50 protein-coding genes and 1 pseudogene (2 of these 51 cut by a window edge) are annotated in these 57671 nt (G+C 73.2%); 31 read left to right on the top strand and 20 right to left on the bottom strand.

Translation table 11 applies throughout. The features are described 5' to 3' along the window. From GA0070562_RS25130 to GA0070562_RS25095, 8 genes are all read left to right on the top strand, one after another. A protein-coding gene (locus GA0070562_RS25130; RefSeq protein ID WP_091426689.1) for a hypothetical protein crosses the window boundary here: on the top strand, positions 1-913 show its 3' portion. The gene continues 827 nt to the left of window position 1, outside the view; the window shows 913 of its 1740 coding nt (coding positions 828-1740); its start codon lies beyond the left edge, outside the window; the stop codon is at positions 911-913. A 29-nt stretch (positions 914-942) separates the two neighbouring features. Continuing rightward, entirely contained in the window at positions 943-2337 is a 1395-nt protein-coding gene (locus GA0070562_RS25125) for an efflux RND transporter periplasmic adaptor subunit (protein WP_091426687.1), read from the top strand. After that, positions 2334-3221 carry an ABC transporter ATP-binding protein gene (locus tag GA0070562_RS25120; protein ID WP_091426684.1) on the top strand — a complete coding sequence of 296 codons (888 nt, stop codon included), beginning with the start codon at positions 2334-2336 and terminating at the stop codon, positions 3219-3221. Before GA0070562_RS25125 ends, GA0070562_RS25120 begins: the two co-directional genes overlap by 4 nt. Then, positions 3218-4402 (top strand): ABC transporter permease, encoded by a 1185-nt coding sequence (locus GA0070562_RS25115; protein WP_091426681.1) that lies wholly within the window; start codon positions 3218-3220, stop codon positions 4400-4402. Before GA0070562_RS25120 ends, GA0070562_RS25115 begins: the two co-directional genes overlap by 4 nt. Before the next feature lie 202 nt (positions 4403-4604). Next, positions 4605-4814, top strand: coding sequence for a helix-turn-helix domain-containing protein (locus GA0070562_RS25110; protein WP_013288759.1), 210 nt, complete (start codon positions 4605-4607; stop codon positions 4812-4814). Between the two features lie 221 nt (positions 4815-5035). Then, a complete protein-coding gene (locus tag GA0070562_RS25105; RefSeq protein ID WP_007465623.1) occupies positions 5036-5137 on the top strand; it encodes a 30S ribosomal protein bS22 in 102 nt (33 codons plus the stop codon). A 121-nt stretch (positions 5138-5258) separates the two neighbouring features. Beyond that, entirely contained in the window at positions 5259-6332 is a 1074-nt protein-coding gene (locus tag GA0070562_RS25100) for an NAD-dependent epimerase/dehydratase family protein (protein WP_091426679.1), read from the top strand. A gap of 341 nt (positions 6333-6673) precedes the next feature. Continuing rightward, entirely contained in the window at positions 6674-7531 is an 858-nt protein-coding gene (locus GA0070562_RS25095; RefSeq protein ID WP_091426789.1) for a lysophospholipid acyltransferase family protein, read from the top strand. 16 nt (positions 7532-7547) lie between these two features. Here GA0070562_RS25095 and GA0070562_RS25090 read toward each other — a convergent pair whose 3' ends face one another. The 3 genes from GA0070562_RS25090 to GA0070562_RS25080 all read right to left on the bottom strand — a co-directional run bounded on the left by GA0070562_RS25090 (position 7548) and on the right by GA0070562_RS25080 (position 10658). Further along, positions 7548-8426 carry an HAD family hydrolase gene (locus GA0070562_RS25090; RefSeq protein ID WP_091426677.1) on the bottom strand — a complete coding sequence of 293 codons (879 nt, stop codon included), beginning with the start codon at positions 8424-8426 and terminating at the stop codon, positions 7548-7550. A 111-nt stretch (positions 8427-8537) separates the two neighbouring features. Next, positions 8538-9395, bottom strand: a complete 858-nt coding sequence (locus GA0070562_RS25085) for a DUF5667 domain-containing protein (RefSeq protein ID WP_091426674.1) — start codon at positions 9393-9395, stop codon at positions 8538-8540. 291 nt (positions 9396-9686) lie between these two features. Then, positions 9687-10658: an ECF subfamily RNA polymerase sigma factor, BldN family gene (locus GA0070562_RS25080; protein WP_091426671.1), complete on the bottom strand. Its 972-nt coding sequence runs from the start codon at positions 10656-10658 to the stop codon at positions 9687-9689. Positions 10659-11153: 495 nt separating this feature from the next. Between GA0070562_RS25080 and GA0070562_RS25075 the strand changes: the two genes are divergently transcribed. From GA0070562_RS25075 to GA0070562_RS25065, 3 genes are read left to right on the top strand one after another with little or no spacing between them, the layout of a single operon-like run. After that, positions 11154-12830, top strand: coding sequence for an AMP-binding protein (locus GA0070562_RS25075; protein WP_091426670.1), 1677 nt, complete (start codon positions 11154-11156; stop codon positions 12828-12830). Next, positions 12820-13074 carry a glutaredoxin family protein gene (locus tag GA0070562_RS25070; RefSeq protein ID WP_013288752.1) on the top strand — a complete coding sequence of 85 codons (255 nt, stop codon included), beginning with the start codon at positions 12820-12822 and terminating at the stop codon, positions 13072-13074. Before GA0070562_RS25075 ends, GA0070562_RS25070 begins: the two co-directional genes overlap by 11 nt. Before the next feature lie 24 nt (positions 13075-13098). Continuing rightward, complete coding sequence (locus GA0070562_RS25065; RefSeq protein ID WP_091426666.1) at positions 13099-13740, top strand: HAD family hydrolase; 642 nt, start codon at positions 13099-13101, stop codon at positions 13738-13740. 9 nt (positions 13741-13749) lie between these two features. Here GA0070562_RS25065 and GA0070562_RS25060 read toward each other — a convergent pair whose 3' ends face one another. Together GA0070562_RS25060 and GA0070562_RS25055 are read right to left on the bottom strand one after the other, a co-directional pair. Further along, complete coding sequence (locus GA0070562_RS25060; RefSeq protein ID WP_091426664.1) at positions 13750-14406, bottom strand: response regulator; 657 nt, start codon at positions 14404-14406, stop codon at positions 13750-13752. Between the two features lie 102 nt (positions 14407-14508). After that, complete coding sequence (locus GA0070562_RS25055) at positions 14509-15813, bottom strand: sensor histidine kinase (RefSeq protein ID WP_091426662.1); 1305 nt, start codon at positions 15811-15813, stop codon at positions 14509-14511. Between the two features lie 389 nt (positions 15814-16202). Between GA0070562_RS25055 and GA0070562_RS25050 the strand changes: the two genes are divergently transcribed. The 6 genes from GA0070562_RS25050 (at position 16203) to GA0070562_RS25025 (ending at position 22963) form a co-directional block, all read left to right on the top strand. Beyond that, positions 16203-16973 (top strand): redox-sensing transcriptional repressor Rex, encoded by a 771-nt coding sequence (locus tag GA0070562_RS25050; RefSeq protein ID WP_091426660.1) that lies wholly within the window; start codon positions 16203-16205, stop codon positions 16971-16973. Next, positions 16970-18343 (top strand): glutamyl-tRNA reductase, encoded by a 1374-nt coding sequence (locus GA0070562_RS25045; RefSeq protein WP_091426658.1) that lies wholly within the window; start codon positions 16970-16972, stop codon positions 18341-18343. The genes GA0070562_RS25050 and GA0070562_RS25045 overlap by 4 nt, the downstream gene beginning before the upstream one ends. Further along, the gene (hemC, locus tag GA0070562_RS25040; protein WP_091426655.1) at positions 18340-19326 is read left to right on the top strand and encodes a hydroxymethylbilane synthase; all 987 of its coding nucleotides are present in this window, start codon (positions 18340-18342) and stop codon (positions 19324-19326) included. The genes GA0070562_RS25045 and hemC overlap by 4 nt, the downstream gene beginning before the upstream one ends. Next, positions 19323-20903 (top strand): bifunctional uroporphyrinogen-III C-methyltransferase/uroporphyrinogen-III synthase, encoded by a 1581-nt coding sequence (locus GA0070562_RS25035; RefSeq protein ID WP_091426652.1) that lies wholly within the window; start codon positions 19323-19325, stop codon positions 20901-20903. Before hemC ends, GA0070562_RS25035 begins: the two co-directional genes overlap by 4 nt. 13 nt (positions 20904-20916) lie before the next feature. Further along, positions 20917-21900, top strand: a complete 984-nt coding sequence (gene hemB, locus GA0070562_RS25030; protein WP_091426649.1) for a porphobilinogen synthase — start codon at positions 20917-20919, stop codon at positions 21898-21900. Between the two features lie 448 nt (positions 21901-22348). Beyond that, positions 22349-22963 (top strand): helix-turn-helix transcriptional regulator, encoded by a 615-nt coding sequence (locus GA0070562_RS25025; RefSeq protein WP_254663865.1) that lies wholly within the window; start codon positions 22349-22351, stop codon positions 22961-22963. A 32-nt stretch (positions 22964-22995) separates the two neighbouring features. Here GA0070562_RS25025 and GA0070562_RS25020 read toward each other — a convergent pair whose 3' ends face one another. From GA0070562_RS25020 to GA0070562_RS25010, 3 genes are all read right to left on the bottom strand, one after another. After that, entirely contained in the window at positions 22996-26274 is a 3279-nt protein-coding gene (locus tag GA0070562_RS25020; protein ID WP_091426645.1) for a lamin tail domain-containing protein, read from the bottom strand. A gap of 92 nt (positions 26275-26366) precedes the next feature. Continuing rightward, complete coding sequence (locus GA0070562_RS25015; RefSeq protein WP_091426643.1) at positions 26367-27383, bottom strand: GNAT family N-acetyltransferase; 1017 nt, start codon at positions 27381-27383, stop codon at positions 26367-26369. 67 nt (positions 27384-27450) lie between these two features. Next, positions 27451-28686: a lytic transglycosylase domain-containing protein gene (locus GA0070562_RS25010; RefSeq protein ID WP_091426641.1), complete on the bottom strand. Its 1236-nt coding sequence runs from the start codon at positions 28684-28686 to the stop codon at positions 27451-27453. Positions 28687-28725: 39 nt separating this feature from the next. Here GA0070562_RS25010 and GA0070562_RS25005 point away from each other — a divergent pair, with 39 nt between their 5' ends. Beyond that, positions 28726-28941: an FmdB family zinc ribbon protein gene (locus tag GA0070562_RS25005; RefSeq protein WP_013288739.1), complete on the top strand. Its 216-nt coding sequence runs from the start codon at positions 28726-28728 to the stop codon at positions 28939-28941. A gap of 155 nt (positions 28942-29096) precedes the next feature. Beyond that, the gene (locus tag GA0070562_RS25000; protein WP_091426638.1) at positions 29097-31913 is read left to right on the top strand and encodes an ATP-binding protein; all 2817 of its coding nucleotides are present in this window, start codon (positions 29097-29099) and stop codon (positions 31911-31913) included. A 45-nt stretch (positions 31914-31958) separates the two neighbouring features. On the opposite strand, the gene GA0070562_RS24995 is transcribed toward GA0070562_RS25000, so the two are convergent. After that, positions 31959-32501 (bottom strand): phospholipase, encoded by a 543-nt coding sequence (locus GA0070562_RS24995; protein WP_091426635.1) that lies wholly within the window; start codon positions 32499-32501, stop codon positions 31959-31961. 160 nt (positions 32502-32661) lie between these two features. Beyond that, positions 32662-34326 (bottom strand): glycoside hydrolase family 10-like protein, encoded by a 1665-nt coding sequence (locus tag GA0070562_RS24990; RefSeq protein ID WP_091426632.1) that lies wholly within the window; start codon positions 34324-34326, stop codon positions 32662-32664. Between the two features lie 274 nt (positions 34327-34600). On the opposite strand from GA0070562_RS24990, the gene GA0070562_RS24985 reads away from it, so the two are divergent. After that, positions 34601-36094 carry an amino acid permease gene (locus GA0070562_RS24985; RefSeq protein WP_091426630.1) on the top strand — a complete coding sequence of 498 codons (1494 nt, stop codon included), beginning with the start codon at positions 34601-34603 and terminating at the stop codon, positions 36092-36094. Positions 36095-36164: 70 nt separating this feature from the next. Here GA0070562_RS24985 and GA0070562_RS24980 read toward each other — a convergent pair whose 3' ends face one another. The 4 genes from GA0070562_RS24980 to arfA are packed head-to-tail and all read right to left on the bottom strand — an operon-like array spanning position 36165 to position 40849. Then, a complete protein-coding gene (locus tag GA0070562_RS24980; RefSeq protein WP_091426626.1) occupies positions 36165-36989 on the bottom strand; it encodes a carbohydrate ABC transporter permease in 825 nt (274 codons plus the stop codon). Positions 36990-36999: 10 nt separating this feature from the next. Next, positions 37000-37962: a carbohydrate ABC transporter permease gene (locus GA0070562_RS24975; protein WP_091426624.1), complete on the bottom strand. Its 963-nt coding sequence runs from the start codon at positions 37960-37962 to the stop codon at positions 37000-37002. A 6-nt stretch (positions 37963-37968) separates the two neighbouring features. After that, positions 37969-39300, bottom strand: a complete 1332-nt coding sequence (locus GA0070562_RS24970; RefSeq protein ID WP_091426621.1) for an ABC transporter substrate-binding protein — start codon at positions 39298-39300, stop codon at positions 37969-37971. A 37-nt stretch (positions 39301-39337) separates the two neighbouring features. Beyond that, on the bottom strand, positions 39338-40849 hold the full coding sequence (arfA, locus tag GA0070562_RS24965) for an arabinosylfuranosidase ArfA (protein WP_091426786.1): 1512 nt from the start codon (positions 40847-40849) through the stop codon (positions 39338-39340). A 150-nt stretch (positions 40850-40999) separates the two neighbouring features. On the opposite strand from arfA, the gene GA0070562_RS24960 reads away from it, so the two are divergent. Next, positions 41000-42004: a LacI family DNA-binding transcriptional regulator gene (locus tag GA0070562_RS24960; protein ID WP_091426618.1), complete on the top strand. Its 1005-nt coding sequence runs from the start codon at positions 41000-41002 to the stop codon at positions 42002-42004. A gap of 112 nt (positions 42005-42116) precedes the next feature. Here the strand turns inward: GA0070562_RS24960 and GA0070562_RS24955 are convergent, their stop codons facing one another. The 3 genes and pseudogenes from GA0070562_RS24955 to GA0070562_RS24945 all read right to left on the bottom strand — a co-directional run bounded on the left by GA0070562_RS24955 (position 42117) and on the right by GA0070562_RS24945 (position 45432). Further along, positions 42117-42842: a methyltransferase domain-containing protein gene (locus GA0070562_RS24955; protein WP_091426616.1), complete on the bottom strand. Its 726-nt coding sequence runs from the start codon at positions 42840-42842 to the stop codon at positions 42117-42119. A gap of 668 nt (positions 42843-43510) precedes the next feature. Then, a pseudogene (locus GA0070562_RS24950) lies at positions 43511-43756 on the bottom strand (hypothetical protein); the annotation flags it as partial. A 38-nt stretch (positions 43757-43794) separates the two neighbouring features. Then, the gene (locus tag GA0070562_RS24945) at positions 43795-45432 is read right to left on the bottom strand and encodes an ABC-F family ATP-binding cassette domain-containing protein (protein ID WP_091426613.1); all 1638 of its coding nucleotides are present in this window, start codon (positions 45430-45432) and stop codon (positions 43795-43797) included. An 85-nt stretch (positions 45433-45517) separates the two neighbouring features. Here GA0070562_RS24945 and GA0070562_RS24940 point away from each other — a divergent pair, with 85 nt between their 5' ends. From GA0070562_RS24940 to GA0070562_RS24930, 3 genes are all read left to right on the top strand, one after another. Beyond that, positions 45518-46288 (top strand): ROK family protein, encoded by a 771-nt coding sequence (locus tag GA0070562_RS24940; RefSeq protein ID WP_091426611.1) that lies wholly within the window; start codon positions 45518-45520, stop codon positions 46286-46288. An 88-nt stretch (positions 46289-46376) separates the two neighbouring features. Then, positions 46377-46739, top strand: a complete 363-nt coding sequence (locus tag GA0070562_RS24935) for a tetratricopeptide repeat protein (RefSeq protein ID WP_091426608.1) — start codon at positions 46377-46379, stop codon at positions 46737-46739. Between the two features lie 59 nt (positions 46740-46798). Continuing rightward, positions 46799-47053: a Smr/MutS family protein gene (locus GA0070562_RS24930; RefSeq protein WP_013288724.1), complete on the top strand. Its 255-nt coding sequence runs from the start codon at positions 46799-46801 to the stop codon at positions 47051-47053. Positions 47054-47057: 4 nt separating this feature from the next. Here GA0070562_RS24930 and GA0070562_RS24925 read toward each other — a convergent pair whose 3' ends face one another. Together GA0070562_RS24925 and GA0070562_RS24920 are read right to left on the bottom strand one after the other, a co-directional pair. Then, complete coding sequence (locus GA0070562_RS24925) at positions 47058-47606, bottom strand: YciI family protein (RefSeq protein ID WP_091426606.1); 549 nt, start codon at positions 47604-47606, stop codon at positions 47058-47060. Between the two features lie 110 nt (positions 47607-47716). Further along, positions 47717-47884: a winged helix-turn-helix transcriptional regulator gene (locus GA0070562_RS24920; protein ID WP_276526484.1), complete on the bottom strand. Its 168-nt coding sequence runs from the start codon at positions 47882-47884 to the stop codon at positions 47717-47719. 69 nt (positions 47885-47953) lie between these two features. Between GA0070562_RS24920 and GA0070562_RS24915 the strand changes: the two genes are divergently transcribed. Beyond that, the gene (locus GA0070562_RS24915) at positions 47954-48157 is read left to right on the top strand and encodes an imine reductase family protein (RefSeq protein WP_254663868.1); all 204 of its coding nucleotides are present in this window, start codon (positions 47954-47956) and stop codon (positions 48155-48157) included. Between the two features lie 84 nt (positions 48158-48241). On the opposite strand, the gene GA0070562_RS24910 is transcribed toward GA0070562_RS24915, so the two are convergent. Then, positions 48242-50620: a M28 family peptidase gene (locus GA0070562_RS24910; RefSeq protein ID WP_091426603.1), complete on the bottom strand. Its 2379-nt coding sequence runs from the start codon at positions 50618-50620 to the stop codon at positions 48242-48244. A 368-nt stretch (positions 50621-50988) separates the two neighbouring features. Here GA0070562_RS24910 and GA0070562_RS24905 point away from each other — a divergent pair, with 368 nt between their 5' ends. The 6 genes from GA0070562_RS24905 to GA0070562_RS24880 form a co-directional block, all read left to right on the top strand. After that, entirely contained in the window at positions 50989-52125 is a 1137-nt protein-coding gene (locus tag GA0070562_RS24905; RefSeq protein WP_254663864.1) for a PP2C family protein-serine/threonine phosphatase, read from the top strand. 62 nt (positions 52126-52187) lie between these two features. Next, positions 52188-53948 (top strand): sensor histidine kinase, encoded by a 1761-nt coding sequence (locus GA0070562_RS24900; RefSeq protein ID WP_091426783.1) that lies wholly within the window; start codon positions 52188-52190, stop codon positions 53946-53948. Next, entirely contained in the window at positions 53945-54397 is a 453-nt protein-coding gene (locus tag GA0070562_RS24895; protein WP_091426599.1) for a response regulator, read from the top strand. Before GA0070562_RS24900 ends, GA0070562_RS24895 begins: the two co-directional genes overlap by 4 nt. Continuing rightward, positions 54390-55199 carry an inositol monophosphatase family protein gene (locus tag GA0070562_RS24890; protein ID WP_091426596.1) on the top strand — a complete coding sequence of 270 codons (810 nt, stop codon included), beginning with the start codon at positions 54390-54392 and terminating at the stop codon, positions 55197-55199. Before GA0070562_RS24895 ends, GA0070562_RS24890 begins: the two co-directional genes overlap by 8 nt. Positions 55200-55383: 184 nt before the next feature. Beyond that, the gene (locus GA0070562_RS24885) at positions 55384-56421 is read left to right on the top strand and encodes a coiled-coil domain-containing protein (protein WP_091426594.1); all 1038 of its coding nucleotides are present in this window, start codon (positions 55384-55386) and stop codon (positions 56419-56421) included. Positions 56422-56481: 60 nt separating this feature from the next. Further along, positions 56482-57671, top strand: the 5' portion of a protein-coding gene (locus tag GA0070562_RS24880) for a fused MFS/spermidine synthase (protein ID WP_175438869.1). It continues 343 nt past the right edge of the window; only the first 1190 of its 1533 coding nucleotides appear in the window; the start codon lies at positions 56482-56484; its stop codon lies beyond the right edge, outside the window.

Raw genomic sequence — 57671 nt, 5'->3', positions numbered from 1 at the left:
GGCGGAAGTCGGCGAGCGGCCGGGGGAGTGGCGGTTCGTCGTGACAGTCGGCTACTGCTTCGTGGTGCCGGACTGCGCGCCGAGCACAGTGGAGGTGGGCACGCGCTGGCGGCTGGCGGGGGAGGAACCCCGGCTGACCGCTGTGGACCCGTCGTCGACGGACCCGGCGGGCGTGCGCCCGTGGCAGGTGAACGACCTGGCGGTGGCGGTCGGCAAGCGGGTGGTGGTGGCCACCACGCCGGGCCAGCGGGGCAAACTGCCCGGCCTGCTCGCCCAGGCCGAGACCGCCGCCCGGACCGCGGACCGGTACGCGATCGGCGGCCGGCCGCCGGACCGGTACCTCGTCTACTACGCCGGGAAGGGCGAGTGGCAGCGCTGGTACGGCGGCGGGCGGCCGAAGTGGACCGCCGGTTACGCGGTGGGCGTCGGGGGCGGACGTCACGACGTCGTGCTCAACGCCCAGATCGTCACCCCGGCCGGCATCGACGACCTGCTCCGGCACGAGCTGACCCACGCGGCCTCGCTGCCCGACCGGGGCTACGCCGACCGCGCGGACTGGTGGCTGGTGGAAGGGCTGGCCGAGTACGCCGGTGCCGACGGGCAGCCCGTGCACCGCTACGACGGCCTGGCCGAGGTGCGGGACCTGCTGCGCGGCGGGTGGTCCGGGCGACTGGACGCGGTGGCGCCCGCCGACGACGCGAGCGACGACCGGGTCGGCGGCGCGTACGGCGTGGGCTATCTGGCCGTGCGGCATCTGGTCGACAGGTACGGCGAGCAGCGGATGCTGGACTTCTACCGGGCCGTGGTGCACCAGGGCCGGACCCCGGAGCAGGCCGCCGACGAGGTGTTCGGCGACCCGTGGTCGATGCTGCACGACGACTGCGTCGCCTACGTGCGGGCCGTCGTCGGCTGACACGTCGACGCCTGTCGACGGGTCGTAGCATGGGCCGGGTGGCCCGCACTCTCTCGCCGCGGCTGCCCGCGGCCCGCCGCCCCCGTCTCGTCACCGTAGTGCTCGCCGTCGTCGCGCTGACCGGCCCGACCGCCGCGTCCTGCGGCGACGACGCCCCGGCGGTCACCGTCGCCGAGGTGGGCCGCGCGCCGGTGAGCGAGGTGATCGACGCCCCCGCCACGGTGACCGCGCGGGCCGCCGCCACCCTCACCGCACCCGCCGACGGCACGCTTGCCCGCCTGCGGGTCCAGCCGGGGCAGCGGGTGACCCGGGGGCAGGTCCTCGCGGTGATCGACTCGCCGTCGGCCCGGGACCGCCTGGCGAAGGCGCGGGACGCGCTGCGTGCGGCGAAGCGGGCCGGGCGGGGCGCCGGCACGGGCGACCTTGGCGGCAGCCGGCGCGGCACCGACCGGGCCGCCGACGAGGCGTTCGCCACCGCCCGCGCCGCCGCGGGCAAGGTCGGCGACCCGCAGGTACGCGCCGCGCTGCTGCTCCAGGTCCAGTCGGCGCAGCGGCAGTACGAGTCGGCCGCCCGCGCCGCCGACCGGGCGGTCGCCCAGGTGCAGCGCGGGGTCGCCGGCCTGAACAGCGCCGTCGGCGCGCTGTCGGCCGCGCAACGACTCCAGGCCCAGCAGGCGTACGACCTGGCGAAGGCGACTGTGGACGCGCTGACGTTGCGCGCGCCGATCGCCGGTGTGGTGCAGCCGGGCGGCACCCGGGCGGCCTCGGCCGACCTGGCCGGGCTGCTCGGTGCGGCAGGTGGCGCGGCGGTGCCCGGTCTCGACCCGTCGGCGCTCGGCACGGGCGGGCAGAGCGGCCCGCCACCGGGGGTGGACGACGCGATCCCGGCCGGTGGCCGGGTCACCGCCGGCACCCCGGTGCTCACGGTCGTGGACGTCGGCCGGCTCGGCCTGCTCGCCGAGGTGGACGAGACCGACGTGCTGCTGGTCCGGGCCGGGGTTCCCGCGTCGGTCGAGCTGGACGCGGTGACCGGCGCGACGTACGACGCGACGGTGCGCTCGGTGGACGTGCTGCCCACCAGCTCGGCCCGGGGCGGCGTCACCTACCGGGTCCGGCTCGATCTCGGTGCCGGACGGATGGGTGAGGCCGAGGCGGCCCCGGCGCCCCGCCCCGGCATGAACGCGGTGGTGCGGCTGCGGGTGCGGGAGGCCACCGACGCGGTGGCGGTGCCGGCGTCGGCGGTGTTCTCCACCGACGGGCGGGACGCCGTCTGGGTGCTGCGGGACGGCCGGGCCGACCGGGTGCCGGTGACGGTGGGCGTACAAGGGCAGGACCTGGTGCAGATCGTCGACGGCGTACGGGCCGGTGACCGGGTCGTGGTGCGCGGCGCCGACCAGGTGCGCGACGGCCAGGAACTGCCGTGACCGTACCGGCGGTCGAGGCGGTCGACGTCTGGCGCACGTACGAGCTGGACGGGGTGTCGGTGTCCGCGTTGCGCGGGGTGTCGCTCACCATCGACCAGGGTGAGTACGTGGCCGTGATCGGGCCGTCCGGCTCGGGCAAGTCGACGCTGATGCACCTGCTCGGCGGGCTGGACCGGCCCAGCGGCGGCCGGCTGGTGATCGGCGGCCGGGACGTGACCACGCTCACCGCGCCGGAGCTGGCGACACTGCGCAACGAGACGATCGGTTTCGTGTTCCAGGCGTTCCACCTGCTGGCCCGTACGTCGGCTGTGGACAACGTGGCGTTGCCGCTGGTCTACCGGGGTGTCGGGGCGCGGCAGCGGCGGGAGCAGGCGGCGGCGATGCTGGGCCGGGTCGGGCTCGGCCACCGGCTGCACCACCGGCCCAACCAGCTCTCCGGCGGCGAGCAGCAGCGGGTGGCGATCGCCCGGGCGCTGGTGACCGAACCGGCGGTGCTGCTCGCCGACGAGCCGACCGGCAACCTGGACAGCGCCACCGGCGAGGCGGTGCTGGAGCTGCTGGAACGGCTGAACGCCGAGTCCGGGGTGGCGCTGGTGATGGTGACCCACGACCAGGAGGTGGCCGCCCGGGCACACCGGCGCATCGCGGTACGGGACGGGCTGATCCGGTCCGACAGCCTTCATGATCGACCGCCGTCGGACGGCTCCGGCGTACCTGCGACACTGGACCCCGCTCCCAGCGCGGAGCCCCGGTCCGCGTCCGGAAGCGGTCCGGGGCACCCGCCCGGTGGCCCCGGTGGCGCCGCCGGTGCCACCGGGCGCCTTCCGCGGGCCGAGGAGCGGCCCCGGCCCTCGGGCCGCCTTCACCGAGGCGACGCCGGATGAGGCTGGCCGAGGCGTGGCGGGTGGCGTCGGACGCGCTGCGGGCCAACCGGATGCGCAGCCTGCTGACCATGCTCGGGGTGATCATCGGGGTGGCCTCGGTGGTGATCCTGGTGGCCATCGGCACCGGCACGAAACAGCAGGTCGAGCAGCAGGTCGAAGGGCTCGGCTCGAACCTGCTGCTCGTGGTGCCGGGCCGGATCGAGGTGGGGAACGCGCCGGTTGTCTCGCCGCTGGACCTCAGCGACGCCGACGCGGTCTCCCGGGTGGTCGGCGACCCCGGCCGGGTCGCCGTCACGGTGGCCTCCGGCGCTACCGCGCGGGCCGGCAACCGTTCCGACTTCACCACCGTGCAGGGCGTCCTGGAGACCACCCCGTCGGTGTTCACCCGGTCGCTGTCGCGGGGCCGCTATCTCACCGGGGCGGACGTGGACACCAGCCGCCGGGTGGCGGTGCTCGGCGACTCGGTGGCCCGGGCGCTCTTTCCCGACCGTGACCCGCTCGGCCAGCAGGTCACGCTGGCCGGCGTGCGGTTCCGGGTGATCGGCGTCTTCGCCCCGCTCGGGCAGAGCCTCGGCGTGGACCGGGACGACGAGGTGCACGTACCGGTGACGGCGGCGCAACGGCTGTGGGGCACCCAGCGCATCGACGGCATCGCGGTGAAGGCGCCGGACCGGGAACGGATCGACGAACTCGGTGACCGGATCGTGGCGGAGCTGTCCCGCCGGCACCCGGACACCGAGTTCAGCGCCGTCACCCAGCGGCAGATCCTCGGCGTGCTCGGCGACATCCTGGGCGTGCTGACCGGCGTGCTGGCGGCCATCGCGGGCATCTCGCTGCTGGTCGGCGGCGTCGGCGTCTCCAACATCATGCTGGTCTCGGTACGCGAGCGGACCCGCGAGATCGGGCTGCGCAAGGCGGTCGGCGCCCGCCCCCGCGACATCGGCGTGCAGTTCCTGCTGGAGGCGGTGCTGCTCACCTCGGTCGGCGGCCTGACCGGGATGGCGCTGGGCGTGGGCGCGGCCCTGCTCGTGGACGCGTTCTCGCCGATCCCGGCGGCGATCACCTGGTGGTCGCTGGCGCTGGCGTTCGGCGTCTCCGCGGCGGTCGGCATCGTCTTCGGCGTGGTGCCGGCGCAGCGGGCCGGACGGCTCGACCCGGTGGTGGCGCTGCGCGCCGAGTAGCCGGATCGGACGAGACACCCGTCCGGGCGAAAAAGCCCTGGTGGACATCGGGTGAACGGCTGTCCCGCCATGATCAAAGGGTGGAAGGGATCGCGCAGGTCACAGCCGTCCCGCTACCGTACTGGTTACACGCGCGTCGCTCGTCGAGGCGGGAGCACCTGCCCGGTGACACGCGCCGGGCACGGGAATGGGTCGGTGAGCCATGGCCGGGTCGCAGTCCGACGCACGGCTGTCGGATGTCAGGTTCCTGACCGTCGCCGAGGTGGCGACGGTCATGCGGGTCTCCAAGATGACCGTCTACCGCCTGGTGCACAGCGGTGAGCTGACCGCGGTACGGGTCGGCCGGTCGTTCCGGGTGCCCGAGCACGCCGTGCACGAATACCTCCGGGGCGCCTTCCAGGAGTCCGCCTGACCACTCGGCGGAGCGGTCCGCCGAGTGCGACGAAAAGGGGCATCGACGGGGGCGCGTTGGTCCTGCTGACGCACTCCGGTTAGGCTGGGCCACGACCGTGATCGCCCTCTGGTGTGCCCTGCCCACCACGCTGGTCCGGTCCGTTGTCCGCAAGCGGTCAGGGCGCCACCGGCGGTGGTGTCCTCCGGTCCGCCCCGAACGTTGCATCGAAAGGCTGTCGTATGGGCTCGGTGGTCAAGAAGCGCCGCAAGCGCATGGCTAAGAAGAAGCACCGCAAGCTGCTGCGCAAGACCCGCGTCCAGCGTCGCCGTCTCGGCAAGTGACCGGGGGCCGGGCACTGGCCCGGCCGCCGGCACCACTTGCCAACTGTCGACCCTCGGAGGCTCAGGTGATCAGGCCGTGGACGTCCCGGCTCGATCCCGCCTGTCGCGCTAGGCGCACGACATGACCCCCGGTGACACCTCCGGTGCCCCGGGGGTCGTCGTCGTCACCGGGGTCGGCCGCTGGCTTGGCGCCCACGTGGCCGCCCGGCTCGCCGCCGACGAGCGGATCGAGCGCGTCATCGGGGTCGACCCGGCACCACCCAACCCCGAGTTGGCCGACCTGCTCTCCGACGTCGAACTGATCCGCCTCGACCTCGACTCGCTCGGTGGCCTCCTGCTCGACCTCGACGTCGACACGGTGGTGCACCTGGCGCTCGTCACCGCCCCCGACCCGCAGCAGGGCGGCCGGGCGGGGATGAAGGAACAGAACGTCATCGGCACCATGCAGTTGCTCGCCGCCGCGCAGCGCGCGCCCCGGCTGCGCAAGCTCGTGGTCCGCTCGTCCACCGCCGCGTACGGGGTGTCGTTCCGCGATCCGGCCGTCTTCACCGAGGAGACCGAGCCGCGCGAGGTGCCGCGCGGCGGTTTCGGCCGCGACATCCTCGACATCGAGGGGTACGTCCGCGGGTTCCGCCGCCGCCGGCCCGACGTCACCGCGACGGTGCTGCGTTTCGCGCCGTTCATCGGGTACGCCGCCGACACCACGCTCACCCGCTACTTCTCCCAGCCGGTGGTGCCCACCGTCTTCGGCCGCGACCCGCGCCTGCAGTTCGTGCACTTCGACGACGCGCTGGAGGTGCTGCACCGGTCCGTCGCCGAGGACCACCCGGGCACGTACAACGTCGCCGGGCCGGGGGTGCTGTCGCTGTCGCAGGCGATCCGCCGGGCCGGCCGGGTGGCGGTGCCGGTGCTGGAACCGGGCCTGGCCGGGGTCGCCGCCATCGCCCGCAGTCTGGGCTTCGGCGGGTACGGCCTGGACCAGGTGGACCTCTTCGTGCACGGCCGGGTGGTGGACACCAGCCGGCTGGAGCGGGAGTACGGCTTCACGCCCCGCTCGACCGCCGCCGCGTTCGACGACTTCATCCGAGCCCACCACGGCGGCGTCGTGGTCACCCGGGACCAGCTCGCCGCGGCCGAGCAGTTGGTGCTGGAGAGCATCCGGCAGGTCCGGTCGACCGTACGGGAGCGTTCGTGAGCAGCCCGGAGGAGCGGCGTGACGCGCGCTACGACGTACCGCTCGGTGTGCCGGATCCGGACGCGGAGCCGGCGCGGCGCAACGGGCACCGGCGGGTGACCGCGCCGGCGGCCCGCCCGGCCGCGCCTCCGGACGAGCCGGACACCTCCGCCGACGAGCCGGGTGTTCCGGGCCCGGCCACGCCCCACCAGCCGGCGAAGAAGACGGTGGCGAAGAAGACAGTCGCGAAGAAGGCCGTGGCGAAGAAGACGGTCGCCAAGAAGGCGGTCGCACAGCAGGCCACCGCGGACGAGGCACCGGCAGGGAAGGCACCGGCCGGTGACACGCCGCCGGGACCGTCGGTGGCCGACCGGCCGGGGGACCACTGGGACCGCAAGGTGGCACAGGGGCTGGCGTTCCTGCGGCGGCGGCTCGCCGGTGACTACGAGGTGGACGAGTTCGGATTCGACCCCGACCTGACCGACGCGGTGGTCCACCCGCTGGTCCGGCTGCTCTACCGGGACTGGTTCCGCACCGAGGTCAGCGGCATCGAACACGTGCCCGACGAGGGCGCCGGCCTGGTCGTCGGCAACCACTCCGGCACCGTGGCGATCGACGCGCTGATCCTCTCCACCGCGCTGCACGACCGGCACCCGGCGCACCGCTACCTGCGGCTGCTCGGGGCCGACCTGGTGTTCCGGATGCCCGTCGTCTCCGAGATAGCCCGCAAGACCGGCGGCACCGTGGCGTGCAACCCGGACGCGGAGCGGCTGCTCGGCAACGGGGAACTGGTGGGCGTGTTCCCGGAGGGCTTCAAGGGCGTCGGCAAGCTCTACGCCGACCGCTACAAGCTCCAGCGCTTCGGGCGGGGCGGGTTCGTCTCCGCCGCGCTGCGCACCGGTACGCCGATCGTGCCGGTGGCGATCGTCGGCGGCGAGGAGATCTACCCGATGCTCGCCGACATCAAGCCGCTGGCCCGGCTGCTCAAACTGCCGTACTTCCCGGTCACGCCGACGTTCCCCTGGCTGGGGCCGCTGGGCATGGTGCCGCTGCCGAGCAAGTGGCTGATCGAGTTCTGCCCGCCGATCCCGACCGCGCACCTGCGCGACGCGGCGGACGACCCGCTCGTGGTGTTCAACCTCGCCGACCAGGTGCGGGAGACGATCCAGCAGACGCTGCACAAGCTGCTCGAACGCCGGCCCGACCCGTTCGGCCCCTGAGCCGGGCCGCTCGGGTTCAGGCGTCGCGGTGGCGGCGCCGGTGCAGCGCCAGGCCGGCCGTGACCGCGCCGGCCAGCAGCCCGGCGGCCGCGGTGGAGGGCACGGCGATGCGTACGGCCCGCCGCCCGGTGCGGAAGTCGCGCACGTCCCAGCCCTGCTCGCGGGCCTGCCGCAGCAGCGCCGGGTCGGGGTTCACCGCCACCGCGCGGCCGACGGCGGAGAGCATCGGCAGGTCGTTCGCCGAGTCGCTGTAGGCGGCGCACCGGGCCAGGTCCAGCCCTTCCACGGCGGCGAGCTGGGTGACCGCCTCGGCCTTCGCCGGCCCGTGCATCAGGTCACCGACCAGCCGCCCGGTGTACGCGCCGTCGATCACCTCGGCCACCGTGCCGATCGCTCCGGTCAGGCCGAGCCGGGCCGCGATCACCCGACCGATCTCCACCGGGGCGGCGCTGACCAGCCAGACCCGCTCGCCCGCGTCGAGGTGACGCTGGGCCAGGCGACGCGTGCCGGCCCAGATGCGCGGCGCCATCAGCTCGTCGAAGATCTCGTCGGCGAGGCGTTCCATGTCGTCGACCCGCCAGCCCTCGACGAAGGCGAGCGCGGCCTCCTTGGCCTGCGACATGTCGCCCGCGTGCTCGGTGGCGAGCAGCCGGAACCGCGCCTGCTGCCAGGCGAACCGGGCCAGGTCCCCGGTGGTGAAGTATTTCCGGGCGGCCAGTCCGCGGGCGAACCAGTAGATCGACGCGCCCTGCATCATCGTGTTGTCCACGTCGAAGAACGCGGCAGCCGTGGGGTCGGGCGTGACCGTGGTCGCCGGCGCCGACGGGGTCTCCGACCAGCCGGCGGTGTGCCCGTGCGCGTCGGTGCTGACGGTCACCTTCCGGCTTCCGGCCACGGTGACCTCCCTGCCTCGACGACGCGTACGTGCTCCGCGTCGAGCGTATCCGGCACGTTGTGACGGCCGGGTGTCCGAAGGGAGAAGTGTGGCGCGGTCGGCGTCCGCCGCTCAGCGGTCGGCCGGGCAGGCGGCCGGAGCGGGCCCGAGCGTGTCGCTGGCCTGCGGCGCGGGCAGCCCGCAGGCGATCGACTCGCGGAGCGCGTCGGCGCGTTTGCCGGCCGCGTCGAGCAGCGCCAGTGAGCGGCGGGTGCGGTCCCGGTCGGCGTGGTCGGGCCGGTCGAGCAGGCCGCTGACCACCCGGCGCTGGCCGGCGAGGAAGGTGTCCACCGCGTCCAGCGCCGCCGGGTCGGAGCGCTGCGCGGCGACAGTGGTCAGCAGGCGTACGCCCTGGCGGGTGTCCGCGTCCATGTCGTCCAGGACGGCGCTGAAGCCGAGCCGGTCGTCGCGGACCGAGGCGGCCTCGTCGAGCCGGGTGCGGGCGAAGTCGAGGAAGAGCTGCCCACGGCTGATGTCCGAGCTGGCGAGCGCGAGCTGGGCGCGCTCGGTGGAGCGCTTCATGCCGTACAGGGCGTCACCGGGCAGCGCGTTCTCGCTGGCGGCGGAGATGCCGGAGAGGGCGACCGCACCGGCGGCCACGCCGACCAGGATCGCGCCCCGGGCCCGCGCCCGGCGGCCGGTGATGGCGGGCAGCAGCGCGCCGCGTACTCCGGAGCTGCCGGTCCTGGCGGGAGCGCCGACGCCCTCGCGTTCGGCGGTGGCCACGAGCATCGCCCGCAGGCCGGTGCGGAACTCGGCGTCCACCTCGACGTCGGGCCGCTCGGTGGTGAGCCGGCGGCTCACCTCGACGAGTGCGGTGAGTTCACCGTCCGCCTTGGACCGGACGTGGTGCCGGCGTCCGCCGTTGGCCTCGTCGAGGAGTTGCGCGAAGCGCTCGGCCCGCCGACGGGAGAAGAGGTCGCTGTCCACCGCGGCACCCCCTCTCGCTGGTCACGGCCGGGCGGCCGTCGTCGTCACCAGCGACCGGTGGCAGCGTGTGGCGCAGAGCCGACCGGAACGGCCGACCTGACCCGCCGGACCGGGTGGCCCGGGGGACGCCGGGACAACCACTGGTCGCACCCGGAGAAACGGACCGCGCCGGTCACCGGTTACGGCTGGGACGGCGGCGAAATCACCAAGAGTGATCGGCTCGCGTGGGGCGTCGGGCACGCGACAGCGCCCGGCGCCTGCGCCGGTGGAGAGGACGGGTGTGTCTGCCGCTCAGGAGTGGAAGCCGTCGGGCAGCAGCCGGGCCAGCGCCCGGACCGCCCGGTACTGCAGAGCCTTGATGGCGCCCTCGTTCTTGCCCATGGCGCGGGCCGTCTCGGCCACCGAGAAGCCCTGGAGGAACCGCAGCACGATGCACTCCTGCTGCTCCGGGTTGAGCTGCTTGACGGCGGTCAGCAGGGCGACGTTCGTGATGTGCTCCACCACTGCCGCCTCCGGGCTGCCCTCCGGCCCGCGGTCCTCCCGGTCGGCGTCCAGGACGTCACCGGTGGTGACCTCCAGGCGGTAGCGCCCGGACTTGAAGTGGTCGGCGACCAGGTTGCGGGCGATGGTGACCAGCCAGGCGCCGAGGTCGCGCCCCTGCCAGGTGAAGCTGCCGATCCGCTTGAGCGCCCGCAGGAACGTGTCGGAGGTGAGGTCCTCGGCGAGCTGACGGTTGCCGACCCGGAAGTAGACGAACCGGAAGACGGTGTCGACGTACCGGTCGTAGATCAGCCCGAACGCCTCGGACTCGCCTGCCTGCGCGCGCTCGACCAGCGTCCACACCTCGGTGGCCGGGTCGGACGGGTCGGGGCGGCTGGGGAAGCCGGTGGCGGGCGCGGCGGCCGGCACGGCGGGCAGGACGGCGGTGTCGCCGGTGGTCACCGCCGGCAGCACAGCGGTCTCGGCGGCCGACGGCTCGGCCCCGGTCGCCGCGTCGCCGCGCCGTGCCTGGGCCGGCATGGTCGGGCGGGTCGGGCTGCCCAGACGGCCGGTCGCGGGCTTCGCGTTGCCGCCCGGGGTCGCGGGGCGGGGCGGCGCCTCGTTCGTGTGGTGCGCGCGGCTGCGTACCCGCCGCCCGTCGCCGCGTACCGCGAGCTGTCCGTCGGCGCCTCGCGGGCCGGGGTCCGCGCGCTCGTTGAGCGGGCTGCGCTGTGTCGGGCCGGTGACGCCGGCCGGTCGTTCGGCGTAACCGAAGGTGGTCACCGCGCCTCCCCAGGCTGAGCGGACAGTGACCGCGCCGGAGGACCGGGTGTCACCCGGTCGGGCACGGCCGGGTCGGGACGTGCCGACGGGCGGCAGATCCCCTTGAGGTGCTGGTCCAATGCGCTCACGGGCACGGGGGCCTCCTCGGGCTGAGGGGTGTCGACTCACGGCAAATGGGGTGAGCCGACCCGAGTGATGATAGGGCCAACGTCACCCACGCGTGGCAAGTCCGTTACACAGAGCGGAAGTATTTCCCGCCAGGTCGCACACATGGCGGACCGGTTGTCCGTCGTGTGTGGTTGACTTTCGCGCCGCAACCTGGTCCGGAGTGGAAAGTCCTGGTCGGAGCCGATTTTCTTTTCGCTCGGCGTGTCGCGGGAGGGGTGCGGCCGGATCGCTTCCGGCTGCCCGCCCCGGCATCGGTGGAGATCCTCATCCCGTGGCCAGGAATCCCACCGTACGGCAATTGCAGTCCCGTGCGGCGGACCCCACGCGGTGTTCGGGCATGGTCCGGCGGACGCGGCTGTGCCAGACTCAGCCACCGTGCAGGACGCCGCCGAAAGCTCCGCGCCGAACCTCGCCGACCGGCTCCGCCACGCCGCCGCGCAGCGGGGCGACCGGGCCGCGCTGCACTGGCGCGACCGGACGCTGACCTGGTCCGAGCTGGACGACGCGGTCACCGCCACCGCCCGCGCGCTACTGGCCGACACGCCGCCGGCGCACGGCACCGGCCATCCGCCCCGGGTGGCGATCGCGTTCGGCAACACGCCGGACTTCGTGGTCACGTACCTCGCCGCGCTCCGGGCCGGCCTGGTGGCCGTACCCGTCAACCCTGCGCTGACCGCGCGCGAGCTGCGGCACGTGCTCGCCGACTCCGGCGCCGCCGTGCTGGTCGGCGCGCCCGAGGTGACCGGGCGGGTGGACCGCGCCGAACTGCCCGCGCTGCGTGCCGTGCACACCGCGCCGCCGGTCGCCGGCGACGACACGCCGTCCCGGTTCCCGGCCCGCTCCGGCGACGACCTGGCCGTCCTGCTCTACACCTCCGGCACCGAGGGCCGGCCCAAGGGCGCGATGCTGCCGCACCGCGCGCTCGCCGCCAACCACGACCAGGTCGACCGCATCGAACCGCCGGTGGTCGGCCCCGACGACGTCGTGCTGCTCGCCCTTCCGCTGTTCCACGCGTACGGGCTGAACTCCGCGCTCGGCGCCGTCGTGCGGCACGGCGCGACAGGCGTGCTCGTCGACGAGCCCGGCCCTGCCGGTGCGCTGGACGAGATCGCCCGGCACCGCGTCACGGTGCTCGTCGGCGTACCGTCGATGTTCCTGACCTGGTCCGACGCGGAGCGTGACCCGGCCGCGGCGCTCGCCTCGGTGCGCGTCGCGGTGTGCGGCGCGGCGCCGCTGCCGCTCGCGGCCGGCGCGCGCTTCACCGAGCTGACCGGGCACCCGGTGCACGTCGGCTACGGGCTCACCGAGACCGCGCCGGTGCTGACCTCGACGCTCGTCGGCGGCGAGCCGAAACCGGGCTCGATCGGCCGCCCGCTGCCCGGCGTCGGGCTGCGCCTCACCGGCTCCGACGGCACCGAGCTGTGGCGCGACGGGATCCCTGCCGACGCACCCGACGAGGACGAGATGGACCTCTCCGACGAGCCGGCGGGCACCGACCCCGGGCAGATCGTGGTACACGGACCGAACCTGTTCGCCGGTTACTGGCCGGACGGGCGGGGCGGACCGGACCCGGACGGCTGGTGGGCCACCGGTGACGTGGCGTACGCCGACGGCGACGGCGACCTCTTCCTGGTCGACCGGCTCGGCGAGCTGATCCTGGTCAACGGCTTCAACGTCTACCCGCACGAGGTGGAGCTGGTGCTCCAGGCGCACCCCGGGGTGGCCGAGTCGGCCGTCCTGGGCGTGCCGCACCCGCGGACCGGCGAGACTGTGCGGGCGTACGTGGTCCGGGCGGCCGGCCCGCCGGTGACGGCGGAGGATCTGCTCGCCCACTGCGCGCGTAACCTGGCCCGGTTCAAGTGCCCGACCGCCGTCGAGTTCGTCGACAGCCTGCCGTACTCGGCGATCGGGAAGGTACGCAAGACCGAGCTGCGCCCGGCGCCCGCGGTGCCGTCGCCGGCGTCGCCGACCGAGATCCGCACGGAGGTATCCGATGTCCAGTGACCCGAGGCTCATCCTGATCACCCGGCCCGGCTGCCACCTGTGCGACGACGCGAAGGCCGCGCTCGACCGGGTGGTGGCGGTCACCGGCGACCGCTGGGTGGAACGGGACGTGACCGGCGACCTGGAGATGGAGCGCGACTACGGCGACCGGCTGCCGGTGGTGCTGCTCGACGGCAAGGAGCACGGCTACTGGCGGGTCGAGGAGGACCGGCTGCTGCGCGATCTGACCACGCCGCAGCTCTAGCACTATGGTGCTCGGGTGACGGGTATGCGACGCCACCTCGTGTGGGACTGGAACGGAACACTCCTCGACGACCTCGACCTGGTGGTCCAGGCCACGAACGTCGCCTTCGCCAGCGCCGGCGGACCGGCGGTCACCGCGGCCGAGCACCGGGTACGGTTCCGGCGGCCGATCGCCGACTACTACGCCGAGATGCTCGGCCGGGCCGTCGACGCCGACGCGTTCGGCGTGCTCGACCGGGTCTTCCACGACGCGTACCGGGCCGGACTGACCACGTGCGCCCTGGCCGCCGACGCCACCGCCGCGATCGAGTCCTGGGAGGGCAGCCAGTCGCTGCTGTCCATGTGGTTCCACGACGAGCTGGTGCCGACCGTGCACACGTACGGGCTGACCCCGCACTTCCGGCGGGTGGACGGGCTGCGCGCCGCAGTCGGCGGCGGGCGCAAGGCCGAGTGGCTGGAGAAGCACCTGGCCGAGCTGGGGCTGGGCGGGCACGAGGTGGTGCTGATCGGCGACTCGATCGACGACGCCGACGCGGCCGCCTCGGTCGGCGCCCGCTGTGTCCTCTACACCGGGGGCCTGTCCGACCCGGACCGGCTGCGCGGCAGCGGCCACCCGGCCGCCGACACGCTCACCGAGGCGGTGACACTGGCCCGCACGCTCACCTGACCCGCCTGGTCAGGCGCGCAGGTGGGCCAGGACGGCCAGGACGCGGCGGTGGTGAGTGGTCGCGTCCGGGGGCAGGTCGAGCTTGGTGAAGATGTTGCGGACGTGCTTCTCGACCGCGCCGTCGCTGACCACGAGCGTCCGGGCGATGGCGGTGTTCGAGCGGCCCTCGGCCATCAGCGCCAGCACCTCGCGCTCGCGCGGCGTCAGCGACCCCAGCGGATCGTCGCGGCGCCGCCGGACCAGCAACTGGCTGATCACCTCCGGGTCGAGCACGGTGCCGCCGGCCGCCACCCGGGCCAGTCCGTCCAGGAACTCGTCGATCGCGGCGACCCGGTCCTTGAGCAGGTAGCCGATCCCGCCGCCGGCCCCGCCCGCGGTGTCGAGCAGGTCGTCGGCGTACGACACCTCGACGTACTGGGACAGCACCAGGATCGGCGTACCAGGAACCCGGCGGCGGGCCTCCACCGCGGCGCGCAGTCCCTCGTCGGTGTGTGACGGCGGCATCCGCACGTCCACCACCGAGACGTCGGGCCGGTGCGCCACCACCGCCTCGACCAGCGCGTCACCGTCACCGACGGCCGCCACCACCTCGTGCCCGTACTCGGTCAGCAGCCGGACCAGCCCCTCCCGGAGCAGTACGGCGTCGTCCGCGATCACCACCCGCATGGCTCCGGTGTCTATCACGCCCGGACCCCGTGCCGGCCCGGCGGCCCGGACACCGGGCGCGCCGCGCCACCGCGCGTCGGCCCGGAGTCCGGGCGAACCGGGTCACCTCGGCAGTTCGGCGTGGATCCGGGTCGGCCCGCCGGCCGGGCTGCCCACCTCCAGGGTGCCGCCCGCCGCCCGGACCCGGTCGGCGATGCCGCTGAGTCCGTGCCCCTTCGCCAGGTGGGCGCCTCCGGCCCCGTCGTCGGTGACGGTGATCTCCAGCCGGCCCACCTTCCGGGTGACCTCCACCCGGCAGGCGGTCGCCCGGCTGTGCTTCGAGACGTTCGTCAGGGCCTCGGCCACCACGAAGTACGCGGTGCTCTCCAGCCCCGGGTCGAGCCGTCCGGCGGCGGTGCCCAGGTCGTCGTCCACGGTCAGCTCGGTGGGTACCAGGGCGCGGGCCGCGAGCGCGGCGAGCGCGCTGGGCAGGCCCCGGTCGACCAGGATCGGCGGCGCGATGCCCCGGGACAGGGCACGCAGCTCGTCCAGCGTCTCCCGGGTCTGCGCGACCGCCTCGTCGAGCGTCTGCCGGGCCGCCTCCGGGTCGGCGGCGAGCTGGTGGCGGGCCCGGCCGAGGTCCATGGCGAGCCGGACCAGCCGCTGCTGCGGGCCGTCGTGGATGTCGCGCTCCAGCCGGCGCAGCGCGACCGCCTCGGCCGAGGCGGCGGCCCGCTTCTGCTCCTCCAGCGTGACGATCCGCTGCCGCATCTCGGCCACGCCGGTGAGCAGCGAGTACGCCAGCCCGGCCTGGAGCCGGGCGCAGCCGCGCGCCACCAGCGGGAGGGTGAACAGGGCGAACAGCCCGATCGCGGTGTTCAGCGTGATCCGCGCGCCGGCGCCGTCGCCCATCCCGAGGAGCTGGCTCAGGTCCTGGTCGTCCGCGCCACGCGGGATGGCCCAGTCGTAGGTGATGTAGAGCGTGCCGCCCAGGGCCAGCACCCACCAGACCACCAGCAGCACGAACGTGGGCACCGCCACGAGCAGCCGGACGAAGGCGTGCAGCAGGTCGAGCCACGACTGCGCGTCCCGGATCGGGGTGAACACCCGGCGCCAGAACCCGGCGCCCGGCTCCGGCCTGCGGTAGACCGGGCGTACCCGGGGCCGGTCCAGCACCCCGGCGAGCCGGAGCCGCTCGATGTCGGCCAGCCCGCGGGCCGCGTAGAGGAAGCCGGCGAGGATCGGCAGGCCGAGCGTGGTCACCAGCAGCCCGGCGCTGAGTGAGATCCCCACCACTGCCAGCACGAAGCTGACGAGCGCCAGCGGGAAGCCCACGAGCACGTAGGTGGTGTCGCGAGCGAGGCGGCGCAGGAGGCCCTGGACGGGAGACAGCGGAGTGGGCGCGCTGGCGAGTGGTGCGGCGGTCATGGTTCGAGGCTATGGGCGCCCGCCCCGCCCACCCATCCCGCACGCTGGCCTTTCGGGGGTGGGGTTCTCCCTACTGAAAACGTGAGACTCGCCTCGCCACGCCGGTCACGGAGCGCTACGGCCCCCGCGCGATTGGTCAGGGAAGTCTGGATTGAGCAATAATCGCCACGCGCCGTCGAGAGACGCGGTTGATCGATCTTGCGGGAATGGAGGGGCAGGTGAAGGCGCGTCGCGAGCTTTCAAGATCGCGATTTGTGCACCCCTTCACAAACACCTACTCTGTAGTTCCGACGCGCCCTGCTAGCACAGCCGGCAATCTCGGTCGCCAGCGGGAGTCCCCAAACGACCGGCCCCCGTCGCTGGTCGAGGATCGCACCGCACGGAGTCTCATGAGCCAGCACCGTCAACCAGGCGCGCCCGGTCGCACCGGTGCCGTACCGGCGCTTCCGGACCTGCCCGAGGCGACCGTGTCGCGGCTCCCGGAATACCTGCGTGCGCTGCACGTGCTCGCCGACGCCGGGCACGAGACGGTGTCCAGCGAGGGCCTCGCCAACGCCGCCGGCGTCAACTCCGCGAAGCTTCGCAAGGACCTGTCCCACCTCGGCTCGTACGGCACCCGGGGCGTCGGCTACGACGTCGCGCTGCTGGTCGACCAGATCTCCTCGGTGCTCGGGCTCACCCAGTGCCGGACCGTCGCGCTCGTCGGCGTGGGTAATCTCGGTCACGCCCTGGCCGGCTACGACGGCTTCGCCAACCGCGGGTTCCGCATCGCCGCGCTGCTCGACGCCGACCGGTCCCGCGTCGGCGAAGAGATCAACGGCCTGGTCGTACGGCACGTCGACGAGCTGCCCCAGATCGTCGCCGAGGAGTCGATCTCGATCGGCGTCATCGCCACCCCCGCCCCGGCCGCCCAGGCGGTCGCCGACCAGTTGGTCGCCGTCGGCGTGACGAGCATCCTCAACTTCGCGCCGTGCGTACTCTCGGTTCCGGACGGGGTCGACGTGCGCAAGGTCGACCTCGCCATCGAGCTGCAGATCCTGTCCTTCCACGAGCACCGCAAGGCATCGCTGACCGCGCTCCCCGCCACCGGCGGGTCCGCCCTCACCGCCCTGCCCGGCGGACTCGCGGCAACCGACACCCAGGAGGCGATCGGCACGTGAAACTGCTCGTCGTCGGCGCGTCCTACCGCACCGCCCCGGTCGCCACCCTGGAACAGCTGGCCGTCCCGCCCGCCGACCTCACCCGCACGCTGGACCGCCTGATCGCCCAGCCGTACGTCGCCGAGGCCGTCCTGGTCTCCACCTGCAACCGGGTGGAGGTCTACGCCGCCGTGTCCGGGTTCCACGGCGGACTCGGTGACATCTGCGCGGTCCTGGCCGACCAGGCCGGCTGCCAGCCGGCGGCGCTCGCCCCGCACCTCTACGTGCACTACGACGCCGCCGCCGTGGACCACGTCTTCCGGGTGGCCGCCGGGCTCGACTCGATGGTGGTGGGCGAGGCGCAGATCCTCGGCCAGCTCCGCGACGCGTACCACTCCGCCGGTGGCGCCGACTCCGCCGGGCGGCTGCTGCACGAGCTGATGCAGCAGGCGCTTCGGGTCGGCAAGCGCGCGCACGCCGAGACCAACATCGACCGGGCCGGGCAGAGCGTCGTCACCGCCGCCCTCGACCTCGCCGCCGAACTGCTCGACGGCGACCTGGCCGGCCGGCCGGCGATGGTTGTCGGCGCGGGCGCGATGGGCTCGCTGGGCGTGGCCACGCTGTCCCGGCTGGGCGCCGGCCCGCTCACCGTGACCAACCGGGGCGCCGCCCGTGCCGTCCGGCTCGCCGAGTCGTACGGCGCGTCCGCCGTGCCGATGGCCGAGCTGATCACCGCGCTCGCCGCTGTCGACGTCGTGGTCGCCGCCACCGCCGCCACCGAGCCGGTGCTCACCCGCGACGTGGTGACCCGGGCGCTGGCCCGCCGGGATGCCGACCGCGGCCCGCTGGTCCTGCTCGACCTGGCCGTCCCGCGCGACGTCGAGCCCGGCGTCGCCGAGCTGCCCGGCGTCGAGGTGATCGACATCGACCGGATGGCCGCCGTCCTCGCCGACGGATCGGCCGCGGCCGACGCCGCCGAGGTGGCCCGGATCGTGACCGGCGAGGTCGAGGCGTTCCTGAGCTGGCTGCGCGGCGCCGACGTCGCGCCGACGGTGGCCGCGCTGCGCGGCCGGGCAGAGGACGTCGTCAGCGCCGAGCTGCGCCGCCTCGGCCAGCGCCGGCCCGACCTCAGCGACGACCAGCGCGCCGAGGTCGCCCGCACCGTGCACCGGGTCGTGCAGCGGCTGCTGCACCAGCCGACCGTACGGGTCCGCCAGCTCGCCGCCGAGCCCGGCGGCGACCAGTACGCGGCGCTGCTGCGCGAACTGTTCGACCTCGACGTCCCGCAGACGTCCCCGGTCGACACCGTTCCCGACGTGGTCGCCACCGACTCCGACGGCCGGTCGTCGTTCGACGCCGCCGACGTCCCGCCCACCGGAGGTGCGCGATGACCGCCCCCCTTCGCCTCGGTACCCGGGGCAGCGCCCTGGCGATGGCCCAGTCCGGCCACGTCGCCGAGGCCCTCACCGCGGCCACCGGCCGACCGGTCGAGCTGGTCGAGGTGGTGACCGCCGGCGACAGGTCCACCGCCCCGGTGCAGCGGCTCGGCGTCGGTGTGTTCGTCTCCGCGCTGCGCGACGCGCTGACCGCCGGCGAGATCGACTTCGCCGTCCACTCGTACAAGGACCTGCCCACCGCAGCGGCGCCCGGCCTGCACGTCGCGGCCGTACCGCCGCGGCAGGACCCGCGCGACGCGCTCGTGGCCACGAACGGCCGTACGCTCGCCGAGCTGCCGCCCGGCGCCCGCGTCGGCACCGGCGCGCTGCGCCGGATCGCCCAGTTGCACGCGCTGGGCATGCAGTTGGAGGTCGCCCCGATCCGGGGCAACATCGACACCCGGGTGGCCCGGGTGCTCGGCCCGGACGCCGACCTCGACGCCGTCGTGCTGGCCCGCGCCGGGCTCAACCGGATCGGCCGCGCCGACGTCATCACCGAGACGCTCGACCCGATGCTCATGCTGCCCGCGCCCGCTCAGGGTGCGCTGGCCGTCGAGTGCCGGGCCGACGACCAGGACGTGATCGAGCTGCTCGCGCTGCTCGACCACGAACCGTCCCGTGCCGCGATCACCGCGGAGCGGGCGCTGCTGGCCACCCTGGAGGCAGGGTGCAGCGCACCCGTGGCCGCGTACGCCGTCCTCGCGGAAGGCGAGCCCACCGACGAGGGCGACGTCAATCAGGAGATCTACCTGCGCGGTGCGGTGATCAGCCCGGACGGTTCGCGTGACCTCCGGCTGTCCCGCACCGGAACGCCCGCCGACGCGGCGGAGATCGGCAAGGCACTCGCCGCCGAACTCCTCGAACTCGGCGCCGACTCGATCCTCGGCCAGGACGCACAGGCCGGCCCGGGGACCCAGCAACTTGGGAGCACAGAATGACCCGCACCCGTAAGCCCGTAGGCCAGATCGCATTCGTCGGGGCCGGTCCCGGCGACCCGGGCCTGCTGACCCGCCGGGCGCTGGACGCCCTGGTCGACGCCGACCAGGTGGTCTACGACCGGGGCGTACCCGAGTCGCTCCTGGCGCACGTCCGCGCCCAGGCCCGGCCCGACGCCGAGTTCAGCCCCGCCGAGGGCGTACCGGGGGACGTGGCGAAGGTGCTGATCTCCGCGGCCCGGGCCGGGCAGAACGCCGTGCACCTGGTCGCCGGTGACCCGTTCGGCCACGACTCGGTGGTCAAGGAGGTGCAGGCGGTCGCGCGTACCGCCGCGCACTTCGAGGTGGTGCCGGGCGTCGGCCAGGCCGAGGGCGTCGCCACCTACGCGGGTGTCCCGCTGCCGGGCGTACGCACCGCCGCCGACGTCGAGGACGTCACCGCGCTGGACTTCGAGGCGCTCGCCACGGCCGTCGGCCGGGGCTCGCTGGCGCTCGCCGTGGACGCCGGTGACCTGGCCGCCGTCCGGGACGGCCTGCTGGCCGCCGGGGTCGACGGCACCACAGCGGTCGGGGTGACCGGCGACGGCACCGGCGAGACGCAGTACACCACCACGTCGAGCGTGGACTCCTTCGTCGCGGCGGCGCTCGGCTTCACCGGCCGGGTGGTGCTCACCGTCGGCGCGGCCGTCACCGACCGCGACAAGCTGAGCTGGTGGGAGAACCGCCCGCTGTACGGCTGGAAGGTGCTGGTGCCCCGCACCAAGGAGCAGGCCGGCGTGATGAGCGCGCGGCTGCGCGCGTACGGGGCGATCCCGTGCGAGGTGCCGACCATCGCGGTCGAGCCGCCGCGCACTCCGGCGCAGATGGAGCGGGCGGTCAAGGGGCTGGTCGACGGCCGGTACGCCTGGGTCATCTTCACCTCGGTGAACGCGGTCCGGGCGGTCTGGGAGAAGTTCGCCGAGCACGGCCTCGACGCCCGCCACTTCGGCGGCGTGAAGATCGCCTGCATCGGTGACGCCACCGCCGAGGCGGTCCGCGCCTTCGGCATCCAGCCCGAGCTGATCCCCTCCGGGGAGCAGTCCTCCGAGGGCCTGCTGGCCGAGTTCTCGCCGCACGACGAGATCCTCGACCCGGTCGGCCGGGTGCTGCTGCCGCGCGCCGACATCGCCACCGAGACCCTGGCCGCCGGCCTGACCGAGCGGGGCTGGGAGGTCGACGACGTGACCGCGTACCGGACCGTCCGGGCGGCGCCGCCGCCCGCCGAGATCCGCGACGCGATCAAGTCGGGCGGGTTCGACGCGGTGCTGTTCACCTCGTCGTCCACGGTACGGAACCTCGTGGGTATCGCCGGGAAGCCGCACGCGCGGACCGTTGTTGCAGTGATCGGGCCCAAGACGGCGGAGACCGCCACCGAGTTCGGCCTGCGCGTCGACGTGCAGCCGCCGCACGCGTCGGTGCCGGACCTGGTGGAGGCGCTCGCCGCCTACGCCGTCGAGCTGCGGGAGAAGCTCGCCGCCATGCCGGCGAAGCAGCGCCGGGGCTCCAAGGTGCAGGGCCCGACCGCCCTGCGGTTCCGCTGACAGGAGGCCCCTCATGCCGTACCCCGAGATCCGGCCCCGCCGGCTGCGCCGCAACGCGGCCGTGCGGCGGCTGGTCTCCGAGACCCGCGTCGACCCGGCCGAGCTGGTCGTGCCGATGTTCGTCAAGGAGGGGCTGACCGAGCCGCGGGCCATCGCGTCGCTCCCGGGGGTGCTCCAGCACTCCCGGGACTCGCTGCGCAAGGCCGCCGCGGAGGCGGTCCAGGCCGGGGTCGGCGGGATCATGCTGTTCGGGGTGCCGGCGACGCGGGACGAGACCGGCTCAGGTGGCGTCGACCCGGCCGGCGTGCTCAACACGGCCATCCGGGACGTGATCGCCGAGGTCGGCGACTCGACTGTGGTGATGAGCGACCTGTGCCTGGACGAGTTCACCTCGCACGGGCACTGCGGCCTGCTCACCCCGGACGGCGGGGTCGACAACGACGCCACGCTCGCCGCGTACGCCGACATGGCGGTGGCCCAGGCCGCCGCCGGGGTCCACGTGGTCGGGCCGTCCGGGATGATGGACGGCCAGGTCGGCGTGGTCCGCAAGGCGCTGGACGCCGCCGGGCACCAGGACGTCTCGGTGCTCGCGTACGCGGTGAAGTACGCCTCCGCCTTCTACGGCCCGTTCCGCGACGCGGTGGAGTCGGCGCTGGAGGGGGACCGGCGCACCTACCAGCAGGACCCGGCGAACCTGCGCGAGTCGCTGCGCGAGGTCGAGCTGGACGTGGCCGAGGGCGCCGACATGGTCATGGTCAAGCCGGCGCTGCCCTACCTCGACGTGGTGTCGGCGGTGCGGGCCGCGGTGAACGTCCCGGTCGCCGCCTATCAGGTCTCCGGCGAGTACGCGATGGTCGAGGCCGCCGCCGCGAACGGCTGGATCGACCGGGAGCGCGTGATGCTGGAGACGCTCACCTCGATCCGCCGGGCCGGCGCACAGATCATCCTCACCTACTGGGCCGTCGAGGCCGCCCAGCTGCTGCGCGAGCGCTACTGACCATCGTTGGCCGGCGCCGTTCGGCTGCCGGCACGACTGCGGCGGGCTCGCCCCGGCTCGCATAGCCGACAGCGCGTTGTCCACAGCCACGTCGGTCACTCTGCGCAACCTTTCGAGGTGCGGCGTACTTCACCTCCCGCCGACTTTGCTCTGCAGCCACGGGCGCAACTATCACGGAACGTGCACGCTGCCTCGATGGCTGCAGAGCAAAGTCCGCCGAGGTAGTACTCACCGTCGCGACGATCCAGGGCTTTGTGTCTGTTTAATTCGCCTTTGTCCACCGCGTTGGGCTGCTGTCGTCAGCGAGGCGCTTAACGCTGTGTGAACGTTACTCTCTGCGTGTGTGCCGGCGGCTGCACCCGCGGAGGGTGGACGCCGCATCCCGGGTTTTCCACAGGCCGTGGCGCGGGGTTGCCGGGCCGGTGCGGGAGACGGGACCGTGGGCGGCGTGACAGACATCGCCGACACCGTGCCGGAGGCCACTCCCGCTACCGCCACCACCACTGGCGCCGCACCCGGGGCCACCGCCGCGACGGCGGCAGACGGCGGGCCGGCGTTGCTCACCGAGCCGTTCGACGTGCCGTTCCCGGCACCGGGGATCGTCCGGGCGGTGCGTCGCAGGGCCGACGCCAGCCAGCGTGAGCTGGCCCGGTTCGCCCGGGTGCATCCGAGCACGATCGGGCGGATCGAGGCGGGCAGCCTGACGCCGAGCCTGACCATGCTGTCGCGCATCGTCGGCACGGCCGGCTTCCGGCTCGTGGTCGTCGACGAGGCCGGCCGGCTGCTCAAGCCGATGCGGGACCGGGCCGACCTGCGGGACGGCGCGGAGCGGCGGTACCCGTCCCACCTCGACATCATCACCGACCCGGAGCCGGGGGAGTGGTGGGCCGACCGGTACGGGTTGGCCCGCCCGCCGGAAACCTTCTACCGCAATCGGGAGGTCCGGGACTGGCTGCGCCACCGCAGCCAGTGGGAGGTGCGGGTGGCCAAGTACCGGAGCGTGCCGCCCCCACCCGATCCACAGCGGTGCGGATACCGCGGCGGCCCGCCGATCCGCCCATGAGCGAATCGACGGGCCGCCGCGCGGAACGCCGCTCAGTCGTCGTTCAGGATCGTCCCGATACCGGCCGGGTCGGCGAGCCGCAGGCCCGGAACCCCTGCTACGTACAGCGTGAGCTTCTCGTCCGCCTCGCGCTTGCGGTCACCGCGCACGGTGACCGGGAACGTCAGCGAGGTCCGGCCCGCGGCCAGCACCCGGCAGCCGACGTACGGGTCGTAGTCCGACCCGGCCTGAGCTGTGGTGCCGTACGTGGTCGCGCAGATCAGGGCCGGCTCGGAGAGCGGGCGGGACACGGTGACCGTGAACGTCATGGCGCTGGTGCCCTTGTCGCCCTCGGTGACCGAGGTGTCCGCGACCCGCAGCGAGGCGCGCGAGCGGAACCGGGCCACCTGCGGATCGTGGTCACTGGCGCCCCGGTCGCCCAGCTCCGGCGCGTCGGTCGGGTAGTCGGCGTTGATGTGCGCCGTCCGCACCTGCACCAGGTCGTCGTGCATCGGGTCGTTGACGAAGAGGTTGTCCAGCGTCTGCGCCTGCCCGCTGAAGGTGTACGAGTACGCCGACGCCGACGCGGGCGCGTCCGCCACCAGGTCGTCCCAGAGGTTGTGCAGCCCGGCCTCGTACAGCGGGGCGAGCTGGTCCGACGGGGTCGGGTTCTGGGCGGTGGCGATCGGGTCGTCCGGGCGGGGGAAGACGTTCAGGTCGCCGCCGTAGACCACGCGGGCGTTCGGGTCGCTCGCCTCGACCGCCTGGACGATCGCCGCACCGTACGCGGCCTGCTCGCGGCGCTGCCCGACCCGGCTGTCCGGTCCGGACGAGAAGTGGTTGGCGACCGCCCAGAGCGTGAACCGCTCGCTCGACCCGGGACCGGCCTTCACCGTGAACCGGGCCACCTGCGCCGCGCGGGTGTAGACGTTGCTGCCGTCCACCCCGGTCGACCGGTCCACGTCGGCCGGCAGCACCGCGTTGAACGCCTTGGGGTTCTGCACGTCGGTGTTGGAGGGCAGCGCCGCCGAGCGGTACTGGACGGTCGGGGCGGAGCCCAGCAGCGGGTCCGCGGCGGTGGCCTCCGCGAGCGTGAGCCGGTCGGTCCGGTAGAGGAACGCCGAGGCGATGCCCCGGGCGTCCGCGCCGGTCCGGTCGTACGCGGCGGCGTATGCCGGGCCGCCGTTCGCCGCGATGGCGAGCGCCAGCTCCTGCACGGTGTCCGGCGCGCCGTCGGCGTTGTTGGTGTCGCCGCAGGCCAGAGCGCCGTCTACCACGGAGCAGATGTCCTGGTCCTCGGCCTCCTGCACCAGGATCAGATCCGGGCTGTGCAGCGACTGGACGATCTGCCGGGCCTGCACGGCCAGCTTGGCGGCGTACGCCTCGGGACTCGCCGGCACGTAGTCGAACGGCGGGCTGACACCGGGGCACCCGGTGTTGCCGGCGAAGTCGCAGCCGTCGAACGGGTCGTCCCGGTAGTCGTACAGGTTCTCCACGTTGTACGTGGCGATCGCGACCTCGCTGCCGCGGTCGGCCGGCTGCGGCGGGTGGTTCGCGGCCGGGTCGGCGCCGCCGGTCAGGGTGAGCTGCTCGGGCTGCACGCTGTACTTGCTGAACGCGTACGAGACGGAGCCGTAGGCGTCCTCGGTGAGCGTGTCGAACGTGCGCGCCTCGGGCAGCAGCGCCCGCGAGTCACCGGCGGTCGCCTTCACGCCGCCGGCACCCAGCAGGATGCGCTGGTTGTTGCCGTTGTCGAACAGCGTGCCGGGGATGTCGTCGAGCGGGTGCGCGTCCCGGAACACCCGCCGGGCGTACGGGTCGGACCGCTTCATCACCGGGTCCGCGCGGTCCAGCACGTAGATCTCGGAGTCGGCGGTGGAGGAGTAGATGTGCCGGGGCGCCGAGACGCCGCTGCCGGCGCGTACCCGCATCCGCTCGCCCTCGTGCCGCTCCCAGAACAGGTCGGCGGCGGCCGCCTCGGCCGGCGGGACCGCGTCGTCGACCCGGACCGCGGTGTCCACGTCGAGGCCGGAGTCCAGCTTGCGGACCAGCGAGGCGCCGGAGAGCTGGGTCTGGTTGAAGTACTCGGAGACCCGGCCGCGCAGCACGACCTCGTCACCGACGGTCGGGGCGTACCCGCCGATCAGCGTGGTGAACGAGCCCATGAAGACGAACAGGCCGTCGGAGGTCAGCGGGTCGCCGTCCTCGCTGCCGAGCCGGCTCTGGAGGTAGAAGCCCCACTGGTCGGCCCCGGCCGAGCTGCGGGTCAGCGACATGCCGGTGATGACGCCGCGCACGTCGTACAGCGTGGAGCTGGTGCCGTTGCCGCTGGCCGGCGCGAGCGGCGACCGGTCGGTGCGGCCGTCCTCGTCGTCAGCGGTGCGGCCCTGTACCTCGCCGATCGACAGCACGCTGGTGGCCTGCACGGTGAGCGTGCAGGTGGCGGTGCCGCCCTCGGCGTCGGTGGAGGTCACGGTGACCGCGTAGCTGCCGGCCGGCAGGCCGGTGGCGGTGACCGTCGCGGTGGCCGTGCCACCGTTCCCGGTCGCCGGGGTGAACGCGGTACGGCTGATCGAGCCGCTCGCCGGCACCGGCACGACCGAGGTGACCGCCAGGTCGGTGACCGTGTCGTCGGCGTCGGTCGCGGTGACCTCGCGGGTCGCCGTGGCGCCCGCCGAGAGCGTCAGCGCCCCGCCGCAGGCCACTGTGGGCGGCTGGTCGACCGGCCCGCCTCCGCCGACGGTGTGGCTGCCCAGCCCGTCGAACGTGTCGGTGGCGAAGCCGGCCCACTGCGCGGCCGGGTCGAACGCGTCCGCCGGGTCGGTGTCGCCCGCGGTCACCGAGGGCAGCCGGCGCAGCGTGTTGTCCGCCGTGCTGGTGAGCCCGCTGCCCCACTCGCTGCCCGGGTCGACGCCGACCTGGCCCAGGGAGTCGACCACCGCGTCGCCCTTGCGCAGCACGATCGCGTCGTCGCCGTTGAACAGCGAGCCGGAGTACGTCTGGTCGGCCTGGGCGAGGATCGCCGGCGCGGCCGCCGCGGCGGCGAAGACGAAAACGTCACCGGCCGCTACGGTGCCGGTCAGGGTGACGTTCGTCGAGGTGGTGGCGCCGTTGAAGAAGAGCTGGAGCTGGTAGCCGCCGGCGGCCAGGTCGATCGGGGCGCCGGTGCCGTTGTACAGCTCGACGGCCTTGTTGTTGGACGACCCCTCGACGTACTCCGAGATGAACAGGTCGGTGGGCGCGGCGCTGGCCGCGGTGGGTGCGACAGCGATCGCCGTGAGGGTGACGGCGGCGGTGGTCGCGAGCGCGGCGAGGGTGCGGCGCGGGCGCATGGGGCCTCCACGATGGGTGGACAGGAACTAACGAACGTTAAGGCTCTCGTGGGTGCACCGTCCAGCCCCTTCGATGGCCGGCCGGTGAACGCTCAGCGGTGACTGTCCAGCCGGTGCACCAGCTCGGCGACGTCCACACCGTATTCGCACCAGTCGCGGTCGGGGCGGTAGCCCAGCTCGGCGTTGACCTTCAGCATCGACTCGTTGTCCTGCGCGTTCCAGGTCTGCACCTCGGCCACCTCGGGCTCGGCCGAGCGCAGCTCCAGCAGCATCCGCGCCTTGATGGCCCGGTCGATGCCGTAGCCGCGGTGCTCGTGGACGACGATCGTGTCGTACTGGTCGGCCCGGGTCGGGTGCTGCGCCGGCACCACCACCTCGGTCAACCCGGCCACCTCGCCGGTCTGCTCGTGCAGCGCCAGCACGATGTACGGCTTCATGCCGCGCCGGTGCAGCGTGGCGAGGCTGTCGCGCAGCCGTTCCGGGTCGTAGGAGCTGGGCCGCAGCTCCACGTCGTCGGAGTCGCGCACCTCGGCCTTGGCCCGCGCGTACGCCTCGATGAGCTCGTCCGGCGGGCCACCCGGCCAGAACTCCACGCGGTAGCCCGCGCCGACCTCGGCGGCCATCTCGGTGAGCGCCGGCCAGTCCACCGACCGCAGGTCGAGCACGCTGCGGGTCTCCACGTAGTCGCGGGTGAAGCCCAGCGACTCGTAGAACGCCACGGCCGGGGTGTCGCCGACCACCTCCACGCCGATCGACTGGAAGCCCTCGTCCCAGACCCGGCGGGCGGCCACCCGCACCAGCTCGCGGCCGATGCCGCTGCGCCGGATCGCCGGGTGCACCAGCACCTCGAGCACGCCGATCCCGCCGAGCAGCAGCACGTGCACATGCCCGAGGATCGCACCGGGCGTGCCGTCCGGGGCGACGTCGTCCTGCGCGACCCACGAGATTCGCCGCTCGCCGGGCATCACCTCGGACAGATACTCCCGCATGGAGCTCTCCCGCCATGGCGGATCCTGCGGCAGATCGGCCGCCAGGACCGCGTTCAGCGTGTCCAGCAGGGACGCGATCTCGGCGGACGACGCGGTCCTGGGATCCCACTCGCGCACCATCACCCGTCTAGCTTGCCGTCAACGGCAGCCGGGGGGAAGGGTTCAGTCCGCGAATGTACGCGAGCCGTCACCTCACGTTGCGGCTGAGCCTGCCGTACTCGTCGGCCTTGTCGAACACGGCCTGGGCGTACCGACGCACATCGTTGTAGGAGAGGATGGCGCCCCACCAGTCGCCCGGGATGGTCATGTTCCGGCCGCCCTTGCACAGGTAGAGCCCGGCGGCCAGCGCCGCGTCGTCGATGTCGTGCGGGTTCTTCACGCCGTCGCCGTCGGCGTCCGCGCCGATCTCCTGCCAGGTGGTCGGGATGAACTGCATCGGGCCGAGCGCCCGGTCGTGGACCCGGTCGTCGTCGAGCGCTCCCTGGTCGGTGTCGAGGATGCGGGACCGGCCGCCCTGCCCGTCGAGCGGCTGGCCCTTGATCTCCGGCAGGGCCCGGCCGTCGGCTTGCAGCGTGGCGCCGTTGGCCGCGCCGTGGCGCGACTCGACGTACCCGATCGCGGCCAGCGTGGTCCAGCTCAGCTGGCAGGCGCGGTTGGTCTGGGCGAGCACCAGTTCGGCGTAGGCGTACGCCTGGAGCGCCACCACGGGGACGCCGGTGATCGCGCTTACCCGCTGCGCCCAGCCGGCGAGCGAGTCCGCCGGACGTCCGGCGGGCAGCACCGGGGTGGTGGTCGCGCCGGGCAGGGGTGTGCCGGTCGGTGCGGCGGTGCCGGGCATCCCGGTCAGCTCCGGCAACGGGGGCGTGGCGGGCGCCGCGGCGGTCTGCGGGACGCTCTGCGACGGCGTGGCCTCGGCGACCGTCTCCGGCCGGCCGACCGCCGCCGGCACGACCACCGCACCGGCCGTGGCGGCGGCGGCGACCAGGGCGAGCAGGAACAGCGCGGGCAGCGTGGTGCGCCCGCCGGGCTGCCGGGACCAGGCACGGGTGGCCCGGGCCGCGCCGACGGCGAGCTGTCTCGGGCGCGTGCGGACGGCGTGCGCGAACGGCATCCGCCGACGCCGCCCGCCGCCGGCCGCCACCTCGGCCTTCGCCTCCGCTCCGGAGTCAGTCTGCTGGGGCCCGCTCGCCCCGGACTCACCGTCCGGCTTCGCGCCTGGCTCGGGCTGCGGCTTCGCGCCGGACTCGGCGTCCGCCGCACCCGCGTCGCGGGCCGGGTCGGCGGGCGGCTTCGGGGGGAGGGCGTCGCGCTCGCGGCGTTGGCGCGGGATGGGCGGGGTGCCGTCGTCGGGCGGCGCGGCGGGTCGCAGGGGCCGCGCAGTCGATCGCCGTTCGCCGTCCACCACCCGTCGAGTATCACCCATCCGGGTGACGACGTCAGGCCCGGCCGTACGCTGTGGGACATGCCCCGGTACGAGTTCCGTTGCCGCGCCTGCGGCGACACCTTCGAGGTCAACCGCCCGATGGCCGAGGCCGGACGGCCGGCCACCTGCCCGCAGGGCCACGCCGACACGGTGAAACTGCTGTCCACGGTGGCCGTCACCGGCCGGGGCGGCTCCGCTCCGAGCGGTGGGATTCCCAGCGGCGGTGGTTGCTGCGGCGGCTCCTGCGGCTGCTGACTTTCCGCCGCCGGTCCCGCGGGTCGATCCGGGTCTTGCCGCCGCTGTGATCTTTTGGCACCTTGGGGCGGAATCTGCCCAGCCGTTCTCACGATGCGTGACGGCACGACCATAGGGCAGCATGGACCCGACGTCACCGGGCGGAGGTTCGACGTATGTCGCAAGGACACCACCTCCCCAGCGGGTGGGTGACCTTCGTGTTCACCGACATCGAGGGCTCGACGCGGCTGGCCCGGATGCTCGGCCCGGTCTATCGCCCGGTGCTGCACGAGCACCGGCGGCTGCTGCGCGACACCCTGGCCGGCACCGACGGCGCGGAGCTGCTGACCGAGGGGGATTCGTTCTTCCTCGCGTTCCCGGACGCCGCCGCCGCGGTCCGCGCCTGCCTGACCGCGCAGCGGGCGCTCGCCGGCCACGAGTGGCCCAACCCGGATGCCACCCCGCGGGTACGGATGGGGCTGCACACCGGCTACGCCGAGCCCCGCGACGGCGAGTACGCCAGCCCCGAGGTGCACCGGGCCGCCCGGGTGGCCGCCGCCGCGCACGGCGGGCAGGTGCTCTGCTCGGCTGCCACCGCCCAGCACGCCGACCCGCTGCCGGACGGGGTGTCCCTGCTGGACCTCGGGCTGCACCGGCTGCGCGGCTTCGACGACCGGGAGCGGCTGTTCCAGCTCGTCGCGCCCGGGCTGGAGCGGCGGTTCCCGCGTCCGCGTACCGCCGACGCGACAGCGCACAACCTGCCCACCCAGGTCACCTCGTTCGTCGGCCGGCAGGCCGAGCGCGCCGAGCTGGGGCGGCTGGTCGAGGCGTACCGCCTGGTGACGGTGCTCGGCGCGGGCGGCGCCGGCAAGACCCGGCTCGCGGTGGAGCTGGCCTCCGGGATCGTCGAGGACTACCCGGACGGCGTCTGGTTCGTCGACATCGCCGCGGTGACCGACCCGGGGCTCGTGGCGTTCGAGATCGCCGCCGTGCTCGGCCTCCGCCCGGAGCCGGGCCGGCCGATGGTCGACACCCTCGTCGAGTACGCGGCGCCGCGCCGGATGCTCGTGCTGCTGGACACCTGCGACGCCCAGACCGCCGCGTCGGCCGAGGTGATCGGCCGGTTGCTGGCCGGTGGCCGGGGTGTGCGGGTGCTGGCGACCAGCCGGGAGTCGTTCGGCGTACCCGGCGAGGTGGTGTGGCGGATCCCGCCGCTGTCGGTCGACGAGGGGCCCGACGGCGGGGGCAGCGACGCGGTGGCGTTGCTGCTGGACCGTACCGCCGTGGCCCGGGGCGGCCGTGCGCCGGAGCCGGCCGAGCAGGCCGACCTGCACCGGGTGGTACGCCGGCTGGACGGGCTGCCGCTGGCCATCGAGCTGGCCGCGGCCCGGCTGCGGGTGCTCTCGGCCGGGCAACTGGCCGAGCGGCTGGACGACATGCTGGGCACGCTCGACGCCGGCCGGGAGACGGCGGAACCGCCCCCGGTGGAGGCGGGCTGGAGCGGCAACCAGCAGGACACGGTGGACCTGGTGGCCGCCGCGACCGGCGCCGCGCCGCCCACCCCGGCGACCCGGGCGGTGCACCGTTCGGCGAGCGAGCGGCACCTGACCATCCAGGCCACCGTGACGTGGTCGTACCGGACGCTGGGCGCGCGCTCGGCCCGGCTGCTGCGCTGGATGGCGGTGTTCGCCGGTCCGGTGGACCTGCCGACCGTGCAGTGGCTGCTCGACGAGGACCCGCTCGACCCGCTCTCGGTGCTCGTGGACAAGTCGATGGTGCTGGCCGAGCCGCACGCCTCCGGCAGCACCTACCGGATGCTCGACCCGATCCGGGCGTACGCGGCCCGGCGGCTGGTCGAGGCGGGCGAGGAGCAGAGCGCCCGGGACCGGCACGTGGCCTGGTGCCGGCACGCGCTGGACCGCGCTCACCTGGGACCGGACGGCCGTCCGGTGACGCTGTCCCTGTACGCGCTCGACCCGCTCGCGAACGAACTGCGGGCCGCGTTGCGCTGGTGCGCCACCGGCGGCAGCGCCCGCTCGGGGCTGTCGCTGGCGGGTGACCTGGACCAGTGGTGGCGGGAGCGCGGGCTGGCCCGGGAGGGGCGGCTCTGGCTGTTCCGGCTCTACGGCCGGCTCGCCGAGACCGGCGAGGTGATGCCGGACGCCGAGCTGGCCGCCGCGTACCACATGCACTCGCTGCACGCGGGTGCGGACGGCGAGTTCGGCGAGGAGCTGAGGTACTCGCAGCGGGCCGAGGCGGCCGCCCGGCAGTCCGGCGACCGGGGGCTGCTGGCCCGGGTGCTGGCCGGACGCGCCGCGCCGCTGGTCGACATGGGGCAGTTCGCCGAGGCGGAGCGGGTTTGCCGTGAGGTGATCGACTGGGCGTACGCGCAGGACGCGGTGGGGGACGCGTTGCTGGCCGTCTACAACCTCGCCGAGCTGCTCTGGCGCCGGGGCGCGCTGGACGAGGCGGCCGACCTGCTCGCCGCGGCCCGCCCGGTCGAGGCGTCCCGGCCGGCCGAGCGGGGCGGCCGGTCGGTGGACATGCTGCTCGGGATGGTGGCCCTGGCCCGGGGCGATCTGGTCGCCGCGCACGAGCACCTGCTGGTGGCGTTGCGGTCCCGGATGAGCCACGGCTACCTGGGCCGGGCCTGCGACACGATCAACGCGATAGCGGTGCGCTGCGCGCTGGCCGGGGACGCGCTCTCCGCGGCCCGGCTGTTCGGGGCGGCGCAGGCCACCCGGGCGAACCTGCGGGCCACGCCGGGGATATACGGCCCGTACTGGTCGGCCCGGCAGACGGAGCTGCGCCGGGTGCTCGGTGACGAGGCGTTCGACGCCGCCTACGGCGCCGGGTCGGGGCTGCGGCTGGACGAGGTGGCGGCGCTGGCGCTGCACGTCGAGCACCCGGACCTCGCCGCCGACTCGCCCCGGTTCGGCGCGCAGAAGCCGGGTTCGTGGCCGGCGTTCGAGCCGCGCAGGACGGCCGGCTGAGCGCGTCGGGGAGCCCGCCGGCCGGCGGACTCCCCGTGTGGTGCGTCAGGCGCGGGCGGCGGCCCGGCGCTGGGCGTCGGCCTTCATCCGGGCGGCGCGGTCGAGGTCGGCCTGCGACACGGCGGCGACCGAGCCGAAGACGCTCACCGCCTGGTAGTACGTCCAGGCGAGGCTGTAGCAGGCGGGCCGCACCACCGCGTTGTACGTGGCGCAGACCCGCTTCAGGTCGGCGTAGAAGGCGTTGTCCAGGCGGGACTTGCTGGCCGGGAAGACGCCCATCGCCTTGTGGTTGCGGTAGCCGAAGTCGTGCCGGTAGCAGGAGAGCTTGAAGTTGAACCCGATCGGGTTGTCCGGGCTGGACGAGCAGTAGTCGGTGGACCAGTCGAAGCCGTACTCGGTCCAGGGCGCCCGGTTCTGCCGGGCGCTGTTCCAGGCGTTGTAGCTGGACGCGCTGGTCTGCGTCCAACTGGTCAGGACGGACAGCTTCTGCTGGGTGCTCACCGCGGCGGCGGCCGGTGTGGCCAGGCCGAGCAGGGTGAGCAGGGTGAGTGTTCCGGCGGCGAGGGTGGTGGCGAGGCGACGGGACACGGGAACCTCCGCGGGGTGGTGGCCGGGATCTCCGGATGTCGACAAGTGTCGATCAAGCGGGTGGCCTGGGGCGATGCTCCGGGGAGCGGCTCGCTGACATCCGCCTGAACAGACGAATGCCCCCGGGCCGGCGAGGCGGCCCGGGGGCATCCGGTGGGGATCAGCGCACGAAGCGCGGCGGGCTCGCCGGGCTCTCGTTCGCCAGCCGGTCCAGCGCGGTCACGTAGTACGTGTACCGGGCGCCGTCGGCCGCCGTGGTGTCCATCCACGACTGCACGGCGCCGTCGGTGGCCCGCACGGTGCCGACCAGGTGGGAGGCGTCGGCGAAGTCGCATCGCCCGGCCAGGCCGTGCCCGTCGAACCGGTAGATCGCGTAGGACGCGGCGGTGCCGAGCGGGCCCTTGCCGTCGGCCGGCTGACGCCAGCTCAGGCGTACCCCGTCCGCCTCCCGCTGGGCCTTGGTGACCACCGGGAACAGCAGCGGCTTACGCGGCAGGTGCGTCATGGTGGGCACCAGCGCGGGGCGGGAGTAGTGCTCGGCGGCGTAGATGTCGGTGGCGCCGAGCCGGTTCGCCCGGACCTGCACCGCGGAGAAGTGCACGTTGCCGAGCACCTCCGGGTACGACCGGTTGAGCGTCAGGTGGTTCGACAGCTCCTGCGGGTTCATCCAGAACGACCCGTACGCCGGGTCACCGCTCTTGTAGTCGGCCTGGCCGATGTAGAGCTGGACCCGCGTGCCACGCACCTGCTCGGCCCACCACGGCACCAGCCGGGCGTAGTCGGCTGCCGGGTACTGGCCGATGTACCAGTAGAGCTGCGGCACGATGTAGTCGATCCACTCCTCCTTGACCCACTTGCGGGAGTCGGCGGAGATGATGTCGTACGACTGCGAGCCGGTGGTGTCCGAACCGTTCGGGTCGGCCGACGCGTTGCGCCAGATGCCGAACGGGCTGACGCCGAACTTCACATACGGCTTGACCGCCTTGATCTTGGCGTTCATCTCCTGGATCAGCAGGTTGATGTTGTCCCGCCGCCAGTCGGCCTTGTCGGTGAAGCCCCTGTTGTACGCCGCGAACGTGGCGTCGTCCGGCACCTGGTAGGTGCCGCTCGGGTACGGGTAGAAGTAGTCGTCGAAGTGCACGCCGTCGATGTCGTACCGCTTGACCGCGTCCATCATCGCGGTCTGGACGAACTCGCGGACCTCGGGCACGCCGGGGTTGTAGTAGAGCCGGCTGCCGGCGACGCCGGCGGGCGGGTAGGCGAAGACCCAGTCGGGGTGCTGGCGGGCCGGGCTGTCCGGGGCCAGTTGCGACAGGTCGGCGCCGGCACCGCCCGGCGCGGGCATGGAGACGCGGTACGGGTTGAACCAGGCGTGGAACTCCAGGTTGCGCTTGTGCGACTCGGCGACCAGGAAGGCCAGCGGGTCCCAGCCCGGGTTCTTGCCGCGTACGCCGGTCAGGTACTCCGACCACGGCTCGTACGGCGAGGGCCAGAACGCGTCGGCGGTCGGGCGGACCTGGACCACGACGGCGTTGTGGTTGAGCTTCTGGGCCAGGTCGAGCCAGGCCAGGTATTCGGCCTTCTGCTTGGCCACCTGGTCCGGCGCGGTCCAGGAGTCCTTGCTGGGCCAGTCGATGTTCGTCACCGAGGCGATCCACATGGCCCGGAACTGGCGCTTGGGGGTGGCCGGGTCGGTGACGCAGTCGGTGGAGGGGTAAGTGGCGGTGCCGGTGTCGCCGGGGGCGGCCTGCGCCGGTGTGCCGGCGACCAGCGCGCCGAGCAGCGCCGCGGCGAGCGCGGCGGCTCCGAGCCGAGTTGCCTTCATGCGGTGCGGTCCCTTCGTCGGGTCCGGGGGGACGGTGGGCGGCGGGGGCGTCACGGCAAGATTCGCCGCGCTACCCATGCCTCCGGTAGAAAACTTTCATCTATCCGTGCCCGGCGCAAGACCCTGACGGCCGATCGATGTCCCGTGTCGTCCGATCAGCCGGATCGTGACGATTCCGAGACACGCGGTGCGGGATTGGAGCGCAAAACGGCTGGGTAGCTAGCCCGGTCACAGACCGCCACCGTGGCGGCCACACGGCGGGGGAGGTGATCAGATGTCGGTCCTGCGTACCAAGCCGATCCAGGACGTGCTCGCCCAGGGCGACGCCGACGGCGAGGACGGCAAACCGGGCCTGCGGCGCCGGCTCGGCGCGGTCGACCTGATGGGCTTCGGCATCGGCATCGTGATCGGCACCGGCATCTTCACGCTCACCGGCGTCGAGGCGCGCAACAGCGCCGGGCCGGGCGTGGTGATCTCGTTCGGCATCGCCGGCCTGGTCGCGCTGCTCGCCGCGCTCTGCTACGCCGAACTCGCCAGCAGCGTGCCGACCGCCGGCAGCGCCTACACCTACGCGTACGCGACGATGGGCGAGATCGTCGCCTGGATCATCGGCTGGGACCTGCTGCTGGAGTTCGCGCTCGGCGCGGCGGTGGTGGCCCGCGGCTGGTCCGGCTACCTCGCCGACCTGTTCGGCCTGCCCAGCGCCTGGTTCGCCGAGGAGGGCAGCGTCGTCAACCTCGGCGCGATCGGCATCGTGCTGGTGCTCGGCGTGGTCGCCATCGTCGGCATCCGCGAGTCGGCCCGGGTCACCAACGTGCTGGTGCTGGTCAAGGTGGCGATCTGTGCGTTCGTCATCATCGCCGGGCTGTTCTTCGTCAAGGCGGCCAACCTCAGCCCGTTCATCCCGTCCGCCGAGCCGGCCGGGGCCGGGGACGACGGCATCAAACAACCGGTCACCCAGGCCATCTTCGGGCTGGAGCCCTCCGTCTTCGGCTTCGTCGGGGTGCTCACCGCCGCCGCCGTCGTGTTCTTCGCGTACACCGGGTTCGAGGCCGTGGCGAACCTGGGTGAGGAGACCCGCAAGCCCAAGCGGGACCTGCCGTTGGGTCTGCTCGGCACGCTCGTCATCTCCACGGTGCTCTACATCGGCGTCTCGCTGGTCGTGGTGGGCATGGTCAAGTACACCGAGATCGACGAGGGTGCGCCGATCGCGTCCGCGTTCCGGGCGGTCGGCGCCGGCTGGGCCGCGGTGCTCGTCTCCATCGCCGCCGTCGCCGGGCTCACCAGCGTGATCCTCGTCGACCTGGTGGCGATGGGCCGGATCGGCTTCGCCATCGCCCGGGACGGGCTCATCCCGCCCGCCATCGCCAAGGTGCACCCCCGCTGGGGCACCCCGTACCGGATCGCCGGGATCATGACGATCGCGGTGGCGCTGCTCGCCGGCTTCCTGCCGCTGTCCGCGCTGGCCGACCTGGTCAGCATCGGCGCGCTCTGCGCGTTCACGCTGGTCGCCATCGCGGTGCCGATCCTGCGCAAGCGCCGCCCCGACCTGGAGCGGCCGTTCAAGGTGCCGTTCTCGCCGGTGCTGCCGATCCTCACCGCGGCGGCGTGCCTCTACCTGAGCCTCAACCTCTCGGTGGAGACCTGGCTGCGGTTCCTCGCCTGGATGCTGATCGGCGCGGTCATCTACTTCGGCTACGGCCACCGCAAGAACCGGCTCGCCCGGCGCGAGCACTCGGACACCCCCGAGCCCGCCCCCACCCCCTGAGGCGGGCCCCCGAAGGAAGGGCCCATTGCTTGACGCCTGGCGTTACGCAAGGGGCCCTTCCTTCGCCCGCTCATCCCTTCAGGCCGCTGCGGGAGACACCCTGGATGATGTGCCGCTGGGCCAGCACGAACAGGATCAGCACCGGCACGCTCGCCAGCACCGCGCCCGCCATGATCACCGGATAGTCGGTCACGTACGCGCCCTGGAGCAGGCCCAGGCCCGCCGGCAGGGTCAGCCGTTCCGGGCTGAACAGCACGTACACCGGCCAGAGGAAGTCGTTCCAGTTGGTCAGGAACGACAGCACCGCGAGCGTGGCCAGGGCCGGCTTCGACAGCGGCAGCAGCACCCGGCGGAAGATCTGCCAGTGGTTCGCGCCGTCCAGCACCGCCGCCTCCTCCAGCTCGGCCGGGATGGAGAGGAAGAACTGGCGCAGGAAGAACACGCCGAACGCGCTGGCCGCGCCCGGCACGATCACCACTGTCAGCGTGTCGATCCAGTTCAGCCGTTCGGCGATGATGAAGTTCGGGATGATCAGCGAGGTGGGCGGCAGGAACAGCGTGCCCACGATCAGCGCGAACAGCACCTTCCGGCCGCGGAACCGCATCCGGGCCAGCGCGTACGCGGCCATCGACGCGGTCACCAGCACCAGCAGCGTGTGCAGGGTGGCCGCCGCCATGCTGTTGACGAACCAGCGCAGCACCGGGTTCGCCGCGTTGTCGACGATCTGCCCGTAGCCGTAGGTGGAGAACGGGTTCGGCAGCCAGCCGGGCGGCACCCGCTGCGCGTCGTCGTACGTCTTCACCGAGGTCAGCAGCATCCAGACCAGGGGAGTCACGAAGATCGCGGTGATCAGCAGCAGTACGCCGTACCGCCCCACCGCGCGCATGTTCCTCATGTCGTAGCCCTCAGTCTTCCCGGTAGCGGAACAGCCGGAAGTTGACGACGCTCACCACGGCCAGCATCAGCGCGAAGAACACGCTCATCGCGGCGGCCCGGCCGGCGTCGTAGTCCCGCAGCCCCTCGTCGACGATCCGCCAGACCACGGTCCGGGTCTGTTCGCCCGGCGCGCCCTGGGTGATCAGGAACGCCTGCCCGAACACGTTCGCCGAGGCGAGGATCGTGGTGGTGAAGACGAACAGCATCACCGGGCGCAACCCGGGGATCGTGACGTGGCGGAACCGGTCCCAGGCGCCCGCGCCGTCCACCTTGGCCGCCTCGTACAGTTCGGCCGGGATGTCCTGGAGACCGGCCAGGTAGATCACCGCGTTGAAGCCGCAGGTCCACCACACGGTCACGCCGACCAGTGACACCCACGCCCACGGCACGTCGGTCACCCACGGTGTGTCCGAGGGGAGCCCGACCACGCCGAGCAGCCGGTTGACCAGGCCCAGGTTGGCATCGAGCAGGAACCGCCAGAGCAGGCCGATCACCGCCACGCCCAGCACGTACGGAGCGAAGAAGGCGGCCCGGAAGAACGTCCGGCCGGGGAACGAGCGGTTGAGCAGCAGCGCCAACCCCAGCGGGATCACCACGAGCAGCGGCACGGAGAACAGCGTGAAGATCCCGGTGGCCCGGACGCTCGACCACCAGTCCCCGTAGATCGCCGAGTCGCTGGAGAACAGGTCCCGGTAGTTGCCGATCCCGACGAACGGCCGGTTCGGCAGTTGCAGGTCCCACTGGTGCAGGCTGATCCAGACCCCGAACAGGATCGGCGCCAGGCCGAAGACGCCGAACAGGATCAGGTACGGCGCGAGGAAGAGGTACGGCGTCGTGCGGTTGCCGCGTTCCGTCGCGCCCCGGCGGCGGGTGGGCGCCACCGTGGGCGGCGCGCCGTCACGCGCCGCCCCGGCCTCGATCACGTCCGCCACGGCGGATCAGTTCCCGTACTTCTTGCGGTTGTCCTCGAGCTGCTTGTTCGCCTTGGTCACGCCGTCGTCGAGCGCCTGCTTCGGCGACTTCTTGCCCAGCGCCGCCTCGTTGAACGCGCTGTAGAAGGTCAGCATGACCTCGCCCAGGCCCGGCGCGGCGGGCGGGAACGCGGCGTACTCCAGCTCCGGTGCGAGCGCGTTGACCTCGGTGAGGCCCTTGAACTCGCTGCTCTCGCGGACCGCCTTGCGGGCCGGCACCTGGCCGCCCTTGGCCCAGTCCAGCGAGTGCTGGCTCAGCCAGTTGATGAAGACCTTCGCGCCGGCCGTCTTGTTCGCGTTCGCCGAGCGCTGCTTGACGATGGTGAAGTTGTGCGAGTTCGCCCAGGCGGCCTTCTGGCTGCCGATCTGCGGCAGCGGCGCCACGCCCCACTGCACGTTCGGGCTCTTCTTCAGGTCGTTGATCTGCCAGATGCCGTTCCAGGTGAACGCGTTCTTGCCGCTCTTGAAGGCCAGGTAGTCGGCGTCCTGGCCGACGTTCGCCGGGGAGTGGCCCTGCTTGATCAGGTCGACCAGCCAGGTGCACGCCTCGACCGCCGGGTCGGAGTTGAACGTCGCCTTCGCCACCTCGGCGTCGAAGAGCGTGCCGCCCCACTGGTGCAGCAGGCTGTAGAAGGTCATACCGCCGGTGAACTGGAACGGGCTGACCCAGAAGCCCTGCACGCCCGCCTTCTTCAGCTCGGTCAGCGCCGCGGTGTACTCGTCCCGGTTGGTCGGCGGCTTCTCCGGATCGAGGCCGGCCTTCTGCATGACCGCCTTGTTGTAGTAGAAGCCCAGCGGGTGCATGTCCAGCGGGATGCCGTACCGCTTGTCGTTGTAGAGGCCGCCCTTCCAGACGGTCGGGGCGAAGTCGCCCTCGCTCAGCTCCAGGGTCTTCGCCACGTCGTCCAGTTCGCTGATCGTGCCGCGGGCGGCGAACGTGGCGAGCTGGTCCATGTGCATGACAGCGATGTCCGGGCCGTTGCCGCTGGAGACCGCGCCGGGAAGCTTGCTGTAGTAGTCCTCCCACTGGTACGTGATCACGCTGACCGCGATGTTCTGGTGCTCGCCGTTGAACTGCTGGACGAGCGCCTTGAAGATGTCACCGTCGCCGCCGGTGAAGCCGTTCCACAGCTTCAGGTCCACCTTCGGACCGGTGTAGTCCTTGCCGCCGTTGCCGGACGCGCCGGAACTGTCGGAGCTGCTGCCGCCGCCGCAGCCGCTGAGCGTCAGCGTGGCCGCCGCGCCGAGCCCGAGGCCGAGGCCGAGCAGGCGTCGCCGGCTCATCTCGTTCTGGATCATGGGTACTCCTTGGGGGACGGGATGGAGTATTGCCTGGTCACGGCGCCGGCACGAAGCGCAGCAGGTTCCAGGAGGTGGCCGGCAGCAGCACGGAGGCCCGGCCGCCGTCGACGGTGGGAGTGGTGAGGTCCCGGGGCGTGACCCGCTCCGGGTCCGCTTCGGTGTTCGTGGCGTCCGGGTCGGTTCCGGCCGCCACCGTGGTGTGCGCCTCGGCCCGCAGGCCGGGCAGGCCGCGCAGGTCCAGGTCGAGCGGGACGTCCTGCGAGCTGCGGTTGACCGCGAAGACGGCCAGCTCGCCGGTCTCCTCGTCGTGCACGGCGACGGTGTCCAGCGCGGGCACGTCGCCGTACCGCCGGGTCTCGTAGGTCGGGCCGGTGGGTTCGGTCCGCAGCACTGTGCCCCGGGCGTACCGGGCGGTCAGCGCGAACGGGTGGAAGATGCTCTGCCGCCACGCCGGGCCGCCGTTGCGGGTACGGATCGGGGCGATCACGTTGGCGAGCTGCGCCTGGCAGGCCACGCCGATACGGTCGGCGTGCCGGAGCAGGGTGATCAGCAGGTCGCCCACCACCACCGCGTCGACGGCCGTGTAGTCGTCCTCGATCAGCGCCGGCGCCTCGACCCAGCCGCGCCGGTCCAGGTCGGACTGGAGGCGGGACTGGTACCAGACGTTCCACTCGTCGAAGGAGATCTTCAGCTTGCGCTTCTGCCGCAGCTTGGCGCCCACGTAGTCGGCGGTGGCGACGACCTCGGTGATGAAGGCGTCCATGTCGACGGCGGAGGCGAGCAGGCTGGCCCGGTCGCCGTCGGAGGGGTCGTAGTAGGTGTGGGCGGAGATGTAGTCGACGTGTTCGTAGGTGTGCTCCAGCACCGTCGCCTCCCACGCGGCGAACGTGGGCATCCCCCGGCCGGAGCTGCCGCAGGCGACCAGGCTGATCGAGGGGTCGATCATCTTCATCGCGCGGGCGGTCTCGGCGGCGAGGCGGCCGTACTCGTCGGCGGTCTTGTGCCCGACCTGCCACGGCCCGTCCATCTCGTTGCCGAGGCACCACAGCCGCACCCCGTACGGCTGCTCGGCGCCGTGCTTGCGGCGCAGGTCGGACAGCTGGGTGCCGCCCGGGTGGTTGGTGTACTCCAGCAGGTCGAGCGCCTCGGTGACGCCGCGGGTGCCGAGGTTGACAGCCATCATCGGCTCGACCCCGGCCTCGGACGCCCAGGTCATGAACTCGTCCAGCCCGAACTCGTTCGTCTCGATCGTCTTCCAGGCCAGGTCGAGCCGGCGCGGGCGGTCACCGGCCGGGCCGACGCCGTCCTCCCAGCGGTAGCTGGAGACGAAGTTGCCGCCCGGGTAGCGGACCACCGACACACCCAGCTCGCGGGTCAGGTCCAGCACGTCGCGCCGCAGACCCCGCCGGTCGGCGCTCGGATGCCCCGGTTCGTACACCCCGCCGTAGACGCAGCGCCCCATGTGCTCGACGAAGGAACCGAAGATCCGGCGGTCCGCCGGCGCGACCCGGAACGCCGGATCGATCGTGAGCTGCGCGTTCGGCACGATGCCAACCTCTCCCTCGCTGCTGTTGCGGGTGACTGCGGTCACCCCGCTTTCACTGGTTTCTACAACGTTGTAAGCGCTCGTGTAAAGAGGTCGTTACGTCGTCGTGACGCGGTACAGTGCGGCCAGCGTTCACCGGAAGGAAGTGCAGTGCGGCACAGGCTCAAGGACGTCGCGGAGCGGGCCGGAGTGTCGGTGAAGACCGTCTCCAACGTCGTGAACGGCTACCAGCACGTGCGCGCCGACACCCGGGCCCGGGTCGAGGAGGCCATCGCCGCGCTGAACTACCGGCCCAACCTGTCGGCCCGCAACCTGCGCAAGGGGCGTACGGGTGTGATCGCGCTGGCCGTACCCGAGCTGGACATCCCCTACTTCGCCGAGCTGGCCCGGCACGTCGTCACCGCCGCCGCCGACCAGGGCTGGACCGTACTCATCGACCAGACCGGCGGCGGCTCCGAGCAGGAACGCAAGGCCGCCAGCGGCATCGGCGACCACATGATCGACGGCCTGATCCTGAGCCCGCTCGCACTCTCCGCCGACGACCTCGCCGCGCTGGCCGGCCTGCCCATGGTGCTGCTGGGCGAGCGGGTCGACCACGGCCCCGCCGACCACGTCATGATCGACAACGTGGCCGCCGCCCGTGAGGTCACCGCCCACCTGATCGGGCTCGGCCGCCGCCGGATCGCCGCGATCGGCTCCCAGCGCACCCCCGAGGGCGCCAGCGCCCGGCTCCGCCTGGCCGGCTACACCGCCGCGCTGGCCGAGGCCGGCATCGCGTACGACGACCGCCTGGTGGCGCCCGCGCCGGCCTGGCACCGCGCGGACGGCGCCGCCGCCGTGCGCAACCTGGTCACCTCCGGGGTACGCCCCGACGCCGTCTTCTGCTTCAACGACACCCTCGCGCTCGGCGCGCTGCGTGCCCTGCACGAGATGGGCCTGCGCGTGCCCGAGGACGTCGCGGTGGCCGGCTTCGACGACATCGAGGACGGCCGCTTCTCGATCCCGACGCTGACCACAGTCGCCCCCGACAAGGAGCGCATCGCCCGCCTGGCGGTCGAACTGCTCGCCGGACGTCTCGGCCCCGACCGCGACTCCCCACCCCGCGAGCTGGTGGCCCCCCACCACCTGGCCCTGCGCGAGTCCGCCCCCCTCTAGGCCCTCTTCTTCGTTGCGTCGATCATGAAGTTGACGGCGATGTCGATCTCCTTGAGTGCCGCCAACTTCATGATGGCCGGGGTGGGTCCGGGGTGGGTCCGGCTCGGTCGGGTCAGTCGAAGAAGCGGGCCAAGTGGGAGGAGGGTGGGGCGGGGGCGTCCGCGGGCAGCGGAGTGAGGTCGGCGAAGATCGAGGCGCCGTCGCAGCCGACGTGCAGCGGATACCAGCGTGGCGTACCCGGTGGGCGCTGACCGCAGATTCCCTTGAACGTCTGCACGTCCAGCAGACGTACGTGAGTCGGGTCGGCCACCGCGTTGACGTGCCGCCACCACGGGCTCATCACGTGCAGCACCCCGCCCGGCCGCAGCACCCGGTGGCACTCGTCGAACAGCGGCAGGAAGTCGATCAGGTGCTCGACGATGTGCACCGCGAAGAACACGTCCACCGAGTCGTCCCGCAGCGGCAACGATCCGGCGAGGTTGGCGACCGCATTCACCCCCGGCGCCGGATAGATGTCCAGCCCCAGGTTGCCCGGCCACTGCTTGGTCGCCCCGCAGCCCAGGTCGACCACCACCGGTGCCCGCCCGGCCACGGCGACCCGGCACCAGACCCCGAGTACGCCGGACAGCCGGCCGATCAGCTTCCGTACCAGCCGTAGCTGTCCCGGGTCGGCGACCTCACCGGTGAGGTGCGCGACTCCCCGGTCGAAGCGCACCTCGACGGCCGTTCCGCGCAGCCGCTCGTCGTGCCGGACCATGTCGGCCCACGCCTCGGCGAGGAAGCCGTCGGTCTGCCGGAGTCGCTCACCCGAGAGCGCGGTCTGCCCCATCGCCACCATGCGCCACCTCCGGCGGCCCGTTACCCCCTTTTCACCCCCATATGCCCCACCCGCCCGTCCTCCTCCGTCCCCGGCCGCTGCCCAACCGCGCCCCGCCCTCGTCCCGCCGCCCCAGCCGGGCCCCGCCCTCGTCCCGCCGCGCTGGCTGCGCCCCGCGCCCGGCCCTGCCCGCCCGGCCGCCCCCCAGCCCTTCGGTCGGCCCCGTCCGACCCGCCCTCGCCCTTCGTCGGCCCGGCCGCCTCCGCTTGTCGCCGGTGATCAAGGAGTTTGTGTCAGCAGAAGGCGCCCCCGGAGACGCAAACTCCTTGATCACCGGGGCGCGCCCGAGATCTTGGGAGGTTCCGGCCCTCGTAGGGGCACTTTCCTTTCAAGATCTCCCGCGACCCGAGCTGCGCCGTTGATCAAGGATCTTGTGCCGGCGTGGATGGACCCAAACCCATTGATCGCGCGAGAGGGCACCCGGACGACCCATCCCGTTGATCAAGGAGTTTGTGTCCTGTTTCGAGGGCGAAGCCGACGCGAACTCCTTGATCGACGCCGCAGGGCGGGTTGTGCGCGGGGCGGGAGGGAGTGCGGGCGGGAGGGAGGGGGCAGGGTCAGGGGGAGAGGGTTCGGCGGACTGTGCGGGAGCTTCGCATGCGCTGGCGGGGCTGGGCGGCCGCTGCCTTCGGGCGCTTGAGGTGGTAGCGGTGCAACTCGTTGTTGCCCGGCAGCGACGGGTCCTCGCTCATCGCGACCAGTTCCCAGCCCTGGTCACCGGCCCGGTTCAGATGGGCCAGCGCGGTGTCGCCGTACGGCGTCACGTCGATCATGGAGCCGTCCGGGCCGTACCAGATGAAGAGGACCTCGAACCCGAGGTCGGTCGCGGCGGGTTGGCGGCGGCGGACCAGCAGCGCGTACTCCCACTTGAGCATGCGCTCATTGTGGACCCGCGCGCGCCCGTCGGCACGGATCAGTGTTCGGCGATCCGTCCGTCCGCCACGCGCAGCCGCCGGTTCACGCTCACCGCGTCGAGCATCCGCCGGTCGTGGGTCACCAGCAGCAGCGTGCCGGGATAGGTGGCCAACGCCGATTCGAGCTGCTCGATGGCGGCCAGGTCGAGGTGGTTGGTCGGCTCGTCGAGCACCAGCAGGTTGACGCCCCGCCCCTGGAGCAGGGCCAGCGCGGCCCGGGTCCGCTCGCCGGGGGACAGGGTCGCCGCCGGACGCAGCACGTGGTCGGCGCGCAGCCCGAACTTCGCGAGCAGCGTCCGCACGTCCGCCGGGGCCAGATCGGGTACGGCGGCACCGAACGCGTCGAGCAGCGGCTGGTCGCCGAGGAACAGTCCCCGCGCCTGGTCGACCTCGCCGACCACCACACCCGGACCGAGTGCGGCGTGACCCTCGTCCAGAGGCAGCCGCCCGAGCAGCGCGGCGAGCAGGGTGCTCTTGCCGGAGCCGTTCGCACCCGTGATCGCCACCCGGTCGGCCCAGTCGATCTGGAGGTCCACCGGGCCGAGCGTGAAGCCGCCACGACGTACCACTGCTCCTCGGAGCGAGGCCACGACGGCGCCGGCGCGGGGCGCGGCGGCGATCTCCATCTGCAGCTCCCACTCCTTGCGCGGCTCCTCGACCACCTCCAGGCGCTCGATCAGCCGGGCGGTCTGCTTGGCCTTCGCGGCCTGCTTCTCGGTCGACTCGGCGCGGAACTTGCGGCCGACCTTGTCGTTGTCGGTGGCCTTGCGCCGGGCATTCTTGACGCCCTTCTCCATCCAGGCGCGCTGCGTGCGGGCGCGCGCCTCCAGGCCGGCCTTCGTGTCGGCGTACTCCTCGAACTCCTCACGGGCGTGCCGGCGCGCCACCTCCCGCTCCTCCAGGTAGGCCGCGTAGCCACCGCCGTAGTGGTTGACCTGCCGCTGGTGCAGGTCCAGCTCCACGATCCGGTTGACCGTGCGGGTGAGGAACTCCCGGTCGTGGCTGACCACCACGGTCCCGGCGCGCAGGCCGGTGACGAAGCGTTCCAGCCGGTCCAGGCCGGCCAGGTCGAGGTCGTTCGTGGGCTCGTCGAGCAGGAAGACGTCGTACCGGCTGAGCAGCAGCGACGCGAGCCCGGCGCGGGCGGCCTGCCCGCCGGACAGGCCGGTCATCGGGTGGTCCAGACCGACGTCGAGACCCAGCTCCGCGGCGACCTGCGCGGCCCGCTCGTCCAGGTCCGCGCCGCCGAGGTCGAGCCAGCGTTCCAGAGCATTCGCGTACGCGTCGTCGGCGCCCGCCGCCCCGGCGGTGAGCGCCTCGGTGGCGGCGTCCAGCGCGGCCTGCGCGGCGCTGACCCCGGTGCGCCGGGCCAGGAACTCGCGGACCGTCTCGCCGGGCCGGCGCTCCGGTTCCTGCGGCAGGTAGCCGACGGTCGCCGTGGGCGGGCTGAGCGCGACCGAGCCCTGCTCGCGGGGGACAAGACCGGCGAGGGTACGCAGCAGCGTGGACTTGCCGGCGCCGTTGACCCCGACCAGCCCCACCACGTCGCCGGGCGCGACGACCAGGTCGAGGTCTTCGAAGAGGAGGCGGTCACCGTGGCCGGCGGTGAGGTCCTTGGCGATCAACGTGGCGCTCATCAGGGAACCGAGCCTACCGGCGGGCGCATCCGGATTACCGCGACCCGCGCTTGCGGCGGCACCGGTGTGAGGGAGACTCACAGCCGTGGTGACCACACTGGCGATCGACTGCGGGGGCGGCGGGATCAAGGCCTCGGTGCTGGACGCCGCCGGGACCATGCGCGCCCGGCCGCTGCGCGTGCCCACGCCGTACCCGTTGCCGCCGTCCCTGTTCGTCAAGACGCTGCTGGATCTCGGCGCCCGCCTGCCCACGGCGGACCGGCTCACCGTCGGCATGCCCGGCATGATCCGGCACGGCGTCGTGGTGGCCACGCCGCACTACGTGACCCGTTCCGGGCCGCGCAGCCGCGTCGACCCGGACCTGGTGGCCGAGTGGTCCGGGTACGACGCGCGCACCGCGCTGTCCGAGGCGTTCGGCGTACCGGCGCTGGTGCTCAACGACGCCGAGGTGCACGGCGCGGGCGTGGTCGCCGGGACCGGCTGCGAGCTGGTGCTGACGCTCGGCACCGGGCTGGGCAGCGCGCTGTTCGACGGTGGGGTGCTGGCACCCCACCTGGAGTTGTCGCACGCGCCGGTGCGGTGGAACACCACCTACGACACGTACGTGGGGGAGCCGGAACGGCGGCGCCTCGGCGACGCGTTCTGGTCCCGGCGGATCCGGCAGGTGGTGGACGGCCTGCGGCCGGTGTTCCGCTGGGACCGGCTGTATCTCGGCGGCGGCAACTCCCGGCTGATCCGGCCCGAGCAGGTGGCCCGGATGGGCGACGACGTGGTGATCGTCCCGAACACGGCCGGAATCGTCGGTGGTGTCCGGGCCTGGGACCTGATCGGGGGCCGGTACGACCCGACCACCTGATCTTCGACGGCAGGAACACTCGCGGTTCCGCCGGTGTTGTGCCAGCGTCGGGACCAAGGGCCTGGCGTGACACGAGGAGGTGGGTCGAGTGGATCTTCTGGCGGAGTACCGGCGGGCGACCATGTTCTTCGAAGCGGGTGACCCGACCGGAGCGGCCCGGCTGCTCGAACCGATCATCGAGGCGGAGCCGGACAACTCCTCGGTCCGGCAGCTGCTGGCCCGCGCCTACTTCCAGTCGGCCCAGCTCAACCGGGCCGAGGAGCAGCTGCGCGCGCTGGTCGACCGCGACCCGAGCGACCACTACGCGCACCACGTGCTCGGCCGCACGCTGGAGCGGATGAACCGGCCGGTGGACGCGCTGCGGCACCTGCGCATCGCGGCCGCGATGCACTCGACGAACACCGACTACGCCACCGCGCTGCGACGGGTGGAGGGCAAGGTCGGTCGTTGACTGATCCCGCGGAAGGGCAGCCCGCCCGGGCTGCCCTTCCGCGTACCTAGGATGGGACCGTGAAGCTCAAGCTCGACCTCCACGACATCTACAACAAGGGCCACGACATCGACCGCGCGCTGCGCGGGATCATGGACGAGGCGGTGGCGAAGAAGGCCACGCTCGTGGAGATCATCCCGGGCAAGGGGTCGGGCGCGCTGAAGAAGAAGGTGCTGCGCTTCCTCGACCAGAAGGACGTGAAGCAGCTCTACCACCGGGTCGAGAAGGACTCGAAGAACTTCGGCCGGCTGTTCGTGCACTTCCGCTGGAAGTAGCCAGTCACGCTGGGCGACCGCCGAACACCCAGTTGTGCACCTCGACGTCGGCGTACCGGTCGGCGGCCAGCACGGCGCGCGCCTCGTCCGGGTCGACCGCCCGCACCAGCGCCGCCGTGCCCACCCACGTCACGCCGTCGTCGGACAGCAGCGGACCGTACGCGATCAGCTCGTCCTGCCGTTTCGGAAGCACCGGGCCGGCGCTCTGCTCCGGACCCAGGCCGAGCACCAGGTAGCGGTTGCCGCCGGTCCGGCCCTCGGCGAAGTCCCACATGGTGCGGCCCAGCATGTTCCGCCACCGTCGCAGCATCACGTCCCGGTACGCGCCGGCCTGGTAGTTGGGCTCGTCGAAGGCGAACGCCCGCGCGGCGGCGGGGTCGGGCAGGCGCAGGATGTGCACGCTGCCGGTCGGTGAGCCGTCGTCGGCGAGGGTCGGGCCGCGCGCGATCATCTGCTCCGCGTACCGGTCCATGTAGGACCAGTGCTCCTCGATCAGTTTCTGGCGCAGGGGCGCCGAGCCGAGCCGATCGCGGTGGTAGCAGAAGAACTCCATGACCCGAGTCTCGCGGTCGATCAACAGACGTAGCCACTTTTTTGTGGGTACTTGTCGCCGTGCGCGACCGCGACGAACCTAGGTCGTGGGCGGAGGCGGAAAAGAACAGGTCAGGAGGCGGTGCGGGCTTCGGCGAGTTTGTCCAGGCGGCGGTGGCCCCAGTCGGAGAGAGGGGCCAGCGCCTCGGCCAGTTCGCGGCCGAAAGTGGTGAGCGAGTACTCGGTCTTCAACGGCAGCACCTCGTACGCCTCCCGGTGCACCAGTCCGTCGCCCTCCATCTCGCGTAACGCTTCGCCGCTGGTATCGCCGCGATCCTGTCGCCCATCTTCGAGGAGGGTGCGGCGGAGATGGACGCGGAACGCTTCCCAGGCGAAGGCAACCCGATCACCTCCGCCGTGTCGTCCATGGCCCACATCGTCCACACGTCCGAGGCGCACGGCATCGACGCCGGGGTGATGCGCGCGGCCGAGGGCATGGCCCGCCGGGCCGTCGGGCTGGGCCACGGCGCGGACGGTTTCCTGCGGGTCGCCGAGGTGCTGGGGCGGCGCTGACCCGCAGCCAGTACGCCGAAGTGGCGGTATCCCGGCGTGCGGACACCGCCACTTCGGCGAGGTGATGTCGATCAGGCAGACCGCTCAGAGCGGGTACGTGCGCGCCACCGCCAGCATCTCCGAACTGTGCGAGCCGACCACTCCCACGCCCGCCGGCCGCGCCCGGAACCCGGGCACGCCGGACAGCCCGTCACTGGCGTCCATCGCCCGCAGGTTCACCGGTCCGGCCGCCGACGCCAGCGTCAGCGTGACCTCGACACCCTCCGGCGGCGGGGCGTGGAACACGACCCCGAACCCCCACCTGCCGTCGCCCGGCTCGACCGGCACGGCCCGCCCGGCCACCGAGGCGGACCGCACGGTGGCGGTGCCGGTGTCGACGTGCAGCGTGAGCAGGCGTACCTGCCGCTGCGGCACCACCCGTACCCGCAGCACGCGCTGGTCACCCGAGCGGGTGTCGGAGAGCAGATCCAGCTTCGGGGCGGGCAGGGGCGCCGCGGTAGCCGGTCCGCCGCGCAACTCGGTGGCGCCCAGCCCGGGGAAGTCGTCGGCGATCGAGACCGTGCCGTCGACGTAGCCGTCGGTCCAGGGCTGCGGCTTCTCCTCGCGAGTGAGCCACGCGGCCTTCCCGGTGCCCGCGTCCAGCGCGTACATCAGGTGGGTCGGCACGGGGTGCGCGGCATCGAAACGGTCCACGGCGAGGCCGACCCCGGCGAGCACCACAGCCGCCAGCGCGGTGGCCGCGGCGGGCAGCGCGCCGAGCCGGCGTGCGCGCAGCGCGAGCAGGCCACGCTGGCCGCCGGCCCGGGGGTGCAGCAGGTCCACCACCGGGAGTACGGCGAGGCCGAGCAGCACCGCGACGAGCGCGGCTACCGCGCCCATGCCCATGCCGAGCGCCGGGAACAGCAGCACCACCGGAGGCAGCAGGATCACCACTGCCACCGCGGCGGCGAGCGTCACCGCGACCACCGGCCACGGGCCGTCGCGCCGGGTGGCGAGCGCCGCGAACCCGGCGAGCGCGCCGGCCAGCGCCGGCACTGTCGTCAGGTACGCCCCGCCGGGCACCGCCACGGCGAGCAGCACACCGAAGACTGCCAGCCAGGCCAGCCCGCCGAACGCCAGCGCGGCCGGGCCGACCCGGCGGCGCAGCAGCGCGTACCAGCAGAACAGCACCGCGACGGAGAGCGCCACCACGGCGAGCCGGTACCAGACCGGGCGGTACGGGTCGAGCAGCTCGGCGTACCCGGGGCGGATCGTGGTGATCGCGGCCCAGAGCAGCCACGCGCCGAGCGGTGCCACGACGACCGGCACCAGGGCCAGGCCGAAGCCGGCGGCGAGCGTGCCGGCGGTCGCCCGGCCCCGGCGGCGCAGGAACCAGCCGAGCGCGCCGACGGCGAGCAGCGCGACCACGGCGAGCGGCACTGTCAGCCAGCCGGAGTAGCGGACCAGCCCGCCGAGCACCGGGAAGTAGGTGTCGTCGTGGCCGGCGCGCAGGTCGCCCAGGTCGGTGCGGCCGAACTCGCGGGCCAGGCCGAGCGCGTTGTCGCCGTGCATCTGGAGGCTGCCCCGGTCGAGCCGGGCCGGCACGTCCAGCGGGGTGTGGTAGATCGCGCCGCCGTCGATGTAGGCCGAGTTCAGGCCCACGAAGGGGCGGTCGAGGAACGCGGTGAAGTCGGTGTCGTTCGGCAGCGCCCGGTAGATCTCCACCGCGAACGAGGTGCCCACCGGATGCGGCGCGGCCTTGCCGAAGATCTCGACGAGCTTCGCGTTGTTCCGGGACGTCTCGAACATGATCACCGGGCCGGTGGAGCCGCGCGCCTCCAGGTTGAGCACCACCCCGCCGTCGCGGGCGAGCGGGTGGTAGACGGCGAATCCGGCGGCCCCGCACAGGCACGCCTCCTCCGCGTCGGTGAGCACGAAGACGATGTCGTTGCGGGGGCGCGGGCCGGTGGTCAGCGCCCGGGCCACCTCCAGGATCGCGGCGGTGCCGGCGGCGTCGTCGTTGCCGCCGGGCCCGGTCTGCACCGAGTCGTAGTGGGAGACCAGGAACACCTTGCCGGTCGGGTCGGTGCCGGGGAGCCGGGCCACCACGTTGCGGACCCGGGCCAGCGTCGCCCCGCCCGCCGCGCCGCTGAGCTGCCCTGCCTCGGGCGCCACCGTGTCCTGCACCTCGGTCTCCAGGCCCAGGTCGCGCAACGTTCCCACAAGGTGCTCGCGTACCCGGTCGTTCGCGGCGCTGCCGGCCACGTGCGGCTCGGCGGCGATCACCTCGACGTTCCGGTACGCCCGGGCGGCGCTGAACTCGCCCTCCGGCGCGTCCGCCGGACGCGGCGCCGGGGTGGAGAGGCCGACCAGGACGCCCGCCCCGACGGCGAGCAGCGCGGCGAGCGCGGCCGCGGCGGCGATCGGCCGGCGGCGGGGCCTGGTGAACGCGCGGTCGGCGGGGCGGGTGGGGGGTGCGCCCACTGGGACTCCTCGGGGTGGATCTACGGGGTGGGGATCATCCTGCACCCCAGAGGGCTGCGGCGGCAGTCCTCGGACGGTGCGCTGCGGGCGTGACAGCGCTCCCGGCGTAACATCGTGGGTCGACCGTGCCGCTGTGGAAGTGGACCGGTCACACGCTCTGCCGCGCCGGCGACGGTCGCGCGGTGTGCGACTGTTGTCTGAGTCAGGATCAGCAGGGCATTCGGAAGGAGCCCGACATCACCAGCGAACTCCCGCGACTCGCGGCGGTTACCCGACCGCAGCGGGGTTCCGGCGCGTCGGGGGCCACCTACGTACCGTCTGCCGGGGCAGGGCTGCTCGGCGGCGTACCGCCGGGCGAGCGGCTGCGGGTGCTGCTGGTCGAGGACGACGAGGGTGACGCCTTCCTGGTCGGTGAGCTGCTCGCCGAGACCAACTCGATGATCGACCTGCTGGTCGCCACGAGCCTCAGCGAGGCCCGGCAGCGGGTGATGGGCGTGGACTGCGTCCTGCTCGACCTGGGCCTGCCCGACGCGCAGGGGCTGGACGGGCTGCGCCGGGTGCTGGAGATGGCCAGCGGCGCGGCGGTCTGCGTGCTGACCGGCCGCTCGGACGAGCACCTGGGCATCGTCGCGGTCGCCGAGGGGGCGCAGGACTACCTGGTCAAGGGCCAGGTCGACGGTGTCCTGCTGACCCGGGCGCTGCGCTACGCGGTCGAGCGCAAGCGGGCCGACGAGAACGCCCGCCGGCTGCGTGAGGTGGAGCTGCGCCAGGCCGAGTCCGCCCGCCTGGAGCGTGGCCTGCTGCCGCAGCCGCTGATGACCACCGACGAGGTGTCGGTGCACACGTTCTACCGGCCCGGCCGGCACGCCGCGCTGATCGGCGGCGACTTCTACGACGTGGTGCAGACCCGGCCGGACCGGATCGACCTGATCGTCGGCGACGTCTGCGGGCACGGCGTGGACGAGGCGGCGCTCGGCGTCGAACTGCGCGTGGCCTGGCGGGCGCTGGTGCTGGCCGGGGTGCCGGACGACGAGGTGCTGCCCGCGCTGGAGCAGGTGCTGATGAGTGAGCGCCGCCTCCAGGAGATCTTCGCGACGGTGGCCACGACCCGGCTCGACCTGGCGTCGGCGCGGGCCACCGTACGCCTCGCCGGTCACCCGCCGCCGCTGCTGCTCAGCGGTGGCAAGGTCGCGCCGGTGCCGGCCAAGGGCGGGCTGCTGCTGGGCGTACGCCCGCGCCGCCCGGTCGCCTTCGACCTGGAGTTCGACACCGACGACTGGTCCCTGCTGATGTACACCGACGGCCTCATCGAGGGCCGGGTGGACGGCGGGGACGAGCGCCTCGACGTGCCGGGCCTGACCGGTCTGCTCGCCGACCCGGCGAACCGGGCGGTGCCGCTGTCCGAACTGCCCGCGTGGCTGGTCGGGCGGGCCGAGCAGATCAACGGCGGCCCGCTGGCCGACGACGTGGCGATGTTGCTGGTCACGCGGGGCAGCGGCCGGTGAGCGCTGAGAGCCCCACAGTCGCGAACGACGATGATGCGGTGAAGGGCGACGGGGAGGAACCTGTGAAGGCGTACCAGCAGGGGTGGACCCTGCGGCGGCGGGTGGGCGCGCTGCTCGGCGTGGTGGTGGTGCTGCTGCTCGGCCTGGCCGCCGCGGAGGCGGCGGTCGCCGCGAAGAACCGCGAGAACATCGACGCGGTGCTGCTCAAGACCGGTCCGCTGCGCGTCCAGGCGCAGGAGCTGATGAGCGTGCTGCTCGACCAGGAGACCTCGGTGCGCGGGTACGCGGTGAACGGCGACCGCAGCGACCTGGAGCCCTACCAGGAGGGTGTGAAGCGCGAGCAGAGCCTGGTCACCTCGATCCGGGATCTCTCCGCCGACTACCCGGACGTGCGCCGGTCGCTGGAACTGGTGGAGCAGGAGACCGCGCAGTGGCGGACCCAGGTGGCCGAGCCGGTGATCACCACCGTCGAGCGGGACGGCCCGGAGGCCGGCCAGGCGCTGATCACGGACGCCACCCGCCAGCAGTTCGACGGCATCCGCACGTCGGTGAACACGCTCCAGGACGAGATCCTCACCGTCCGGGAGGAGACCGCCGACCGGGTCAACTCGACGAGCAACACGCTGGTCGTGCTGCTGGTCATCGCCGCGCTGGTGGTGACGACCGCCGGTGTGGTCATGCTGCTCTCGCTGGACCGGATCCTGATCCGCCCGCTGGCCGCCCTGGTCAGCCAGGTGCGCGAGGTGGCCGACGGCGACTACCGGCACCACATCGAGGGGTCGGGCCCGCCGGAGTTCCGCCGGCTCGCCGAGGACATCGACCAGATGCGGATGAAGATCGCCCGGGAGCTGGACGAGGTACGCGAGGCGCGGGAGCGCATCGAGTGGGTCAACAGCCAGTTGCAGAAGCAGGCCGAGGAGCTGACCCGCTCCAACCGTGACCTTGAGCAGTTCGCGTACGTCGCCTCGCACGACCTCCAGGAGCCGCTGCGCAAGGTGGCGAGCTTCTGCCAGCTCCTCCAGCGGCGGTACGCCGGTCAGCTCGACGAGCGGGCCGACCAGTACATCGCGTTCGCGGTGGACGGCGCCCAGCGCATGCAGCGGCTGATCAACGACCTGCTGGCGTTCTCCCGGATCGGGCGGTTGACCACCGGTTTCACCGAGGTCGACCTGAACAAGGTGATGGGCGACGTGGCCGGGCAGACCGAGGCGGCGTTGCAGTACTCCGACGCGGAGCTGACCTGGGGCGAGATGCCCACCATCCGCGGCGAGGAGCCGCTGCTGACCAACCTGCTGGTCAACCTGGTCAGCAACTCGGTGAAGTTCCGCCGGCCCGACGTGCCGCCGAAGGTGCACGTGTCGGCGCGGCTGGTGGACGGCGAGTGGGAGATCAGCTGCCGGGACAACGGCATCGGGATCGAACCGGAGTTCGCCGACAAGATCTTCGTGATCTTCCAGCGGCTGCACTCGAAGGACGCGTACCCGGGCACCGGCATCGGACTGGCCATCGTCAAGAAGATCGTGGAGTATCACGGCGGCCGGGTCTGGGTGGACACCGATGCCGGCGAGGGCACCACCATCCGGTTCACGCTGCCCGCGCTGGAGGCCGACATCGAGGCCGCCAGGGCGGCGGAGGCCGCGGCGGACGAGGACGCGACGGACGCGGAGGACGCCGCGGAGCCCGCCGAGGCGCCGGCGGCCGAGGGTGCCGACGGTGACCCGGCGGACGTCGGGCGGCAGCCGGACGGCGACGCACGCGAAGAGCCGCCCGCGGAGGCGGACCGACACGGTACAAACGGTGGCATGAAGGAGACGGTGGGATGACCGCGCCCGCGGACGGCAAGAGCCCGATCGAGGTCCTGCTCGTCGAGGACGACCCCGGCGACGTGCTGATGACCCAGGAGGCGTTCGAGGAGCACAAGCTCCGCAACCGTCTCACCGTCGTCTCCGACGGCGCCGAGGCGCTCGCCTACCTGCGCCGCGAGGGCCAGTACGCGGACGCGGTGACGCCCGACCTGGTCCTGCTCGACCTGAACCTGCCCCGCCGGGACGGCCGGGAGGTGCTGGAGGAGATCAAGAAGGACGAGGAACTGCGCCGGATCCCGGTCGTGGTGCTCACCACCTCGCAGGCCGACGAGGACATCCTGCGCAGCTACCAGCTGCACGCCAACGCCTACGTGACCAAGCCGGTGGACTTCGAGCGGTTCATCTCGGTGGTCCGCCAGATCGACGAGTTCTTCGTCAGCGTGGTCAAGCTGCCTCCGCGTGGCTGACCCGCTGCTGGACGACGTCGGCACGCTGCTGCGGGAGGCGGCGGCCAAGGTCGTCGTGCCGTTGTTCCGCCGGCTCGACGCGTCCGACATCTCCGAGAAGGCACCGGGCGAGGTGGTCACCGTCGCCGACCGCGAGGCCGAGGCGCTGATCTCCGAGGGCCTGCGGCGGCTGCGTCCCGGCTCGGTGGTGGTCGGCGAGGAGGCGGTCGCCGACGACCCGGACCTGCTGCGGCACCTGCGTGGCAGCGGCGACGTCTGGCTGGTCGACCCGGTCGACGGCACCTCCAACTTCGCCGCCGGCCGCAGGCCGTTCGCGCTGATGGCGGCGCTGCTCACCGACGGCGTATCGGTGGCGTCCTGGGTGTACGACCCGCTGGACGGCACGATGGCGGCGGCCCGGCTCGGCGCGGGCACCCGGCTGGACGGGGCGTCGCCGAGTGCGCCGCAGGCCGAGCCGCGGGTGGGCGCGCTGCGGGGCACCGCGGCGACGAAGTTCCTTCCCCCGGACTTCCGCCGCCGGGTGGAGGAGGGCGGGCGCCGGATCGGCGAGCTGCTGCCCGGCCAGCACTGCGCCGGCCGGGAGTACCTGGACGTGCTCACCGGCGCGCAGCAGTTCGTGCTGTTCTGGCGCACCCTGCCGTGGGACCACACGCCCGGCGCGCTGCTGGTGCGGGAGGCCGGCGGGGTGGCCCGCCGGTTCGACGGCACCGACTACCACCCGGCCGACGAGGGCCGGGGGCTGCTCGTCGCAGCGAGCCCGGAGGTCTGGGACGAGGTGAGCGCCGCCCTGCTGGGCGGTTGAGTGGCGCTGCGCGACGAGCACGGCACGCTGCGTCGACGTCGGACCCCGTACGCCGTCGCCGGCCTGGCGTGTGGCGCGTGGTCCGGTATCGTGACCGGCGGTCTCCGCCAGCAGGCCGCCGTCCGGCGCCGGCGGAGACGCCGCTCGGTGTGCGGGGGCCGGCGGTCGACGGAAGGACCATCACGTGCCCAGGACCAGCCCTACCGGCCGGCGCGTCCGGCGGTCGCTGCTCGCCGCGCTCGCCGCGGTGGCCGTGCTGCTCGGCTCCGGCGTGGCCGCCGGGCCGGCCGCCGCCGTGCCCAGCCCGAACGCCCCCAACGAGGGCGGCAGCAAGCAGTTGCGGGCGGCGTTGGAGGCGGCGGCGAAGGGTCACATCGAGGCCCAGAACAAGCTGGAGAACTCCAAGCGCCGGCAGAAGGCGCTCGCCGCCCAGCTCACCGACATCGAGGCACGCCTCGTCGGGCTCAGCGAGCAGGCCGGCGAGGTCGCCGCGCAGTCGTACCGGATGGGCCGGCTGACCGCAACGTCGATGCTGCTGGCGAGCGCCGACCCGAACGACTTCCTCAAGCGCGCGGCCGAGCTGGACGTGATGGCCCAGCGGGACAGCAAGCGGCTGCGGGAGCTGGCCGACGCGAAGGCGCAGGCGGCCGAGGCGAAGCTCGCCATCGACGCCGAGGTGCGCGAGCAGGCCAAGCAGGTCGCCGTGCAGGCCCGCAAGAAGAAGGACGCCGAGGTGGCGCTGGCGAAGGTCAGCTCCGGCGCCGGGTCCGGGTTCAACGGCACCTCCTCGTCGGCGAGGCCCGCGCCGCGCAACTCGGACGGCTCATGGCCGTCGGAGTCCTGCTCGGTGGACGACCCGACGCCCGCGTCCGGCTGCATCACGCCGCGCACGCTGCACATGCTCCAGCAGGCCAAGGCGGCCGGTTACAAGCGCTACGCCTCGTGTCACCGCAGCGGAGGCGGCGGCGAGCACCCCAAGGGCCGGGCCTGCGACTTCTCCGCCGCCAGCGGCGGGTTCGAGGACAAGACCGCCACCGGCGGCGACAAGGCGTACGGCGACAGCCTGGCCGCCTGGGCGAAGAACAACGCGAACCGCCTCGGCATCATGTACGTCATCTGGTATCGGCAGATCTGGATGCCGAACACCGGCTGGCGCGCGTACAGCGGCGGCGGCAGCCCGGCGGCGGACCACACAAACCATGTTCACATCTCGATGTATTGACGCGGCCCGCCGGCGGCGCTGCGTACCATCGCCACGGTGAGCAGCACATCGTCCGACGTCATGGCGGAACCGGCGGCCGACGCCCCGGTTCCGCCGCGGGCCCTGCCGAACGGGCTCGCCGCGTTCCTCGTCTTCTTCTCCAGCGGCGCGGTGCTGGTGCTGGAGACCGTCTCGTTGCGCCTGGTCGGCCCGTACGTCGGGGTGACGCTCCAGGTGACCAGCTCGGTCATCGGCATGGCGCTGGCCGCGATCGCCTACGGGGCGTGGTTCGGCGGGTGGCTCGCCGACCGGCGCGACCCGCGCACCCTGCTCGCCCCGGCGCTGGTGCTGGCCGGCATCGCCACCGCGGTCACGCTGCCGATCGTCAGGTACGCCGGTGAGGTGCTGCGTGGCGGCGCGGCGAGCGCGGTGCTCCTGCTGACCGCGCTGACGGTGGTGCTGCCGGCGGCGCTGCTGGCCGGGATCACCCCGCTCGTGGTGAAGCTCCAGCTCGCCGACCTGCGCCGCACCGGCCAGGTGGTGGGCAAGCTGTCCAGCATCGGCACGCTCGGCGGCATCACCGCCACGCTCGGCACCGGCTTCGTCCTGGTGGCCGCGCTGTCCAGTTCCGTCATCGTGCTCGGGCTGGCCGCCGCGCTCGGGGTGACCGGGCTGGCGCTCGGTGTCTGGCTGCGACGGCAGGCGGGTGCCGGCGGGCCGTCCACGCCGGGCCGGGTCAAGGCCGCGCTGGCGTTGCTCGGTCTCGCCGCCGCCGGGCTCACCGCCGCGGCGCCGAACCCGTGCGACGTGGAGACCGCGTACCACTGCGCCCGCGTCGAGGTGGACCCGTCGTGGCCGCAGGGACGCACGCTGTACCTAAACTCGGCCGAGCACTCGTACGTCGACCTGAACGAGCCGAACCACCTCAAGTACGCGTACACGCAGTGGATCGGCCTGGTCGCGGACGTGGCGCGGCCGGCGAAGCAGCCGATGGACGCGCTGCACCTGGGCGGCGGTGGCTTCACCGTGCCGCACTACCTGGCGGCGACCCGGCCCGGCACCGACAACCTGGTGTTCGAGCTGGACGGCGGCCTGGTCGAGCTGGACCGGCGGGAGCTGGGCCTGCGTACCGGCCCGGGGATGCGCGCCGAGGTGGGCGACGCGCGGGTGCTGCTGCGCGGCGAGCCGACCGACAGCCGCGACTTCATCGTCGGCGACGCGTTCGGTCACCTGGTGGTGCCGTGGCACCTGGCCACCCGGGAGATGGCCGC

The sequence above is a fragment of the Micromonospora tulbaghiae genome (assembly GCF_900091605.1).
Taxonomy (GTDB): domain Bacteria; phylum Actinomycetota; class Actinomycetes; order Mycobacteriales; family Micromonosporaceae; genus Micromonospora; species Micromonospora tulbaghiae.
This window is presented reverse-complemented; position numbering and strand designations above follow the sequence as displayed.

Coding starts and splice junctions, on each gene's coding strand:
- GA0070562_RS25125 (WP_091426687.1), top strand. CDS start 943: ATGGGCCGGGTGGCCCGCACTCTCTCGCCGCGGCTGCCCGCGGCCCGC.
- GA0070562_RS25115 (WP_091426681.1), top strand. CDS start 3,218: ATGAGGCTGGCCGAGGCGTGGCGGGTGGCGTCGGACGCGCTGCGGGCC.
- GA0070562_RS25110 (WP_013288759.1), top strand. CDS start 4,605: ATGGCCGGGTCGCAGTCCGACGCACGGCTGTCGGATGTCAGGTTCCTG.
- GA0070562_RS25105 (WP_007465623.1), top strand. CDS start 5,036: ATGGGCTCGGTGGTCAAGAAGCGCCGCAAGCGCATGGCTAAGAAGAAG.
- GA0070562_RS25100 (WP_091426679.1), top strand. CDS start 5,259: ATGACCCCCGGTGACACCTCCGGTGCCCCGGGGGTCGTCGTCGTCACC.
- GA0070562_RS25070 (WP_013288752.1), top strand. CDS start 12,820: ATGTCCAGTGACCCGAGGCTCATCCTGATCACCCGGCCCGGCTGCCAC.
- GA0070562_RS25065 (WP_091426666.1), top strand. CDS start 13,099: ATGCGACGCCACCTCGTGTGGGACTGGAACGGAACACTCCTCGACGAC.
- GA0070562_RS25060 (WP_091426664.1), bottom strand. CDS start 14,406: ATGCGGGTGGTGATCGCGGACGACGCCGTACTGCTCCGGGAGGGGCTG.
- GA0070562_RS25055 (WP_091426662.1), bottom strand. CDS start 15,813: ATGACCGCCGCACCACTCGCCAGCGCGCCCACTCCGCTGTCTCCCGTC.
- GA0070562_RS25050 (WP_091426660.1), top strand. CDS start 16,203: ATGAGCCAGCACCGTCAACCAGGCGCGCCCGGTCGCACCGGTGCCGTA.
- hemC (WP_091426655.1), top strand. CDS start 18,340: ATGACCGCCCCCCTTCGCCTCGGTACCCGGGGCAGCGCCCTGGCGATG.
- GA0070562_RS25035 (WP_091426652.1), top strand. CDS start 19,323: ATGACCCGCACCCGTAAGCCCGTAGGCCAGATCGCATTCGTCGGGGCC.
- hemB (WP_091426649.1), top strand. CDS start 20,917: ATGCCGTACCCCGAGATCCGGCCCCGCCGGCTGCGCCGCAACGCGGCC.
- GA0070562_RS25020 (WP_091426645.1), bottom strand. CDS start 26,274: ATGCGCCCGCGCCGCACCCTCGCCGCGCTCGCGACCACCGCCGCCGTC.
- GA0070562_RS25015 (WP_091426643.1), bottom strand. CDS start 27,383: ATGGTGCGCGAGTGGGATCCCAGGACCGCGTCGTCCGCCGAGATCGCG.
- GA0070562_RS25010 (WP_091426641.1), bottom strand. CDS start 28,686: ATGGGTGATACTCGACGGGTGGTGGACGGCGAACGGCGATCGACTGCG.
- GA0070562_RS25005 (WP_013288739.1), top strand. CDS start 28,726: ATGCCCCGGTACGAGTTCCGTTGCCGCGCCTGCGGCGACACCTTCGAG.
- GA0070562_RS25000 (WP_091426638.1), top strand. CDS start 29,097: ATGTCGCAAGGACACCACCTCCCCAGCGGGTGGGTGACCTTCGTGTTC.
- GA0070562_RS24990 (WP_091426632.1), bottom strand. CDS start 34,326: ATGAAGGCAACTCGGCTCGGAGCCGCCGCGCTCGCCGCGGCGCTGCTC.
- GA0070562_RS24985 (WP_091426630.1), top strand. CDS start 34,601: ATGTCGGTCCTGCGTACCAAGCCGATCCAGGACGTGCTCGCCCAGGGC.
- GA0070562_RS24980 (WP_091426626.1), bottom strand. CDS start 36,989: ATGAGGAACATGCGCGCGGTGGGGCGGTACGGCGTACTGCTGCTGATC.
- GA0070562_RS24970 (WP_091426621.1), bottom strand. CDS start 39,300: ATGATCCAGAACGAGATGAGCCGGCGACGCCTGCTCGGCCTCGGCCTC.
- GA0070562_RS24955 (WP_091426616.1), bottom strand. CDS start 42,842: ATGGTGGCGATGGGGCAGACCGCGCTCTCGGGTGAGCGACTCCGGCAG.
- GA0070562_RS24945 (WP_091426613.1), bottom strand. CDS start 45,432: ATGAGCGCCACGTTGATCGCCAAGGACCTCACCGCCGGCCACGGTGAC.
- GA0070562_RS24925 (WP_091426606.1), bottom strand. CDS start 47,606: ATGGAGTTCTTCTGCTACCACCGCGATCGGCTCGGCTCGGCGCCCCTG.
- GA0070562_RS24920 (WP_276526484.1), bottom strand. CDS start 47,884: ATGGAGGGCGACGGACTGGTGCACCGGGAGGCGTACGAGGTGCTGCCG.
- GA0070562_RS24915 (WP_254663868.1), top strand. CDS start 47,954: ATGGACGCGGAACGCTTCCCAGGCGAAGGCAACCCGATCACCTCCGCC.
- GA0070562_RS24895 (WP_091426599.1), top strand. CDS start 53,945: ATGACCGCGCCCGCGGACGGCAAGAGCCCGATCGAGGTCCTGCTCGTC.